Source organism: Oribacterium sp. C9, from assembly GCF_002007235.1.
In the GTDB taxonomy this organism is placed as follows: domain Bacteria; phylum Bacillota; class Clostridia; order Lachnospirales; family Lachnospiraceae; genus Oribacterium.
Window position 1 is genome coordinate 115,343 of sequence record NZ_MUHW01000001.1, and the last position, 57,671, is coordinate 173,013.

The 57,671-nt window shown below is 42.2% G+C and carries 46 protein-coding genes (1 of these 46 cut by a window edge); 40 read left to right on the forward strand and 6 right to left on the reverse strand.

Annotation, left to right across the window (positions count from 1 at the left end; genetic code table 11):
* The 18 genes from BXO88_RS00515 to BXO88_RS00600 form a co-directional block, all read left to right on the forward strand.
* On the forward strand, positions 1 to 801 hold the final stretch of the coding sequence (locus tag BXO88_RS00515; RefSeq protein WP_078035841.1) for a glycosyltransferase. The gene continues 2,901 nt to the left of window position 1, outside the view; 801 of the gene's 3,702 nt are visible here — the last part of the coding sequence; its start codon lies beyond the left edge, outside the window; its stop codon occupies positions 799 to 801.
* 71 nt (positions 802 to 872) lie between these two features.
* Positions 873 to 1,682, forward strand: coding sequence for a glycosyltransferase family 2 protein (locus tag BXO88_RS00520; RefSeq protein ID WP_242945116.1), 810 nt, complete (start codon positions 873 to 875; stop codon positions 1,680 to 1,682).
* Entirely contained in the window at positions 1,660 to 3,276 is a 1,617-nt protein-coding gene (locus BXO88_RS00525; protein ID WP_139355463.1) for a hypothetical protein, read from the forward strand. The genes BXO88_RS00520 and BXO88_RS00525 overlap by 23 nt, the downstream gene beginning before the upstream one ends.
* Before the next feature lie 87 nt (positions 3,277 to 3,363).
* Complete coding sequence (locus BXO88_RS00530) at positions 3,364 to 4,797, forward strand: hypothetical protein (RefSeq protein WP_078035844.1); 1,434 nt, start codon at positions 3,364 to 3,366, stop codon at positions 4,795 to 4,797.
* A 108-nt stretch (positions 4,798 to 4,905) separates the two neighbouring features.
* Positions 4,906 to 5,679: a glucose-1-phosphate cytidylyltransferase gene (gene rfbF, locus BXO88_RS00535; protein WP_078035845.1), complete on the forward strand. Its 774-nt coding sequence runs from the start codon at positions 4,906 to 4,908 to the stop codon at positions 5,677 to 5,679.
* A gap of 147 nt (positions 5,680 to 5,826) precedes the next feature.
* Complete coding sequence (gene rfbG, locus BXO88_RS00540) at positions 5,827 to 6,921, forward strand: CDP-glucose 4,6-dehydratase (RefSeq protein WP_078035846.1); 1,095 nt, start codon at positions 5,827 to 5,829, stop codon at positions 6,919 to 6,921.
* A gap of 109 nt (positions 6,922 to 7,030) precedes the next feature.
* On the forward strand, positions 7,031 to 8,113 hold the full coding sequence (locus BXO88_RS00545; protein ID WP_078035847.1) for an acyltransferase family protein: 1,083 nt from the start codon (positions 7,031 to 7,033) through the stop codon (positions 8,111 to 8,113).
* Between the two features lie 145 nt (positions 8,114 to 8,258).
* A complete protein-coding gene (gene rfbH / locus BXO88_RS00550; RefSeq protein WP_078035848.1) occupies positions 8,259 to 9,596 on the forward strand; it encodes a lipopolysaccharide biosynthesis protein RfbH in 1,338 nt (445 codons plus the stop codon).
* Positions 9,597 to 9,600: 4 nt separating this feature from the next.
* Entirely contained in the window at positions 9,601 to 10,494 is an 894-nt protein-coding gene (locus BXO88_RS00555) for a LicD family protein (RefSeq protein WP_078035849.1), read from the forward strand.
* A 45-nt stretch (positions 10,495 to 10,539) separates the two neighbouring features.
* The gene (locus BXO88_RS00560) at positions 10,540 to 11,493 is read left to right on the forward strand and encodes a glycosyltransferase family 2 protein (protein WP_330395033.1); all 954 of its coding nucleotides are present in this window, start codon (positions 10,540 to 10,542) and stop codon (positions 11,491 to 11,493) included.
* Positions 11,494 to 11,763: 270 nt separating this feature from the next.
* A complete protein-coding gene (locus BXO88_RS00565) occupies positions 11,764 to 12,891 on the forward strand; it encodes a galactose ABC transporter substrate-binding protein (RefSeq protein ID WP_078035851.1) in 1,128 nt (375 codons plus the stop codon).
* Positions 12,892 to 13,001: 110 nt separating this feature from the next.
* Positions 13,002 to 14,510 (forward strand): sugar ABC transporter ATP-binding protein, encoded by a 1,509-nt coding sequence (locus BXO88_RS00570; RefSeq protein ID WP_078035852.1) that lies wholly within the window; start codon positions 13,002 to 13,004, stop codon positions 14,508 to 14,510.
* Positions 14,511 to 14,540: 30 nt separating this feature from the next.
* Positions 14,541 to 15,545, forward strand: coding sequence for an ABC transporter permease subunit (locus tag BXO88_RS00575; RefSeq protein ID WP_044995371.1), 1,005 nt, complete (start codon positions 14,541 to 14,543; stop codon positions 15,543 to 15,545).
* Between the two features lie 162 nt (positions 15,546 to 15,707).
* On the forward strand, positions 15,708 to 16,067 hold the full coding sequence (locus BXO88_RS00580) for a hypothetical protein (RefSeq protein WP_078035853.1): 360 nt from the start codon (positions 15,708 to 15,710) through the stop codon (positions 16,065 to 16,067).
* Between the two features lie 69 nt (positions 16,068 to 16,136).
* On the forward strand, positions 16,137 to 17,732 hold the full coding sequence (locus BXO88_RS00585; RefSeq protein ID WP_078035995.1) for a response regulator: 1,596 nt from the start codon (positions 16,137 to 16,139) through the stop codon (positions 17,730 to 17,732).
* The gene (locus BXO88_RS00590; RefSeq protein WP_242945117.1) at positions 17,725 to 19,779 is read left to right on the forward strand and encodes a cache domain-containing sensor histidine kinase; all 2,055 of its coding nucleotides are present in this window, start codon (positions 17,725 to 17,727) and stop codon (positions 19,777 to 19,779) included. The genes BXO88_RS00585 and BXO88_RS00590 overlap by 8 nt, the downstream gene beginning before the upstream one ends.
* On the forward strand, positions 19,776 to 20,753 hold the full coding sequence (locus tag BXO88_RS00595; RefSeq protein WP_078035854.1) for a substrate-binding domain-containing protein: 978 nt from the start codon (positions 19,776 to 19,778) through the stop codon (positions 20,751 to 20,753). Before BXO88_RS00590 ends, BXO88_RS00595 begins: the two co-directional genes overlap by 4 nt.
* A 14-nt stretch (positions 20,754 to 20,767) precedes the next feature.
* Positions 20,768 to 21,796, forward strand: coding sequence for a galactose ABC transporter substrate-binding protein (locus BXO88_RS00600; protein ID WP_078035855.1), 1,029 nt, complete (start codon positions 20,768 to 20,770; stop codon positions 21,794 to 21,796).
* On the opposite strand, the gene BXO88_RS00605 is transcribed toward BXO88_RS00600, so the two are convergent.
* Positions 21,793 to 22,419 (reverse strand): DUF6553 family protein, encoded by a 627-nt coding sequence (locus tag BXO88_RS00605; RefSeq protein WP_078035856.1) that lies wholly within the window; start codon positions 22,417 to 22,419, stop codon positions 21,793 to 21,795. The genes BXO88_RS00600 and BXO88_RS00605 overlap by 4 nt on opposite strands.
* Positions 22,420 to 22,584: 165 nt before the next feature.
* On the opposite strand from BXO88_RS00605, the gene BXO88_RS00610 reads away from it, so the two are divergent.
* Together BXO88_RS00610 and BXO88_RS00615 are read left to right on the forward strand one after the other, a co-directional pair.
* On the forward strand, positions 22,585 to 24,243 hold the full coding sequence (locus tag BXO88_RS00610) for a BCCT family transporter (RefSeq protein WP_078035857.1): 1,659 nt from the start codon (positions 22,585 to 22,587) through the stop codon (positions 24,241 to 24,243).
* A 75-nt stretch (positions 24,244 to 24,318) separates the two neighbouring features.
* The gene (locus tag BXO88_RS00615; protein WP_078035858.1) at positions 24,319 to 25,083 is read left to right on the forward strand and encodes a YesL family protein; all 765 of its coding nucleotides are present in this window, start codon (positions 24,319 to 24,321) and stop codon (positions 25,081 to 25,083) included.
* Positions 25,084 to 25,352: 269 nt separating this feature from the next.
* Here the strand turns inward: BXO88_RS00615 and BXO88_RS00620 are convergent, their stop codons facing one another.
* Positions 25,353 to 26,282: an AraC family transcriptional regulator gene (locus tag BXO88_RS00620; protein ID WP_078035859.1), complete on the reverse strand. Its 930-nt coding sequence runs from the start codon at positions 26,280 to 26,282 to the stop codon at positions 25,353 to 25,355.
* A gap of 470 nt (positions 26,283 to 26,752) precedes the next feature.
* Between BXO88_RS00620 and BXO88_RS00625 the strand changes: the two genes are divergently transcribed.
* The 3 genes from BXO88_RS00625 to BXO88_RS00635 all read left to right on the forward strand — a co-directional run bounded on the left by BXO88_RS00625 (position 26,753) and on the right by BXO88_RS00635 (position 31,206).
* The gene (locus BXO88_RS00625) at positions 26,753 to 28,126 is read left to right on the forward strand and encodes an ABC transporter substrate-binding protein (protein ID WP_078035860.1); all 1,374 of its coding nucleotides are present in this window, start codon (positions 26,753 to 26,755) and stop codon (positions 28,124 to 28,126) included.
* Complete coding sequence (locus BXO88_RS00630) at positions 28,119 to 29,912, forward strand: methyl-accepting chemotaxis protein (RefSeq protein WP_078035861.1); 1,794 nt, start codon at positions 28,119 to 28,121, stop codon at positions 29,910 to 29,912. The genes BXO88_RS00625 and BXO88_RS00630 overlap by 8 nt, the downstream gene beginning before the upstream one ends.
* 196 nt (positions 29,913 to 30,108) lie before the next feature.
* Positions 30,109 to 31,206: a sugar kinase gene (locus BXO88_RS00635; RefSeq protein ID WP_044996418.1), complete on the forward strand. Its 1,098-nt coding sequence runs from the start codon at positions 30,109 to 30,111 to the stop codon at positions 31,204 to 31,206.
* A 71-nt stretch (positions 31,207 to 31,277) separates the two neighbouring features.
* On the opposite strand, the gene BXO88_RS00640 is transcribed toward BXO88_RS00635, so the two are convergent.
* Both BXO88_RS00640 and BXO88_RS00645 read right to left on the reverse strand, forming a co-directional pair.
* Positions 31,278 to 31,973 carry an LrgB family protein gene (locus tag BXO88_RS00640; protein WP_078035862.1) on the reverse strand — a complete coding sequence of 232 codons (696 nt, stop codon included), beginning with the start codon at positions 31,971 to 31,973 and terminating at the stop codon, positions 31,278 to 31,280.
* Complete coding sequence (locus BXO88_RS00645; protein WP_078035863.1) at positions 31,970 to 32,347, reverse strand: CidA/LrgA family protein; 378 nt, start codon at positions 32,345 to 32,347, stop codon at positions 31,970 to 31,972. Before BXO88_RS00645 ends, BXO88_RS00640 begins: the two co-directional genes overlap by 4 nt.
* Before the next feature lie 273 nt (positions 32,348 to 32,620).
* On the opposite strand from BXO88_RS00645, the gene BXO88_RS00650 reads away from it, so the two are divergent.
* From BXO88_RS00650 to BXO88_RS00665, 4 genes are all read left to right on the forward strand, one after another.
* On the forward strand, positions 32,621 to 33,490 hold the full coding sequence (locus tag BXO88_RS00650; protein ID WP_078035864.1) for a phosphoribosylaminoimidazolesuccinocarboxamide synthase: 870 nt from the start codon (positions 32,621 to 32,623) through the stop codon (positions 33,488 to 33,490).
* A 249-nt stretch (positions 33,491 to 33,739) separates the two neighbouring features.
* Positions 33,740 to 35,215: a low temperature requirement protein A gene (locus BXO88_RS00655; protein WP_139355464.1), complete on the forward strand. Its 1,476-nt coding sequence runs from the start codon at positions 33,740 to 33,742 to the stop codon at positions 35,213 to 35,215.
* Positions 35,216 to 35,437: 222 nt separating this feature from the next.
* Positions 35,438 to 36,640 (forward strand): metallophosphoesterase family protein, encoded by a 1,203-nt coding sequence (locus BXO88_RS00660; RefSeq protein ID WP_078035866.1) that lies wholly within the window; start codon positions 35,438 to 35,440, stop codon positions 36,638 to 36,640.
* Between the two features lie 28 nt (positions 36,641 to 36,668).
* Entirely contained in the window at positions 36,669 to 38,786 is a 2,118-nt protein-coding gene (locus BXO88_RS00665; RefSeq protein ID WP_139355465.1) for an ATP-binding protein, read from the forward strand.
* A 183-nt stretch (positions 38,787 to 38,969) separates the two neighbouring features.
* Here the strand turns inward: BXO88_RS00665 and BXO88_RS00670 are convergent, their stop codons facing one another.
* Both BXO88_RS00670 and ispE read right to left on the reverse strand, forming a co-directional pair.
* A complete protein-coding gene (locus tag BXO88_RS00670; protein ID WP_078035868.1) occupies positions 38,970 to 39,680 on the reverse strand; it encodes a GntR family transcriptional regulator in 711 nt (236 codons plus the stop codon).
* 29 nt (positions 39,681 to 39,709) lie between these two features.
* Complete coding sequence (ispE, locus tag BXO88_RS00675; RefSeq protein WP_078035869.1) at positions 39,710 to 40,588, reverse strand: 4-(cytidine 5'-diphospho)-2-C-methyl-D-erythritol kinase; 879 nt, start codon at positions 40,586 to 40,588, stop codon at positions 39,710 to 39,712.
* Between the two features lie 398 nt (positions 40,589 to 40,986).
* Here ispE and BXO88_RS00680 point away from each other — a divergent pair, with 398 nt between their 5' ends.
* From BXO88_RS00680 to BXO88_RS00740, 13 genes are all read left to right on the forward strand, one after another.
* Positions 40,987 to 41,619 (forward strand): TetR/AcrR family transcriptional regulator, encoded by a 633-nt coding sequence (locus tag BXO88_RS00680; protein ID WP_078035870.1) that lies wholly within the window; start codon positions 40,987 to 40,989, stop codon positions 41,617 to 41,619.
* Positions 41,620 to 41,789: 170 nt separating this feature from the next.
* On the forward strand, positions 41,790 to 42,911 hold the full coding sequence (locus BXO88_RS00685) for an efflux RND transporter periplasmic adaptor subunit (RefSeq protein WP_078035871.1): 1,122 nt from the start codon (positions 41,790 to 41,792) through the stop codon (positions 42,909 to 42,911).
* Between the two features lie 20 nt (positions 42,912 to 42,931).
* Positions 42,932 to 46,138, forward strand: coding sequence for an efflux RND transporter permease subunit (locus BXO88_RS00690; RefSeq protein WP_078035872.1), 3,207 nt, complete (start codon positions 42,932 to 42,934; stop codon positions 46,136 to 46,138).
* A 145-nt stretch (positions 46,139 to 46,283) separates the two neighbouring features.
* On the forward strand, positions 46,284 to 47,471 hold the full coding sequence (locus BXO88_RS00695; RefSeq protein ID WP_078035873.1) for a TolC family protein: 1,188 nt from the start codon (positions 46,284 to 46,286) through the stop codon (positions 47,469 to 47,471).
* A gap of 17 nt (positions 47,472 to 47,488) precedes the next feature.
* Positions 47,489 to 48,820, forward strand: coding sequence for a TolC family protein (locus tag BXO88_RS00700; protein WP_168171581.1), 1,332 nt, complete (start codon positions 47,489 to 47,491; stop codon positions 48,818 to 48,820).
* Positions 48,821 to 48,962: 142 nt separating this feature from the next.
* Positions 48,963 to 50,048 carry a recombinase RecA gene (gene recA / locus BXO88_RS00705; RefSeq protein WP_078035875.1) on the forward strand — a complete coding sequence of 362 codons (1,086 nt, stop codon included), beginning with the start codon at positions 48,963 to 48,965 and terminating at the stop codon, positions 50,046 to 50,048.
* Between the two features lie 82 nt (positions 50,049 to 50,130).
* Complete coding sequence (locus BXO88_RS00710; RefSeq protein WP_078035876.1) at positions 50,131 to 50,688, forward strand: regulatory protein RecX; 558 nt, start codon at positions 50,131 to 50,133, stop codon at positions 50,686 to 50,688.
* A gap of 19 nt (positions 50,689 to 50,707) precedes the next feature.
* Positions 50,708 to 51,382, forward strand: a complete 675-nt coding sequence (locus BXO88_RS00715; protein WP_168171582.1) for a TMEM164 family acyltransferase — start codon at positions 50,708 to 50,710, stop codon at positions 51,380 to 51,382.
* Positions 51,383 to 51,517: 135 nt separating this feature from the next.
* Positions 51,518 to 52,432 carry a thioredoxin-disulfide reductase gene (trxB, locus tag BXO88_RS00720; RefSeq protein ID WP_078035878.1) on the forward strand — a complete coding sequence of 305 codons (915 nt, stop codon included), beginning with the start codon at positions 51,518 to 51,520 and terminating at the stop codon, positions 52,430 to 52,432.
* Between the two features lie 88 nt (positions 52,433 to 52,520).
* On the forward strand, positions 52,521 to 53,066 hold the full coding sequence (locus BXO88_RS00725; RefSeq protein ID WP_078035879.1) for a glutathione peroxidase: 546 nt from the start codon (positions 52,521 to 52,523) through the stop codon (positions 53,064 to 53,066).
* Positions 53,067 to 53,237: 171 nt separating this feature from the next.
* The gene (locus tag BXO88_RS00730; RefSeq protein ID WP_078035880.1) at positions 53,238 to 53,684 is read left to right on the forward strand and encodes a MarR family winged helix-turn-helix transcriptional regulator; all 447 of its coding nucleotides are present in this window, start codon (positions 53,238 to 53,240) and stop codon (positions 53,682 to 53,684) included.
* 264 nt (positions 53,685 to 53,948) lie between these two features.
* The gene (gene rny, locus BXO88_RS00735; RefSeq protein ID WP_078035881.1) at positions 53,949 to 55,499 is read left to right on the forward strand and encodes a ribonuclease Y; all 1,551 of its coding nucleotides are present in this window, start codon (positions 53,949 to 53,951) and stop codon (positions 55,497 to 55,499) included.
* A gap of 371 nt (positions 55,500 to 55,870) precedes the next feature.
* Positions 55,871 to 57,583 carry a putative manganese-dependent inorganic diphosphatase gene (locus BXO88_RS00740; protein ID WP_078035882.1) on the forward strand — a complete coding sequence of 571 codons (1,713 nt, stop codon included), beginning with the start codon at positions 55,871 to 55,873 and terminating at the stop codon, positions 57,581 to 57,583.
* Positions 57,584 to 57,671: the final 88 nt, after the last annotated feature.

A 57,671-nucleotide genomic window follows, 5' to 3' on the forward strand; every position in this document is an offset into this window, starting at 1 on the left:
ATCAAGGTCATCTACTTCGGTCATGACCTTCATTCGCTTCGTCTCATGCGTGAGTACGAAATCGATCATGATGAGAAGACCAGAGAGGATGCGGAGTACTGGCACAATGTTGAGTATGGTGTAATGCGTAAGGCGGATGCCAGCTACTTCCCTTCAGAGGTTGAAGCTGAGATCGTTCGCAAGGAGGATCCGACCATCAATGTAAAGGGAATCACAGCCTATGTATATGATGAGCCGGCGGTTCTGGACGAGGATTATGCCCACAAGCAGGGTCTTCTGTTTGTAGGCGGTTTCGGTCACCCGCCAAACAAGGACGGACTTCTCTGGTTCGTTAACAACATACTTCCAAAGATCAAGGCTCAGATTCCTGATATCGTACTCAATGTAGCCGGTTCAAAGGCAGATGATGAGGTGCTTGCACTTAATGAGCGTCCTGATGTAAATGTTCTCGGCTTTGTATCGATTGAGGAGCTGGATGAGCTATATCGAAAGAACAAGGTGGTTGTTGTACCGTTACGTTATGGTGCAGGTGTAAAGGGTAAGGTCGTTGAGGCTCTACATGCAGGTGGAGCTATAGTTACTACCTCCTGCGGTGCAGAGGGTATACCTGAGGCTGCAACTGCTCTCCGTATCCAGGATACCGAGGATGGTTTTGCACAGGAAGTTATAAATCTTTATAACAACACTTATGAGGTTGAAAGGATGTCTCACAGAGCGGTAGAGTTCATTAAGGAATTCTACTCACCTGAGGGAGCATGGAACAAGATCCGTGAGGATTTTGAGACAGATTACAGAAAATGATCATCGGTGGGTGGCAATTCTTTTGCCACTCACTTCTGATAGTGAAAAAGGTATTTACAGGGGGGATGGTTTTGAAAAAATATAAGCATTGCTTTGCAGTAGCTGCATATGGAGAGTCAAGATACCTTCCGTATCTGCTTAATTCACTGAAAGCCCAGAGTATTGAAAGTAAGGTTATCATATGTACCTCAACGCCCAATAAATTCATAACAGCCTGTAGTGCAAAATTTGGATATCCTGTCTATGTCAGAAACGGAAAGCATGGACTTAAGGATGACTGGAATTTCGCCTATGAGGAGGGAAGCAAGCTGGCACCTCTCGTGACCATAGCACATCAGGATGATCTGTATTTTCCTGATTATACAAAGGCTTTGCTCAATGCCTACAGCAGGTTTCCGGATATGTCGGTTTTCTGCTGCCACTATGACACTATAGACGGAGATGGTAATACCATTAACGGAACATCTGAAAAGGTAAAGCAGTTCCTGAGATTTAAGCTCCGAAACCATGGGAGATCCGACAGGACAGAAGTAAAGATGTCGGCATTAAAATACGGAAACGGTATAGGATGTCCGACCTGCACATATAATGTTAACTACTGTCCGGCACCTCTTTTCAGAAATGACTATAAGTTTGTTATAGACTGGGCAACACTAATCAGACTTGCAAAAGAGCCGGGTAGATTTATCTGTTTGGAAAAGTCTCTTATGGCGTACCGTGTTCATGAAGGTGCCGAGACCATGAGAAACATCGAGAACAACAACCGGGAGAGGGAAGAATCGGAACTCTTCGGACAGATGCACTCAGAGCCTGTAAGATGGCTGCTTATGCATTTCTATAAAAAGGCCTATGGAGCGTATGAAAATAAAAAAGGTAACTAAAAATAAAGTGCAAATGGTGCTTCCTGCACTTTTTGCGCTTATTTTAATTGGTTTTTTTGTAAATCGAAATATTCAGATAAGGGGACTGTATGGTGATGATCTGTACCTTTGGTCATTCTATGGGGAAGACAGCTTTTTGGAGTTCACATTTCCTAAAAGTACCAAGGGAAACTTCAGACCCTTCTACTGGGCAATGAGCTATCTTGAGTTTATGATAGTCGGTCGGCATGTGAATTTTTATGCGGCCTTTAATACAGCCTTTAATATCTTTATTTCCTTCGTGGTGTACTTTTTTGCTTTGGATCTCACAAAGATCTGTAAAAGAAGAGAAGGGTATACCTTTTCGGCGGAAATGATATCGTTTCTGGTAGCCGGTATGTATCTCGGTTCGCATTTTGCTGCATATCAGATAGGACAGGTACTGGGGCTTTTGGAATCACTGGGGCTCCTTCTTGCCATTATTGTCCTGTGGCTTCTTTACAGATTTTCCGAATATGGAAACAGTGCTTACTATTACGGGGCGAGCTTTTTTTATCTATTGGTTATGTATACTCATGAGAGATACATCGCACTGTTCCCCCTTTTCTGCCTTGTATTGCTCTTCAGAGGATTAAAGAGCAGAGCAGAGGGGACTAAAGCTAAATGCCTTATGAAGCTTATGATACCGATCATGGAGCTCCTGCTTTTCTTCGGTGTTCGTGTTCTCGTGGCGGGGCAGGCAATGCCGGCTGGTACTGCAGGGACAGACGTAACAGATACCTTCAGCATAGGACAGGCATTTATGTATGCCATACAGCAGGTACAGTATGTTTTTGGTGTAAATGTGGGGGAGAGCTACCTAAACGGAATAACCTGGTCGGAAGCTCCGTTATGGCTCCATATCTGTGTGTACACAAGCTGGGCTGTTATCCTCGGAATGCTTGGAATATATGCTTCTGAAATAAGAAGGCGTTCCCTGGATATTATGGAGATAGCTCAAAATCTTTTATTCATAACATTTATTGCTCTGTGTATAGGATGCAGCTCCATAACAATCAGGCTTGAAATAAGATGGGTGTATGTAAGTTATACGGCTGCACTTCTCTACATATGTTATATGTTCGGAAGAATAGGCTTTGGAACGGTGGATGGAATTGCTAAAACAGCAGGAAAAAAGAAGGACTTCAAAGCCTTCTCTGCATTTTTTGCCCTGTTGTTTTTGATTTATTGCTGCCTGATGATTCCTGTCGAGCAGTTCTACAGAAGCTGTTTTAGAAATATATTCTTCATGACTGAGCTTGACAGGGTCAATTCTCTGGCGGATGAGACTATAGGAAAATACGATGACTTTCTGGGTGTTCGTCAGACATATATTTTCTACAACAGCTTCGGAATGACGGATTTTTACGGAGAGTATTTCTATAAGCCATATGATCCGGAAAAAACAGGTCAGGGATCAGAGCTTCATTATATTGATGATATATCAGAGCTTCCTGAGGAGGCGGTATATGAGAATTCCGTAGTCCTTCTGGAGACCTCCGACAGAAGAGGATATATAGATATAACAGATCAGGTATTCGGAAAAGCAGACTGGAGCACCGTAAAGGGAAGATAAGGTTTAAAAATGTATTTTCAAATTTACGCGGAGAGAAACATATGATTCCGGGTAGATCCGATTCGTGCATGACCCATGGAGGTGATAATGGGAACAAATATAAAACAGGATAAAATGAACATTGAAAAAAGAATACGGGATTTTTTGATGTTTTGTCCTGCTTTAGGTACAGCCTTTCTGTTTTTTTACATTAAAACAGCGTCTGAGGATATAGTTTATTCGGACTATATCAGGCTTATAAACAGTTATCTTCCGGATACCATGTCGAGTGACAGCTTTTTTGTTCCGGATATACTTACGCGTATCCCCATAACCTATCCTCTCAGATGGGTCAATGTAAAACTCTTCAGGTATTCTGTGGATTTTGACAGGATCCTCGGACTCCTGGGGATCTTCGCTATGATGATGATACTGTGCAGATATATAAAACGGGTCCGTTTGGGGACTCTTTCTCTGGCAGCACTTATGCTTGCCGGTTTCAGTCTCAACAAATGGGAGCTTTTGATAAATGGCTCGGGATATCCGCATTTCATAGCTTACGGTCTTTTCTTCTATAATTATCTGATACTTGAAAAGGTGTTCACAGGAACCGGAGAATTTAAAGATGAAGCGAAGCTTATGGTCCTGCCTTATATTGCACTTCTTTTCGCCGGTCCTTATATCGTTCAGTATTGTCTCAGCCTTATTGCGGCATATCTGTATATGGTATTGATAAAGAACCGGAATGTTTCTGTTAAACGTATACCAGTCTATATACTTTCGTCAGCTATTCCCATGATTTTGTTTCTTATAAGTAACAGCACGGCAGAGTATGAGCACAATGTGACTGAACAGCTCTCACTTATGGAGGTCATCACCGGAGAAATAGGATTTACGGTACATTTCATTTTGAATGGTTTTGCCTCAGAGATTCTTTCCGGAAATGTTTGGGAAAATTTGCTTAATAGCGGAAAGATAGGTTACGGAGTGATATACATGACAGGAGCGATGATCATACTTTGCTATGTCTTTGCTCTGGTGCTGTATTTTATAAAAGGGATTTACCGAAGAACACTTTTTCCGCTCATGCTTATCATGAGCGGTATAGTGAGCCATCTTCTGGTGTTTTGCTCAAGATACCTGTATCTTGTGGAGACCTATGCATGGCAGAGCAGATATTCCTTACAATATCTGCCGGGAGCTTTTGGAATACTGATAATTTACGGTATAGTTATAAAAGGCTTTCTTGAAGAGAAGAGAAATGAAAAGATAAAGCAGAAATACAGTACAGTTACATTTCTGACCTCTGTAGTTATTCTCTGTGCTTTTCTGACCGGAAGCTTTATAAGTACTAAAACAGAGCTTGTAAATGCCCCGTATCGCAAGGCATATTTCCGGTCCATGAAGGATACGGCTTTTCACATTGATGATTACACAGATGATGAACTGAACGGCATTTTTGAGTATAATCATGGTGCCGGCAAGGTCAGATCGGCTTTTTCGGTACTGAAGGATAACGGGCTCAACATATACAGTGAATGATATGATGGCCATTCCGTGCAATGCGACATATTTTCGGCGGGAAACAGCATAAGACTTTTGCTCATAAGATACAAATGTACATAGGCTCCCGCTTTGGAGGATATATTAATGAAAGTTTTAATTTTAGCAGGTGGATTCGGAACACGTATTTCAGAAGAGTCACACCTTAAGCCAAAGCCAATGATAGAGATAGGAGAGATGCCTATTCTATGGCATATCATGAAGTATTACTCAAGTTACGGATACAATGATTTCATCATACTTGCTGGTTACAAGCAGTATGTTATAAAGGAATTCTTTGCTAACTATTTCCTTCATAATTCTGATGTCACCTTTGATCTAAGCAACAATCAGATGGAGGTTCATAACAATATGAACGAGCCATGGAAGGTCACCATAGTCGATACAGGTCTCAATACCATGACCGGAGGACGTATCAAGAGAGTACAGAAGTATGTAGGTGATGAGCCGTTTATGCTTACCTATGGTGATGGAGTTTCTGATGTGGATCTGTCATCACTTGTGGATTTCCATAAGTCACATGGAAAGATAGCCACAATAACCACAGTATCTCTTGCTCAGCAAAAGGGCGTTCTGGATATAGACGGAAACAACTGCATAAAGTCCTTCAGAGAGAAAGAGGACGAGGACGGAGCAATCATTAACGGCGGATTTATGATCTTCGAGCCATCTGTATTTGATTATCTTTCCGGAGATAAATGTATATTGGAACAAGAACCTATGCATAAGCTTGCAGCAGACGGACAGCTTATGAGCTTCTATCATCCGGGATTCTGGCAGTGTATGGATACACAGAGAGAAAAGAAGCTTCTTGAGACACTGTGGGAAGAAAACAGGGCTCCATGGAAGCGCTGGAGCTGATCACAGCTTAGGAAGTTTTACTGTTACGGTACTTCAGATATTTTCTGCCAATAATCAACGACTCATAAATCGACGTGGATAGTTGGTTATTTTAACAAGAGATTTTGAAGGATCCTAAAGGATCCGTGCTAACAAAGGAAATAATAAATGTCTAAATTAACTGATCTTAAAGAGTTTTATAGCGGAAAGAGAGTCCTTGTGACCGGACATACAGGCTTCAAGGGAAGCTGGCTTTCACTTATGTTGAAGATTCTTGGTGCTGAAGTCTATGGTTATTCACTGGAGGCACCTACTGAGCCATCGCTTTTTGGTATTCTGGGATTAAAAGAACAGATACATTCGGAGATTGGTGATATTAGAGACTTTGAACACCTGAAAAGTTTTTTTGAAGAAGCCAGACCCCAGGTAGTGCTTCATCTCGCGGCACAGCCTATAGTCAGGACCTCATATGAGTTCCCGAGGGAGACCTATGAGACCAATGTTATGGGAACAGTAAATCTTCTCGAGTGCATAAGGAACTATAATCTGAGCCATGAGGAAAAGATTATTTCGTGTCTTAATGTAACAACAGACAAGGTTTATGAGAACAATGATCTCGAGAACCATGCTTTTAAAGAGGATGAGAAGCTGGATGGCTATGATCCCTACAGTAATTCAAAGTCCTGTTCTGAGCTGGTTACCCACAGCTATAAGAAATCATTTTTTGACCTTAAGGATGGAAAGGGAACTCTCATTTCCACAGCAAGAGCAGGAAATGTTATAGGAGGCGGAGACTTTGCGAAGGATCGTATCATTCCTGACTGCGTAAGGGATACCGTGGCAGGGAAGATGATACATGTGAGAAATCCATACAGCACGAGACCTTATCAGCATGTTCTGGAACCATTGTATGTGTATCTTCTCATAGCCATGAAGCAGGTAGAGAAACCTGAGCTTTCAGACTGTTATAATGTCGGACCTGATGATGAAGATGCCATAACAACAGGTGAGCTGGCAGATAAGTTCACAGCCTTCTGGGGAGATACTGCGAAGTGGCATACCGAGGCTGAGCTGAATGCTCCTCACGAGGCATCCTTCCTGAAATTAGACACTACAAAGCTCAAAGAGAAATTCGGATGGGAGCCGGTATGGCATGTGAATGATGCCGTGGCACAGGCAGTAAAGTGGTACAGAGCATGGCATGATAAAGAGGATATGCTTTTGTTTACCGGGAATCAGATACAGGAATTTCTTTCAGAGTAAGGGTTCGGGTTAAAATTAACCCAATATAGTATTCCGCAGGACCGCTTCACGGGATGAAACTCAGGGAATAAGGTAGTGTACAGATTAAACATAAAAGCTTGGGAGAAATATGATGGAAAATAGAAAGCCTAAGCGCAGAGTCTGGCTTGATTCCGTACGTGGTCTCGCTATTCTTATAGTGCTGACAGTTCATATCATACAGGCAGTTCCCGGATATCATGATTCGGTATCCGGTTGCGGAAAAATAGGTGTATGGCTTCTGTTCCTGCTGACAGGTTTTTTTACTCTTCGTCCATATATGATTAAGGGTGAAGAGGATACAAAGAGACTGAAGGCGGAATCGTTAGCCGGAATGAGACAGTATGTGTGCTCATCTTTGAAATTTTATCTAAAAAGAATAATACGGATTTACCCGGCATTTTCTGTGGTGCTCGTATTAAGCGTTTTTATCGGTTATATTGATGTTCCGGAGGCTTTGAAGAATTTTCTTCTGGTAGAGGGAAAGGGTCACTTCTGGACTCTTCCGGTAGAGATGAAATTCTATCTGATGACGCCTGTTATAGGAACAGCATTTTCAGTGCTTAAGAAAAAAAAGCAGAGAGGCATACTGCTTGTTCTTTCGTGCCTTGTGTTTTCTTTCCTTTTCTTCTATAAGAATTGTCCGGAGAACAGCATACAGCTTGGCTGGTATCTACCGGTACTTCTCCTGGGAGGAGTTCTTAATTATTTAATATGTAATGAAGATGAGAGTATAAAGGGAGATAATGGTTTAGATCGAATTGACGTGAAAAAAACATATGTGTATGATGCGGCGGCAATTCTTATACTTATTGGATTTTTCCTGATGGTTCCTGGAGTAAGATATGCTGTATTCGGTATTCCTGCAAGCAGATACCTTTCAGATAAATATCTGTATTTAAGCCTACTGTGGATGATATTTCTTATCTCACTGGACAGATCCCGTTATATGCGTCCGTTGCTTGAAAAAAGCAGGATTCTTCCATTTTTCGGTAAAATAAGCTATTCTTTATATCTTGTTCACTATATAGTGATACAACATTTGGGATTATTCATGGAAAATCAGAAGTTGAAAAGTGCTATGGCTTTTATTATAAGTCTTATACTTTCTATAGTACTTGAGATGACAGTAGAAAGACCGGTAATGAGATTATCAAAAAAACTTTTCAGCTAACTGAAAGAACTGATTTTTCTACGGTGGATATTTCGCGAAAAAATAAGTCATAGACAAAATTAAATTAAGCCTTGCAGGATAATGCAGGCATAGTATCGTCGTAAAAGAGTTTTTTGGGGATCGGTTCCCCGGATGGAGTGTAATAATGGAGAAAACAGAGCAGCAGGCAAGACAGGAAATACTCGACCTTGTATCTGAATATGCAAAAAAATATAAGATGCCGGTAAAACCTTACGAGGAAGGTGATCGTATACCATATGCGAGCCGTGTATTTGATGATAAGGAAATGGTAAATCTGGTGGACAGTGCCCTTGAGTTCTGGCTTACAGCCGGTAGATTTACAGATGAATTTGAGAAGAAATTCGGAGAATACCTTGGAGTTAGATATGTGAGCCTGGTGAATTCCGGCTCAAGTGCCAACCTTCTTGCCTTCAGCACACTTACAAGTCCCCTTTTAAAGGAGAGGCAGATTAAGAGAGGTGATGAGGTCATAACAGTAGCAGCGGGGTTCCCTACCACAGTTAATCCTATCATACAGTATGGTGCCGTGCCTGTATTTGTGGATGTTACTTTCCCGACCTGCGATATCGATGTGAGCATGCTGGAAGAGGCATACAGCGCTAAGACCAAGGCTGTTATGATAGCACATACTCTCGGAAATCCTTTCAATCTCAAGGCTGTAAAGGAGTTTTGTGATAAGCATGGTCTCTGGCTTGTAGAGGACAACTGTGATTCTCTGGGAACCACATATGAGATCGACGGAGAGACTAAGCTTACCGGTACTATAGGTGACATAGGAACTTCAAGCTTCTATCCGCCTCATCACATGACCATGGGAGAGGGCGGAGCCTGCTACACAAACAATCCGCTTCTTCACCGTATCATGAGAAGCTTCAGAGACTGGGGTCGTGACTGCTGGTGTGCTCCGGGAAAGGACAATACATGCGGACATCGTTTTGACGGACAGTATGGAGAACTTCCTAAGGGCTATGACCATAAGTATGTGTATTCACATTTCGGATACAATCTCAAGGCTACGGATATGCAGGCTGCAGTAGGTGTAGCACAGCTTGAGAAGTTTCCTTCATTTGTTGAAAGAAGAAAGCATAACTTCAGTTTTCTTAAGAAGCTTTTGATCGAAGGAGGAGCAGAGGATAAGCTCATACTGCCTGAAGCAGAGCCAGGTTCCGATCCAAGCTGGTTTGGTTTCCTTATGACATGCAGGGAAGGTGTTGACAGAGAGCATGTAGTCAGATATGTGGAGGACCATGGTGTTCAGACTAGAATGCTGTTTGCCGGAAATCTCATTAAGCACCCATGCTTTGATGAGATGCGAAAATCCGGAGAAGGATATCGTGTTGTAGGAAATCTTGAAAATACGGACAGAATCATGAGAGATACTTTCTGGGTAGGACTTTATCCGGGAATGACCGATGAGAAGCTGAGCTACATGGCTAAAGTTCTGATAGAGGCATTAAAATAATCATATGAATAATACTGTAGAAAAAACTGACTGGAACTTTGATCTTGAGAAGATACATAAGGCTAATCTTGAGATACTGAAGGCTATCAGGGATATATGTGAGAAACACAATATTTCCTATCTTATTGATTCCGGAACACTTCTCGGTGCTGTAAGACATAAGGGATTTATCCCATGGGATGATGATGTGGATCTCTGTTTCAGACGAGAGGAATTTGAGAAGTTCAAGGCTATAGCAAATCTCGAACTGCCCAAGGGCATGGAACTGGTGTTGCCATATGAGTACAGAAACGGTGAATCCTTCTATGATTTCGTTCCGAGAGTTGTCTATCTCAATTCAAGAAGACATTCTGAAAATGATGAGGATATGGAGTTCTACGAAGGAAAGCTCAATCATCTCTGGGTAGATCTTTTTATCATAGACAGGCTGCCTTCTGATGAGACAGAAGCAAAACTTATGAAGCTGAAGCAGCAGATCTATTTCGGCCTGGGAATGGCCCACAGAAGAAAGCTGGACTGGTCTAAATATAAAGGGCTGCAGAAGCTTGAGGTCATGGTGCTGGTGGGGGTCGGAAAGCTGATCTCCCTTAAGACCATATTTAAATGGCAGGATAAGAGTGCCAGAAAATACACTGACTTATATAGTGAACAGAAATCTGGTACAAATGGAAAATCATTTTTTTCAAATTATCAGCCTGATTTCCAGTATTGCACCGTAGAGGATGCATGGGAAGAGCCCATACAGTTTGAGTTTGAAGGAGAAAAATTCACAGGACCCAAGGAGTGGGATAAGGTTCTCAAAATGCTTTATGGGGATTATATGAAGCTTCCGCCTGTTGAAAAGCGTCAGCCATCCCATAGCGGACGAGAACTTGAGATATTGGAAGAAGCAGACTAGCTTTCATGCGATAATATATACCGGATAATAGGAACAGGAGAAATCATGAAACTGCTGAGCATCGTCGTTTCAGCTTACAATGAAGAAGCTGGATTACATGAGTTTTACAGAGTTACAAAAGAATATGCAAAATACCTGAAGGAAAAGAACTGGGGTTACGAGTTTATCTTTGTAAATGACGGATCAAAAGACGGTACAGGAGAAATACTCCTTGAGCTATCGGAAAAGGATCCTGAGCATGTAAAGTTCATAAGCTTTTCCAGAAATTTCGGTCATGAAGCTGCTATGATAGCCGGACTTGATTATGCAGAAGGTGACGGTATGGTCTTTATGGATGCGGATCTTCAGCATCCGCCCGAGAATCTAGAGAAGATAGTTGATGCCTTTGATTCAGGATTTAAGGTCGTATCCATGGTGCGTACCAGAAATGAAACAGCAGGAATTATAAAAAAGATCACCAGTGGAGGATTTTACTGGTTCATAAATAAGGTATCGGATATATATCTTGAACCGAATGCTTCAGACTTCTTTGCCATAACTCGCTCCGTACAGGATATTCTGAAAAAGAATTATCGTGAAAAGGTCAGATTCCTTCGCGGATATGTACAGAACGTGGGCTTCAGGAAAACAACCATAGAGTATGAGGCAGCACCGAGAATAGCGGGGAGCAGCCATTATTCTATAAAGAAGCTTTTCACATTTGCCATGAATACCATCATGTGCTTTTCCAATGTACCGTTGAAGCTTGGCATATTTGCTGGATTTTTCAGTGGATTTTTAGGATTGGTACTTCTGATATATACTCTCTGTACCCATGATGGAGCGCCATCAGGCTATGCGACTATAGTGGTCCTGCTATGCTTTATGTTTGCTGTACTATTCATAGTCGTAGGAATAATCGGAGAATATATTGCGGTACTTTTTGAAGAGCTTAAGGACAGACCTCTGTATATAATTGAAGATATGAAGAACTTTGATAAAGATAATAGTTTAGGTTGACTTTAAATTGGTTAGTTAAGTTTTTTAGGATGCGATATTATATCGCATCCTTTTTTGATTAAATTTAAAATAATTAAGAGACATATTTAATGAATTTAGGATGACGTATATCAAACTTCATAAAAATTCTATGGCCGATAAGATATGAAAGGATTTTCAAGATTCAAAGAAGAATAATCTATTCTATCCGTCATGGGGGATGGATATAATCTACTCAAGAAACACGGGAGTTCCCGTAAACAACAGTAAATCTAGGAGGATTGAATTATTATGAAGAAAGCACTTAGCTTACTCACAGTTTCAGCAATGGCAGTATCAATGCTTGCAGGTTGTGGTTCATCTAACACAGCAGCTACAACAGCAGCTACAACAGCCGCAGCTACAGAGGCAGCAAAGACAGAGACAGCAGCTCCTGCAGCCGCAGCTACAGAGGCAGCAACAACAGCTGCAGCAGAGGCTGGTTCAACAGATCTTGCAGACAAGAAGGTGGGCGTATGTATCTATCAGTTCTCTGATAACTTCATGACACTCTTCAGAACAGAGCTTCAGTCATATCTTGAGTCACTTGGATTCAAGCCAGAGAACATCTCAATCGTTGACGGTGCTAACGATCAGGCTACTCAGACAAACCAGATCCAGAACTTCATCACTTCAGGTGTAGACGTGCTTATCATCAACCCTGTAAACTCTTCATCAGCAGCTACAATCACAGATATGGTTACAGCAGCTAACATCCCTCTCGTTTACATCAACAGAGAGCCTGATGAGCAGGAAGAGAAGAGATGGGCAGACGAGAACATGAACGTAACATATGTTGGATGTGATGCTCGTCAGTCAGGAACAATGCAGGGTGAAATCGTTGCTGACCTTGAGAACAAGGGTGATATCAACGGTGATGGCAAGGTTTCTTACATCATGATCGAGGGAGATCCTGAGAACGTTGATGCTCAGTACAGAACAGAGTTCTCTGTAAAGGCTCTTAAGGATGCAGGTATCGAGGTTGAGGAACTTGATGATCAGGTTGGTAACTGGGATCAGGCTCAGGCACAGTCACTTGTTGCTAACTCACTTGCTCAGCACGGTAAGGACATCGAAGTAGTATTCTGTAACAACGACGCTATGGCTCTTGGTGCTCTTCAGGCTATCGAGGCAGCAGGCGAGACAGTTGGAACTGATGTATATCTCCTTGGTGTAGATGCTCTTCAGGAGGCTTGCGAGAACGTTAAGACTGGAAAGCAGACAGGTACAGTATTTAACGATCACATCTCACAGTCACACTCAGCAGCAGATGCAGCTGTTAAGTATCTTAAGGGTGAGACAAATGATCACTACATCGGCTGTGATTATGTAAAGGTTACAACAGCTAACGTTGATGATATCCTTGCTTCACTTGGCTGATAAGCAAAAAGAAGTAACTAATTTAATTAAGATCATTAGACAGGAGTGCGGGTGCGAAATCGCACCTGTGCTCCTGCTTTGTAAAAAAGTAAAGTTAACTGGAGGACAAAATGGCGGAATATAAACTGGAACTTAGAGGGGTATCTAAGTCATTCCCAGGTGTAAAAGCGCTGGATAAAGTCAATCTTGCTGTTCGTCCAGGTACAGTTCTCGCACTCATGGGAGAAAACGGTGCCGGAAAGTCAACACTTATGAAGTGTCTTTTTGGTATCTACCACATGGATGAAGGAGAAATATATCTGGATGGTGAGAAAGTTGAGATCGCTAACCCTGATGAAGCAGCAAAGCGTGGAGTAGCGATGGTACACCAGGAGCTTCAGCCTATCCCGGCAAGAAGTATCGGTGAAAATATGTATCTGGGCCGTTTCCCGGTTAAAAAGTACGGTCCTATACAGATGATAGATCATGCTACCATGTTTGCCGAAACAGAAAAATGGTTAAAGGAGCTGGGACTTGAGTATAATCCAAAGGCTCTTCTCGGATCATTATCCATCGGTCAGATGCAGCTGGTAGAAATTGCCAAAGCGGTTTCACGTGAGGCAAAGGTAATCATATTCGATGAGCCTACATCTTCCCTCTCTGATAATGAAGTTGATTTCCTTTTCAAGGTCATGAATCAGCTTAGAGAGCGTGGAGTTTCCATGATCTATATTTCCCATAAGATGGATGAGATCAAGAGAATAGCTGATGATATTCAGGTAATGCGAGACGGTACTTATGTAGGAACATGGCCTGCAGCAGAGCTTACAACAGATCAGATCATCGCAAAGATGGTAGGTCGTGAGCTTACTCAGATCTATCCCGAGCATGATCATGAGATCGGCGAAGTTATCCTCGAAGCAGAAAATGTAAGCTCGATCCATGCAAAGTCCTTCCAGAATTGTTCATTTAATATCCGCAGAGGTGAGATCCTCGGATTTGGCGGACTTGTTGGTGCACAGAGAACTGAGCTCATGGAAGGTATCTTCGGAATAAGACATCTTTCAGAAGGAACCATAAAGATCCATGGCAAGGAAGTGAAGATCACAAAGCCTAAGGATGCTATGGATGCCGGAATCGGTATGATCACAGAGGATCGTAGAGGAAACGGTATCTTCGGATGTCTGTCCATCAAGGATAATGTAGGCATTTCCATTTACAATAAGCACCTTAAGGGCGGATTTGTTCTCAATCATCCAACAATAAACAAAATCGTTGATGATAGCATCAAGCAGCTTTCTATCAAAACACCGAGCATGAACCAGCACATCGAGAATCTTTCCGGTGGTAATCAGCAGAAGGTAATCGTATCAAGATGGCTGGCAAACGATCCTGACATCCTCATCATGGATGAGCCTACAAGAGGTATCGACGTAGGAGCCAAGCATGAGATCTATGAGATCATGGAAGATCTTGCAAAGCAGGGTAAGGCCATCATTATGATTTCATCTGAAATGCCTGAGCTTCTCGGTATGGCGGATCGAGTTTATGTAATGTGTAACGGTAAGATCACTGGTCAGATAGATCAGCAGGAAGACATGACTCAGGAAAAGGTCATGACTTTTGCAACAAAGTTCTGATTTAGTATTTTAGATTAAGGGGAAAGTAAAATGCAGAAGACACAAAAACAGAAAATCACGGATTTTCTTATCAATAACGGTGTTATCATCGTAATGTTCGTACTCGTTATATATACGGGATTAACAACAAAGAATTTCTTGACACCAAACAACTTCCTGAACCTTCTTGCTAACATGTCCTATAGACTTGTTATCGCTCTTGGTATTTCAGGTGCAGTTATCACCGGCGGTTGCGATCTTTCCGGTGGACGTATGGTAGGTTTCGGTGCATGTATCGCAGGTACTCTTCTTCAGAAGCAGGAGTACGGCGGACGTTTCTTCCAGGAAGGCTTCCTTGCAAGCATCACACCGCTGAATCCTTTCCTGGTACTTATCATAGCAATGCTTATCTGCGGATGCTTTGGTGCAGTTACAGGCTGGTTCATAGCATTCCTTCATGTTCCACCATTCATTTCAACACTTGCAATGATGGAGATCATCTATGGTCTCGGTCTTATCTATACAGGTGCAACACCACTCGGTGGATATGTAACTGAGTATACAGGATTTTCTACAGGCAGATTCCTGGGACTCAGCTGGCTCATCTGGATGGCTATAGCTATGGCTGGAATCACATGGTTCATCTACAACATGACTCGTCATGGTAAGTATATGTATGCTATCGGTGGAAACCCACAGGCAGCAGAGGTTGCCGGTGTACCTGTTAAGCTTACAATGGTACTCATCTATGCAAAGGCTTCTGCATTCTTCGCAATGGCAGGTTTCATGCTCGGAGCAAAGGCTGGTGGTGCTTCTATCAATACCGGTCTTTCATATGAGATGGAAGGTATCGCAGCCTGCGCCCTCGGTGGTGTATCTGTAACAGGTGGACGTGGTAAGGTTTCATCAGCTATCATCGGTGTAGCCGTACTTGAGCTTCTAAAGGTTGCACTCCAGTTCCTCGGAGTAGATGCAAACTCTCAGTATATCGCAATCGGTATAGTAATTTTTGTTGCTATCTCACTGGATATCAGAAAGTACGTTCAGAAGAAGTAATTGAGGGATGTAAATCCATAGATTATAATGAGGTCTGTGACTTATGCCACAGACCTTTTTTGTTACCCTGATGGTGAAAAACGGGGATACCAAAATAAAAGGAATGCCTGCACTAAGTGGATTTGCAGGACATTTTTCATTGTATTAAGTGAGGTATTTTATATGGTGATGCTTGCAGAAAATGAGACACTCATTACACAGTTTTTATCAGCCCATGCCATGCAGCTTTTTATGGGGGCTATATTTATATACTATGCTGTAAAGCTTCTGGTATTTAAGGACGTGGATGCAGTGAGACCAAAGGAATGGGGGAAGCTTAAGGAAGAGAATGTTGAGCCCTATGCAAAGGAAATGGGCATACTTATTCTCTGCTTTGCAGCCTGCGTTTTTGTAATGGAGGTCGTGTCACAGTATGATGGACTCATGGGTATGCTGTTCCTGCTCTTGTCTATAGCTGTAGTCTTCTTCAGATTCAAGAAGATAGAAGAGAAGTACGGAAACAGGAATCATATGGGAATGTGATCATAATTTACTTTGATATATAAAGTGAGGCAGATAGTGAGGAACGGCGAAGCTAAGAATTATTCGGTTATGCTGGTTGATGATGAGGAGACAGTAATTCAGGTCATCATCGATAAAATAGATTGGGAGAGTCTGGGATTTTCGGTTCAGGGATATGCCCACAACGGTCTTGAGGCTTTGGAAATGGCAGAGGAGAATCAGCCGGACGTTGTGATGACTGATATCAAGATGCCATATATGGATGGTCTTGAGCTGGCAAGACGACTTAAAGAGCAGTATCCGACCATCAAGATAATCATCTTCTCAGGCTTTGATGAGTTTGAATATGCAAAGGAAGCCATAAGGCTGGAGGCTGAGGAATACATTCTGAAGCCCATAGATTCTACTGAGCTCAGTGAGGTTTTCAAAAGGATAAAGGGTTCTCTTGATAAGGAATTCAACGAGAAGCAGAACATAAATATGCTTAAGAAGTATTATCAGGAAAGTCTTCCTATATTACAGGAGAATTTCTATACTGCTCTCATAGAGGGACGTGAGGATGAGGAGACATTGGCAAAGGATATGATGGACTATCAGATAAGTCTGGGTGGTCCTTTTTATGATGTGGTGATCCTCCATAACAGTACTTCCCTTGCTCCGGAAGGTATCAACCCTCTGCTCATAACCATGTCCGTAAGAAAGCTGTGGGAGGAACATATAAGCGAGAAATGGGATGCCAGGTTTTTCTCTTATCTTGGTAATGTCATAATTCTGGTACAGATGCAATCCGAAAATGAAGTAAGACAGCTGACGGATGAATGTCAGGTACTCTGCAGGCTCAGTAAGCATATTTCAAAGGCTACGATAACTGCAGGCATAGGAAAGCCGGTCTCAAATATCATAAATCTTCCCAAAGCATATTTGGGTGCAAGAGAGGCTACATCCTACAGGGTTATCTACGGCCGTGGTCAGGCAATAAATATCGCAGAGATAGTTCCTGAGGACAATAGGACCGGAGATAGCATGAAGCCGGAAGGAACTGATGATAAGCTGTATTCGGTTTTTAAGGCCGTAAAGATGGATACGGAGGAAAATCTGGATGCAGAGATAGACAGTTTTATAACTCAGGAAGCACCGGTAAATCCTTCAATTCAGGACTATAAGTTCTTTGTTATGGATCTGGTAACGGAGATATACAGATTTATGAAGAGTAATCATGTAGAGCCTTCAGGCATCTTCGGGAAGGATGAGGATCCATATGACAAGGTACAGCACTTAGACATTAACGAACTTACCAAGTGGCTTAAAAAAACCACTCATGACATAAGAGAGACCCTTCGTGCCAACCGTTCCGACACCACAAGAAGCTTTGTATCCAAGGCGATAGACTATGTGAGGGAGAATTATGGCAACAAGGATCTGACTGTTGAGAGCATATGCTCATATCTTGTTATCAGTTCTGCTTATTTCTCTACAGTATTTAAGAAGGAGACAGGAAAGACCTTTATCAATTATCTTACAGATATACGAATGGAAAAAGCTGTTCGTATGCTTCTTGAAGATAATGAGAAGACCTATGTCATAGCAGAGGCTGTGGGATACAGTGATCCAAATTACTTCAGTTACGTTTTCAAAAAGAAATTCGGAGTTTCACCTTCAAGGTATAAGATGCAGCAAAATGGATGATAATGTTTACCTTAATCAAACTGATATGAATGTAGGCGCACCGAAGAATGAAAAGGAAGCGATGGAAAGAGAAAAGCTGGTAAAGGCAAGCTTGAGAAAGACAAAAAGTGTTTTTTACAGGTACATGCCTCATGATATTCAGGGAACCATACTCCTGACCTTTACCATCGTTTCCTTCACACTTCTCATGATCCTCGGCATAGTACTCTATACTCTTTTTGCCCGGCGTATGAACATAAGCTCCATAGAAACTACGGAACAGCTTATGAAGCAGTCGGTGGTGAATCTCGAGGATTATCTTCTCAGTATGAGGCGAATTTCCGATGCCATGTACTATGATGTCATCAAAAATACGGATATAGCCGAGGGTTCTGTGGATAATGAGATGAATCTTATCTACGAAGCCCATAAGGATAATCTCGTGAGTTTTTCACTCTTTCTGAACGATGGAAGACTTATTTCCGCAACTCCCATAGCTACTGTCAAGGAGGATCTGGATGTCACCGATCAGGTGTGGTTCACTTCGGCTCTCGGAAAGATGGAGAACCTCCATTTTTCAACGCCGCATGTGGAAAATCTGTTTCTGGATCCAACCTACAAATACAGCTGGGTCGTATCTCTGAGTCGAGCGGTGGAGCTTACAGAGGGAAGTAACCCTAGGCTTGGAGTGCTTCTTGTAGATATGAACTATTCTACTATCAAGCAGATGATGGAGAGGATAAACAAGGATAGCGCAGGACAGTATGTTTATCTCACGGATTCCAGCGGTAATATCATCTATCATCCCAAGCAGATGCAGCTGAACTATGAGATCATCAAGGAGAACAATATTAATGAAGCTCACTACACCGACGGACTTCATGAAGAGGTTTTTCATGGTGAGCACAGACAGGTCATAGTGGACAGCATTTCCTATACAGGCTGGAAGCTTATTGCTGTTCTTCCAGAGAGTGCGTACCAGTTAGACATTATCAATATGCGTTTTCTGGTCATACTTCTTCTTTCCTGTGCCCTTCTCATCATGATCTTCATAAACCGTATAATTTCCAGCAGGATTTCTCTTCCCTTAAATCTTCTCAACAGATCCATCAGAAATATGGAAAATGGTGATATGTACCCGGAAGATATTTATGTCGGAGGAACCCAGGAGGTTGAACATCTTGGAAGGACCCTTAGACATTCCATAGAGCGTATAAACCAGCTAATGGACGATATAGTCATAAAGCAGGAGGAGAAGAGAAAATCCGAGATGGATGCCCTTCAGTCCCAGATAAATCCACACTTCCTTTATAACACTCTGGATTCCATAGTATGGATGGTAGAGGGGGGACATAACAAGGATGCTGTGTTCATGGTGACCCAGCTTGCCAGCCTTTTCCGTATAAGCTTAAGCAGTGGAAAGAATATCATTTCTCTTGAGCAGGAGTTACGCCATGCTGAGAACTACATGAATATTCAGAAGGTAAGATACAAGAATGTATTTAATGTAGTGTTCGATATCGATGATAAGATAAAGAGCTATTCTACGATCAAGCTCATTATTCAGCCGATTCTGGAAAATGCTATCTATTACGGTGTGGGCGATATGGATCCGGATGACGGGGGTGAGATCAGAATATGTGCAAAGTTCGTACCGGCTCTTTCTGATTTTCTTACAATAAGTCATGAGAAAAGTGAAGGAAAAGCAGGTATAGAAGACGTAAGTACAGATGAAATGATTCCGGAAGGAGACATTTACATAGATGTTATAGATAACGGATATGGAATGCCTCCGGAGGTATGTGATAATCTTTTCAATGAAGAGTATGAGCCTAAGAGCAGTACAGTGAAGCATGGATCCGGAGTGGGACTTGTGAACGTCAACAACCGGATAAGACTCCGATTTGGAGAACAGTATGGTCTTACTGTTGAATCTGAGCCTGATGAAGGCACGAAGATAACCATACATATTCCGGCTATACCGTTTAATGAAGAGAATCAGAAGATCCTGGAAAGCGGACATTACAGAACTTTGAGAAAAAAAGCGGATAAGGAGGATAAAGCATGAATGAAGATCATGAAATAATGCTTCCTCTGGTAATAGGCATTTTTATAGTTATCCTTTTCTGTCTGGTGATGCTTATAAAAGGTACTAATTCAGAGGTTTATAAGGTCTCTGTCATCGTAAGTAATTCTTCCTCCGGCAGATGGGTGCCCTTTAAGGCAGGACTGGAGCAGGCCGCCAATGATAACAATATAAGACTGGATTATGTATATACTGATTACATTGACAATATCTATACCGAAGCATCCATCATTAATGACGAGATAAGCCGTGGAGCAAACGGAATCATAGCAGATTTTTGTCTGAGTGAAGGCTCGGAGGATGTTGTTGCATCCATAAGTGCAAGGGTGCCTATCATGCTTGTGGAGACAAGTGTCAATGCCGGAGCAGATATAAGAGGAAACCATGCAACGGTTATGCCGGATAATTATGCTATAGGACGAGCCATAGGAAATGAAGTGGTCATAGACTATGGTGAAGAACTGAAAGGAATGAAGATCGGTATAATTGCAGGTAATCAGAATCAGTATGCCATGCAGGACAGGCTCAAAGGTTTTATGGATGCAACTATGAAGATAAATCCTGAAGCTGTATGGTGTATTTCCGAAAGTCGCTATACTGAAGATGAGCTTATAAAGGCCAATGAAAAGAATCCGGCAGATATAGTAGTCGGATTGGATAATAACAGTATGGAGACGGCAGTAGACTATTTTCTGGGAAATAGAGGCGGCAAGGTAAAACTATACGGATCCGGATGCAGTAAGAAGCTTATATATTATATAGATGCAGGCGAGGTGGATTCCATGATAGTACCGGATGATTTCAGTATGGGATATCAGAGTATGTCGGATCTTGCCATAAAACTTCAGAATCGTACCTCGGCGTTGGTGGACAGAGAGGTGGGATTCAGTGTGGTCAACAGGGGTAATCTCTTTGTTGGAGATAATCAGCAGATTTTATTTCCTATAGTTCAGTGACATGGTGAGATATTATGAAGAGAACATTTCTTTGCTTTTTAATTATCGGAAGTATGGCTGCCTGTCAGGCATGCGGTGTGAATGAAATATCTGAACCGGAGTCCGGCAGGGAGATAAAGATAGGTGTCACAGTCTATGACCAGTACGATACCTTTATTTCTTCCATACTTAATGATCTTAATGAAGATGTACTGAAAGCCAGATCCGAAACAGGACGGGAAATCATTCTCGAGACATATAACTCCGCCCAGAGCCAGGCCACTCAGGATGACCAGGTGGAAGAGATGATCAAGGATGGCTGTGATGTTATATGTGTTAATCTGGTGGATAGAACAGCACCATCAAATATCATAGATGCCGCAAGGAATGCAGACGTTCCCATAGTGTTTTTCAACAGAGAACTGGTTGATGAGGATATGCACAGATGGAATAAGCTCTATTATGTCGGAGCCGATGCTTTTTTATCAGGTAAAATGCAGGGCGAGCTGGCGGTGGATGTCATCAGGGAGAAAAATGTTGATAAAAATCATGACGGTGAGATCCAGTATGTGATGCTGGAAGGCGAGGCAGGACATCAGGACGCCATAGTACGTTCGGAGAACTGTGTAAACAGGATGCTTGAGCTTGGAGTCAGGCTTGATAAGCTTGGCTATGCCATAGCAAACTGGAACAGGGCTCAGGCTGCAACGCAGATGGAAAAGATGATAAAAAACCAAGGTTCAGATATAGAGTTTGTATTTGCAAACAACGATGATATGGCTCTTGGAGCCATAGACGCTTACAATGCCTCAGGTATAAACCGTAGCAGCTGGCCGTATATAATAGGCATAGACGGTACAGAACCGGGACTTTCTGCGGTAAAGGACGGTACTATGGTGGCTACGGTCTATAATGATGCTCCGGGACAGGCTGATGCTATCTTCCAGCTTGCCTACAGACTATCATGTGGAGAGAGTCTTTCCGGGCTTGAGCTTCAGGGAGATAAATATATCAGGCTTCCATATCAGAAGATAACACAGGAAAACGTCGATAAGTTCGGTTAAGATTCCATCTCATTCCAGTATTTTTCACCGTTATCGATCATACTGATGTATGTTTTCTTAAGCACCTCTCTAAAAGCCTTACAATCTTCCTGATAACCGAATTTTAAAGGGATGAAAAAACTTATGTCCAGTATATCTCCGGCGATTTTTAAGGCTAGATTTTTGTCGGTCAGTTTAATGAGACCGAAGATGGTGGAATCATAGGTCTTGTCCTCAACACAGCTTCTGATCCATAATCTGGCGAAATCTTCCCATTCACTGATAAGTATATCATCCTGTGAAAAATCAAGAATACAGAGATCCTTCAGGTAGCCGGTGACTTCTTTTTTTACACGGTCCTTATTTATGAAATTGATTCCCAAACGGCCTGTTATAAGCATGTTCATCCATGCGGCGATGAAATTATCCTTTCTTATACCCATGAATGTTTTTTCGGGATAACGTTTCAGAAGGATCTCCAGACGTCTTTTGTTTTGAGCTGATATCTCACTTGAATCCTGAGTGTCGGAAATGATTTTTCTTAAAATCTTTTCTCTTTCGTCTATATCTTTTATCTCATAGTAATGTAAAGGCCAGTCCTCTTCATAATTTATATGTCCTTTCCCTTCAGTGCGTAAAAGCATGATAAACAATCCTCCGTAAAAGAAATATATGGAAGCGAGCCATATTCAGAAACAAAATTAATTCTATCATACAGAAAGAAAAAATATAAATCATAAGAAGAAACTTGCTTGACATAAATTGGCGGTGATGTTATCATGTTCAAAATTTAAAAGGAGAAAGAAAAAATGAACAAGAAATCCTTTGGAAACGAATCTAGAATCGACTGGATGATAACATTGGTTCCATTTATGATGATAGTATTCTTATGTGTACTGTTTTTTGTTTTTCCGGATGATTCCAATGTGGTGTTGAACAGCATCAGAGATTTTCTCGGAGACAGCTTCGGAGTTTATTATCTTCTCATAGGACTGGGAACAGCCATAGTCTCCATATATATTTCCTGTTCAAAGTATGGAAGTATAGTCCTTGGAGAGCAGGATGAAAAACCTAAGTACAGTTTCTTTGTCTGGGGATCCATGATGTTCACCTGTGGACTGGCGGCAGATATACTGTTCTATTCCTTATGTGAATGGATACTGTACTGGGAGGATCCTCATACAGCAGAGCTTGGAGATCTCATGGACTGGTCCTCCACATTCACGCTGTTTCACTGGGGACCCATACCATGGGGCTTCTATCTGGTACTGGCTGTGGCATTTGGATTTATGCTGCATGTAAGAAAGCGTAAGCGTCAGAAGTATTCAGAGGCATGCAGACCGCTGCTTGGAAAGTACACAGACCTTCTTCCGGGTAAGCTTATAGATCTTCTTGCAGTATTTGCTCTACTTGCGGGAACGGCAACTACATTCTCAGTAGCTACTCCTCTCCTCAGTCAGGCGATAAAATCTCTTGTAGGCGTTGACATTTCCGACAGGACCATAACCATAGCCATACTTGTTATCACCTGTGTTATATATACATATTCCGTAATGAAGGGAATGATAGGAGTTTCGATACTTGCCAATGTCTGCACCTATCTTTTCTATGGTCTTCTCTTTTATGTGCTTCTCTTCGGAGGACAGTGTAAATTCATAATAGAATGCGGTTTATCGGCTATGGGAAGACTTGCCCAGAATTTCATAGGGCTTTCAACATATACAGATCCAACGAGATCAACCGGCTTCGCACAGAACTGGACCATTTTCTATTGGGCCTACTGGATGGTATGGTGTGTTGCAGCACCTTTCTTTATAGGAAGTATATCAAGAGGAAGAACAGTAAGGCAGACTATCCTCGGTGGATATGTTTTCGGAATGGGAAGCACCTTTGTGAGCTTTATAGTACTGGGTAATTATGGTCTGGGACTTCACATGTCGGGACGGTTCGATGTTGTGTCTTTTTATGAAAAGACCGGAGATCTCTATGTGACCATAATTGAGATAATCAATCAGCTTCCCCTTGCACCGCTTGTAATGGCGGCTCTAATCATAGCCATGATAGCCTTTTACGCAACCTCCTTTGATTCCATCACGCTTGTCGCGGCTCAGTACAGCTATAAGGATCTCAAGGAGGATGAAGAACCTGATAGTAAGATAAAGGCATTCTGGTCAGTGCTTCTCATACTTCTCCCTATAGCACTGGTATTTTCTGACAGCTCCATGTCCAATATCCAGTCGGTAAGCATAATCGCAGCCTTTCCTATAGGACTGGTTATAATGCTTATAACGGCAGCATTTGTAAAGGATGCAGACATGTTCCTGAAGGAAATAAGGCAGGAGGAAACTGAAAACATTAAGATCATACAGGCTCATAAGCCTGTGAAGGTAAAAGACGAGGATGAGCTCTCAGATGATAAAATAGAGGAAATCATCGAGAATTGGGAGTACATGTATGGAGATAGATGATGATTTGTGATAGAATGCTCATGCTGCTTTAAAGGCAGCATGAGCATTTTTATATATTTAACGGGAGAAAGACATATGCTTCAGGGCTTTTTTAATTATGATAATCCGATATGGCGTTTCGTAGGAAGATTAGGAGATATGATGGTACTAAATGTACTTTGGATATTATGCTCCCTGCCTGTGTTTACTATAGGAGCTTCTACGACAGCTCTGTACTACTGTACCCTCAAGATAGTAAGAAATGAGGATTACGGCAATATAAAGATGTTCTTTAAGTCCTTCAGTCAGAATTTTAAGCAGGCCACCATTATCTGGCTCCCTATGCTCTTTATAGGAGGTGTTCTTGTTTTTGACTTCAATTTCTTCGGAAAAGTCATGGCGGATACCGGGGTCATGAGGATCATATGCCAGGCAGTGACCATGGCCATAATGGTGATCTGGATCTTTGAGTTTCTTTATGTGTGGCCGGTGCTCAGCAGATTTGACAATACCATAAAGAACACAGTGACCAATGCTGCATTCATGTCCATAAAATATCTGGGCTCTACACTTTCCATGATCATAAGTGATGTGATAGTTGTGGGTATAGCGTATGTGTGCCTCTTTTATGTGGGATGGATCACAGCGGTTATGGTGCTTATGGGATTTCCGCTTCTTGCGTGGATAAATTCCACCATGTTAGAGCACATTTTTGAAAAGTACATGCCAAAGGAAGATGAAAGCCATAACGAGCTTAATCCCATACTTCAGGATATAAATATAGATGGAACATTGAAGGATGGAGCTTCACAGGAAACGGAGAGTGCGTTGGAAGGACTGAAAAGAGAAGAAGAGGTCTGATAAAATATCATAAAATGACTTAAAAGTCATAGTTTGATCGTTCATATGACGTTCATAATTGTTTACAAATTGTTCAAAAGGAAAACATAGTTTGTTCACCGTTGACTTTTATAGTATAAGCATGATAACAAAAACGTTATCAATAGTTAATAAGATTTTTTTCATAATACTCGGGCAGGGACCATTGGTCACCTGCCCTCCTCCCTTTTATGGGGAAAATTGGGCTCCCTCCGGCTGATCCGGAGAGAGCCCTTTCATTTAGTATAAAGTTATTCCTGACTCAGCATATCCTGTATGCTGGTATCGCTGGGTATGGATGCGAGAGGTGCGTCCTCTGTATCCATACTGTCATCAGCCCCCGAGTTCTTATCCTTTTTTCGATAATCTCTTGGAGACATGCCGTAAGCCTTGTGAAAGGCATCTTTAAAGTAGTTTGAGTCGCTGAAGCCGTTATTGAGCGCCACCTCTGTGACAGTGTGATCGGTATGGGCAAGTTCTATGGCAGCCTTGTTAAGGCGCACGTAAGTGAGATACTCGTGGACGCCGATTCCTGTATCTTCCTTGAACTTTCTCGACAGATAATTAGGACTGAAGCCGCTGGCATCGGCGATGTCGGACAGAGATATACGCTGGTTGTAATTTCTGTTTATAAAGGTTGCTGCCAGATTTACCTGACGGTTTGTGGTATGAAGCTCATCCATAAGAGTTGTGTCGATACCTGTTGAAAAACGGTTTATTATGACAATGAGCTGAACGAGACAAAGTGAAAGCATGGTTGGGCTTATCTTTGTATCATTAAATCTCTGTTCCGCCTCCATATTACGGATAAGCTGCTCAACGTGTACCTGATACATGGGCGGGATCTGAAGTATAAGCTTATGCTTCCCGTTCTTCAGCATATCACTTATGAAAGTGAGGTTCGTGAAGTTGATATCAAGTTCTCTGAAGAGGATGCTGGTACGCACAGATTGTTGTCTTGAGGTATAATGTATCAGATGAGGCGTATTGGGCGGTATGATTATAACGCTTCCAGGAACAAGATTATAGGAGTGGGATTTCATTATAAAGGTACAGCTTCCCTTACTTAAATAAAACAGCTCATAATGATTATGAACATGCGGTTCGATCATCTTGTAATCGGAGCTTCTGTTTTTGGTATCAACAAAGATTCTGCTTATGGAGTAACCTATGATTGGCATAATAAAACCTCTTAAAAAATATAAAATGAGCTGATAATCCGTAAAATAAAAGTGAAAAAAGAAAAAATCAGCGAAAAAATTAAAAACAACTATTAAATGAATAAATATTCAGTACTTTTATAGTTTTACAACAAAAAACATATAGAATCAAATGCTAATTTATCTTATTGTAATATAGGACTTCAAAGAGTCTAACTATTCTATACTCTATACTATCAGGATTGAGACCCGATTACCCCTCACTCAAATCGGGCCTCCCGCAATCCTGGAAAAGCTTAGGCTTTAATCACCACATTATCATATTGTTTTGAATTTTTCGACACCCGTTGCAGGGTGTTTTTTTTGTACTATAGATAAAAAACTTATAAAAAGTTCATAATATTCCGAAAGTAATTTTAGAAACTAAAGATTTTTTTATGTTTTAACAATAAAAAACAGACATCGTAGGAAGATTTCAAGGAGTATTAGGTATGAAGAAAGAGTTTTTTTGTATCGGAATCGGAGTAACTGCAGTACTCATGCTTTCATCCTGCAGCAAGGTCGATGGAATAAAGGAAGAGTTAACTGATAAGGTATTCGGCATAAATATTGGAAAACTTGCTTCCGGGGAAGAGGGCAATAAAGAAACTACTCATACCACCATTAAGCTGTTCAATGGAAAGGCAGAAGTAGAGGAGCAGATACAAAGACTGGCACAAAAGTATAAGGAACAGACCGGAATAACAGTGGAAGTTGAGTCAGCTAAGTCCGGCGTTGATGTACAGGCCACATTAAAGGCATATTATCTTTCGGACAAGATGCCTGATATTTTTGTATGTGAGGCATCCAGCTTTTCTAACTGGGAAGGGCTGTTGGAAGATATGAGTGATCAGGCATGGACTAAGGATACAGAAGCAGAATATGTTGATAAGCTATACGGAACCATAGGTTTTCCATATGCTACTGAAGCCATAGGTCTCATATATAACGCAGATATACTGTCGAAAGCAGGCATAGATGCATCAGAACTTAAAACTCCGGATCAGGTGAGAAAGGCCTTTCAGGATCTGGATGCAAAAAAGGCACAATTGGGACTTACTGCAGTGGTAGGGTACTGTGCAGAGGATAAGAATCTAAGCTGGTCGACGGGCAACCATATATTCGGAAATTATATAGATGCAGGTCTGGACAGATCAGATACAACTTATATAGATATGATAAATAATGATCATGCTCTGGATCAGGACAGAATGCTTAAATTCTCGAAATTTATCGGATTGCTTCAGGAATACAGCGATCCTGCGCTTCTTCTGGATGGAACATATGATGATCAGGTTAGAAATTTTGCTTCGGGCAAATATGCCTTTGTAACACAGGGGTCATGGATAGGCGCTGTTATGACAGGAGCCGACGTGTCAGAATACGATGCGGCAGGTAAATTTGAAGTCGGAATGATGCCGTATGTGTTTGATGAAGGTATAGATACCATTCTTACGAATCCGCCATCCTGGTGGGCTGTACTCAAGGAAGGGAATTCAGAAGCATCGAAGGCATTTCTCGAGTGGTGCGCTGAGGATGACGGGCAGAAGATACTGGTTGAAGACGCCGGTTTCGTAAGTCCCTTTGCATCCTGTAAATATGTGGCGGCTGATCCCTTTGCCCATGTGGTATCAAACTATATTGCTGAGGGTAAGACTTCAAACTGGCACTGGATGAACATGAAGGAAGGAATAGCAGCCAATGCTTTAGGTCCGGTATTTCACAGCTATGCTGCCGGAGAGATGAGTGCTGATAGTTTTGCATCAGAAGTTGATTCTGCGATAAAGAGTTACTATCAGGGAGGAAAGGAGGTACAGAATGGATAATATGGAAGTTGAAAGCAGCATGAGAAAGCTGAAAGCAAGGAAAAGACCTTTATTTTTCTGCACCATTATTTTTCAGATAACAGTCATAAACATTATCATGCTCATAGCCTTCATATTCGTTATGAGGATGCTCATCAATCAGATGCAGCAGCAGACCGTGAACAGCAGAACCATGTCTCAGTATGTTCTGTCCCTCAGCACCGGTGAAGCGGATCTGAAATCGGATGTTATGTCGCTGTACGATCAGGCCATAGGCTATGTGTCTGCAACAGCGGATGAGACCAGAGAGGCTCTTCTTCCGGAGATCAAAGCTACCAGAGAAACCATAAGCGCAGAGATCATCAGTCTGGAAGATCATTTCAAGGACGATAATCAGGAGGAGGCTGTAAATGCCCTTTTGGAGATAAACAGTCAGTATGATCGTCTAAATGTCATAATAGATGAAGCTATGGCTTCGATAGATGCAGGTGACAGGGATACAGCATATGATATCCTCTTTAACAGGGCAGAGATTCAGAAGGTCGCTATCTTCCATACCTGCAAGGTCATAGATAAGGCGGTATCAGCTGAGGCGGATTTAAGTAATCAGCAGATGCAGAACATGCTTGTTGAAGGAATTCAGGCTGCAATACAGGGAACAGGTCTCTTTGTTCTTCTGATCATATTCAATTATCTTCTTAACTATTTCGGTATAGTAAGAAAGATCAAGAGGATATCAAGGGAGGTCAATGACATAATCGGAAAGATCGAACTGAGAGAGGGAGATCTTACAGCCAGAATCTATACCAGAAGTGCATCGGAACTTGTCTATATTATAAATGGAATCAATCACTTTATAGAGACGCTGCAGGCTATTATGAGGGAGGTGAAGTCAGGAGTTGAGGTACTTAACACTTCCACAGATACGGTTACTCGTAAGTTGAGTACTTCCAACAGTAATGTTCAGAGTACATCAGCTGCCATGGAACAGCTCAGTGCCAGCATGCAATCAGTATCAGAGATGGTCAGCTCCATGAACAGTCAGGTTATCGATGTTAAATCCTCCACCGACGAAATCAATATTGAAGCGAACAATGGATGTACAACAGCTTCCGGTATAAAAAATGAAGCCGATGAAATAAAGCAGCATGTGACAGAAAGAAAGCAGGGCATGAGTGAAAAGATGGGTGAGCTTAGTGCTGTGCTTTCGAAGTCTCTTGAAGATTCCAAGAAGGTAAAGGAAATAGATAAACTGACAAAGAATATACTGGATATAGCTGAGCAGACCAATCTTCTTGCTGTCAATGCTTCCATTGAAGCTGCCCGTGCCGGTCAGGCAGGCAAGGGCTTTGCGGTAGTAGCGGCTGAGGTCAGCAGTCTCGCGGCAAATTCAAAGCAGACGGCAAACAACATTCAGACTATAAGTAAGGAAGTTACAAGTGCTGTAGGTGAACTGGCTGAAAACTCTCAGAAGGTACTTGAGTTCATAAACACAGATGTGATGGATGACTATGACTCCTTTGTAGAAACAGGCAACAAATATGAGAATACGGCAGATACTATGCATAAGATACTTACATCCTTTAAAGAAAAGGCGGATTATCTGAATAATGTAATGTCAGATATGGCAAATGCTGTGGATTCCATAACGAATTCTATTTCCGAAAGTTCTCAGGCAATTAAGATGTCTGCAGATAATACCATGGAAATTGTCGGAGAAATGAGCGGAATATCAGAAGCTATGGATAAAAATGTTGAAGTTACAGGAAAGCTTAACGAGGCCACACATAAATTTGTACAAGTATGATGGTCTTATACGATCCGTAATTAAGTAAAATCGTTAAAAAATAAGCACAAGATATCTTGATGAAAAGAGATGTCTTGTGCTATACTTTTACATGTTGTGAAAACGCTTACATTATCTGGCAAATTATATATGATGCAGGCGGTAGAAACGCTGAATTCTGCTTTGCGGCAGCAGGCAGTTTAAAATGGAGGAAGATATGGACTTGAATTTAAGACCAGCAAATGAGTGTGCATTTGAAGCAGCTTCTTTAGGAGAGGTTATGCTCCGTCTCGATCCGGGCGAGGGCAGAATAAGAACAGCAAGATCATTCCGTGCATGGGAAGGCGGCGGAGAGTACAATGTTATTCGTGGACTTCGCAAGTGCTTTGGTTTAAAGACAGCAGTTATTACAGCTCTTGCAGACAACGAGGTAGGACATCTCGTTGAGGATTTCATGATGCAGGGCGGTGTTGATACATCACTGGTTAAATGGATGGATACAGATGGAATCGGCAGAATCTGCAGAAACGGTCTTAACTTTACAGAGAGAGGATTCGGAATCCGTGGAGCAAAGGGCTGCTCAGACAGAGCTAACACAGCTATTTCAAAGGCAAAGCCTGAGGATTTTGATTTTGATTATATCTTTGGTGAGCTTGGTGTACGCTGGCTTCATACCGGCGGAATCTATGCAGCTCTTTCAGAGCAGGCTTCAGAGACAGTTATCGAAGCTATCAAGACAGCAAAGAAGTACGGAACTATGGTTTCCTACGATCTTAACTATCGTCCTTCTATGTGGTCAGCTATCGGCGGACAGAAGAAGGCTCAGGAGGTTAATAAGGAGATCGCAAAGTATGTTGATGTTATGATCGGAAATGAGGAGGACTTTACCGCATGTCTCGGTTTCCAGATCGAAGGACAGGATGAGTCTCTTAAGGAGCTCAATGTTGACGGCTACAAGAAGATGATCAATGAGGCTGTTAAGACATATCCTAACTTCAAGGCTGTTGCTACAACTCTTCGTACAGTTCATACAGCTACAGTAAATGACTGGTCAGCTCTTTGCTGGGCAGACGGTGAGATCTATAAGGCTGCTGATTATAAGGGTCTTGAAATCATGGATCGAGTAGGTGGAGGTGATTCTTTCGCATCAGGTCTTATCTATGGTCTTATGACAACAGGCGATGCAGAGAAGGCTGTAAACTATGGTGCAGCACATGGCGCACTTGCCATGACAACACCTGGCGATACAACTATGGCTACAAAGAAGGAAGTAGAAGCCGTAATGGGCGGTGCAGGCGCACGTGTTCAGAGATAATTAAACAGAATTCTATTTTATATAAAAAAGATGCAGACCCATTGCATGGTCTGCATCTTTTTTTGCCTGAACTAGACAAGGGTCGAATTCACTATAGGAACCAGTATTACGGTCAGGATACCTGCAACACAGATGCTTAAAGAGCTCATGGCTCCCTCTACTTCCCCAAGCTCAAGAGCCTTTGCAGTGCCGACAGCATGAGCCGAGGTACCAAGTGCAAGCCCCTTTGCGATAGGGTGAGTGATATGGAAGATCTTGAATATAGATTCAGCGATCATATTACCGAGGATCCCTGTGATGATGATTCCGGCAACAGTGAGAGTAACTATACCTCCTGCTTCCTCTGATACTCCCATACCTATGGCTGTGGTTATGGATTTCGGGAGCAGTGTTGCTATGTGTTCATCGCTGAGACTGAAAAGCTTTCCCATTACAAGTATGCTGAGAAGTGAGCAGCAGGTACCAGCGGTTATGGCAGAGAAAACAGCCAACAGGTTATCCTTGAGAAGCTTTAACTGCTTATACATGGGAATCGCAAGGCACACCGTTGCGGGAGTCAGAAGAAAGTTAAGCATACATGCGCTGGATTTATAGGTATCATAGGGAATATCTAAAAATGTCAGAAATGCAATGCACATTAATGTGGAGATGAGCAGAGGATTAAGTATAGCGAGCTTGAATCTGGATTTCAGTTCAACCGCCAGGACAAAAAGTGCGATACTTAGAATGAGACCAAAATAGTTCGAATTAATGATGGCTTCTTTCATACTGAGGCCTCCTTTTTTATATTTTTCGATTCCTTATGCTTTAGAATGGCAGAAGCCACTAGACCTGTGACTGTCATGACTATTATGGTAGAGATAACTATCATAATGATGTATGGGATAAGCACCGGCAGAAGGACGTCTGTAACGCTCATGATACCAACAGCAGCCGGAATGAACATCAGGGTCATGGTATCCAAAAGGAAGTTACCTGTGGCTTCCACATCTGAAAGCTTCACAAGACCTGTGACCAATGACAACAAAAGCAGGATAAGACCATAAACACCTGCGGGAACCGGTAACGGCAGCAGAGCGTTGAGCGCTTCGCCTATAAAAGTGAATGCGATTATCCATACAATCTCTTTTACAAATTTCATTATTTGCACGCTTTCTGAAATGTGGAAATTTTTTTCCTTGTATTGTATACAAAGAAAAATCAGAAAAAAGCATAATCAAATTACTGTTGGAGTTCAATTGTGATAATGAACAAATTTTGACTGAGATGAACCTTCGCTATGACCAAGAATACATGTTAATTCTGATGAATATGTATGCATATTTGTTCTTGTGATTTAATAAAAATGAATTATACTAAATCTCGGTAATGCACTTCGGACAAAAGTGTCCTTAATTGAATATGGAGGGTAAAGATGGCAGATTTTAAACCTGTTAAGGAAGGTAAAGTACGTGAGATCTATGATCTTGATGATAAGCTGATTATGGTTGCAACAGACAGAATATCAGCATTCGACGTCATTCTTCACAATCAGATCACTGATAAGGGCAGAGTTCTTACTCAGATGTCAAAGTTCTGGTTCGATCTCACAAAGGACGTTATTCCAAACGATTTAATTTCCGTTGATAACAAAGATATGCCGGAATTTTTCCAGAAGCCGGAATTTGACGGCAGAGCTACACTTTGCAAGAAACTTACTATGATTCCTATTGAGTGTATCGTACGTGGATACATCACAGGATCGGGATGGGAGAACTATAAGAAGGACGGCACCATCTGCGGTTTAAAGCTTCCTGAGGGTCTTAAAGAATGCCAGAAGCTTCCTGAGCCTCTTTACACACCATCTACCAAGGCTGAGCTCGGAGATCATGATATAAACATTAACTTCGAGCAGTCAATCGACGTTCTTGAAAAAGCATTTCCGGGAAAGGGCAAGGAGATCGCCACAAAGATCAAGGATGCTACACTCGCTGTGTACAAGAAGTGTGCGGATTATGCTCTTTCAAAGGGTATCATCATTGCTGACACCAAGTTTGAGTTCGGTCTCGATGAGAACGGAGAGGTAGTACTTGCCGATGAGGTACTTACACCTGACAGTTCAAGATTCTGGAGACTCGATAAGTACAAGGAAGGACAGGGACAGGAGTCCTTTGATAAGCAGTTCGTACGCAACTGGTTAAAGGCAAACCCTGATAACAATGCGACACTTCCTCAGGAAATAGTTGAGAAGACTGTTGATCTTTACAAGGAAGCTTACAACATGCTCACAGGAGAGACACTGTAATATCCGAAAGTGCAATGACAGGATAATGGTGGGCTAAGTATTAAAATAAAAACAAGGACTGGTACAAGAGAAGACTTGTGCCGGTCTTTTTTTGTATGGTAAAATTTATGAAATTATAGATTTTGTGAAATTAAATTTAATGTGATGTCTTGTGTTTGTAAACATATTTCGGGATTTTTTTGTCTTTTTTTGGTGAGAAATGCCGGATTTGTGCGCAGAATCAGAAAATTGATTTAAAGGGAGAATATAGTGAGTCTATTGAATGATGAGGACCTGATGGAGCAGAAATCAAATGGAGAATTCACCGAAGAGGTGGATATTCCCGGACTTGATTATGACGGAAGTCCCAAAAGCAAGGAAGAGTACTCGGTAAAGCCAAAGCTTGTACAGAAGATGGAGATGCATGTCCGTACACGGGGTGAAGACATCGATGAGGAAGAGCATAAGAAGAGAGAGTACTTCAATAAAATAGTGGACGAAGCTACCGGCGCCTCGCAGGTGGAACAGGGAACACCTGTTAAGGAGGCTGAAGGTTCCATACTCTATCGTATATGGTCAAGAGTAAATAAGGAGAGTCCTAAACCAAAGGATCATGTGGAGAAAAAAGTAGAGTATATAGAGCTGTTCTATGATCTTATATTTGTATACAGCCTGAGAACCATAAATGCCATGTTCCATGAGTATGAGGAAACATTTCCTCCTGTCGATACCATAATGACCTTTATATTTCTTACGGCAGTAGTCATGCAGGTATGGATGTTCACCACCATGTTTTTTAACCGGTATGGACGAAAGTCGCTAAGGGATTATATCAGTATCCTGTTAAATATGTATATGCTCTACTATATGGCAAGTTGTTCCAATAGTCATTGGGCGGATCAGTACATACGTTATCACTCTGCGTGGGGCATGATCATGGCGAATCTTGCATACAGAAGCTGGGATAAGCTTCGTTTTGCACCAAGACTCGATGAGATAGACAAGGAGATCCTCAGGAACAATATCACCATCCTCAGCTTTGAGTTCGCTATCATAACCATATCTGTACCTGTGCAGTATTTTACAGGTATAATCATTTCACCTGTGGCACTCATAGTCGGATATCTGGGAAAGCTGAAGGAGCATTCGGCCTATGCGCAAAGACCGTGTGATTTTCCTCATTTTGCGGAGAGAAATCTGCTTCTGGTCATTCTTACCTTTGGCGAGATGATCATCGGTATCGGCGGATACTTCACAAGCGAAACACATATCTTGTTTAACGTACTTTCTTTCCTGGTAGTCATAGGGATGTTCCTCAGCTACGGCTTCTTTTATGACAATGTTCTTGACCACCATAAAAAGACCTCAGGTCTGGGATTTCTGGTGATCCATGTTATCATGATCCTTGCCATAAATTCTACGACTATAGCATTGGAACTGCTGGCGAGACCGCTGGTGCCTATTTTCCCGAAGACCATGTGGATGGTCATAACCATGTTCATATATTACCTCTGTCTCCTTATGACAGAAAAATATGGTAAAACTCATGGAAAGCTCGGATATAAGTCCATGGGAAAGATTTTTGTGATCATGGTCGGATATACAGTGCTCATGCTTTTTGCAGGGCACAACCAGCTTATCGGTGCTATCGTTACAGTGGGTTTCATATATCTTATATTCTTCATGTTCCTTCAGAGACATAATGTTCATCTTAAGGAGATGAAGGTTGGTGGATATATCGAGTGATAAGTATAGGGGACTCCCGGACTTCAATTGTCCGGGAGTTTTTTTATGTGGGAATTACGACAAATGTAACTGCCGGCCGCTTCATATACATCAGAGCATTCAAGGCCGTAGCTGTATTTTCATAAAGCAGTTGAGGAGTTCATTACTAAATGCTAATATATCATCGTACATTTGTTTGAAATATATACTTGGTTTTTCTCAAGTATCACGGGATAAATAAATATGAAAATTATTCACTGTGCAGATATCCATCTGGATAGCAGATTAAATACAAATTTAGATGAAAAAAAGGCAGAGGAACGCAGACAGGAGATGCTCGGAACGTGGTTGAGACTACTTGACTATGCCAAAAGTCATCAGGTCTCGGCTGTGCTTATTTCCGGAGATATGTTTGATACGAAGGCTGTAAGTACTACAACAGCGCAGACTATACTTGGAAGCATGAAAAGTCATCCGGAAATAGTCTTTTTCTATTTGAAGGGAAATCACGACACAGATTCTTTTCTGAACAGAGCAGAGCTTTTACCTGAAAATCTTTATACCTTTAACGACTCCTGGCGCATGTACAGGTTATCCCAGAATATAGTAATATCGGGAAGAGAGCTCAGCAGCAGCTTTGGAGGTGCCAGACTTCCGGAAAACTGGGCTGCCAGAACTCTCAATCTCCGGGATGAGGATTACAATATCGTGATGCTCCATGGACAGGTGGTTTCTGCACATGCTACCATCCCGGATGAAGATGAAGAGATACATCTTGGAGATTATGTCGGAAAGAATATAGACTATATGGCTCTTGGTCATGTCCATAAGTATATGAGCGGACAGCTTGATGGTCGCGGTATATGGTGCTATCCGGGATGCCTTGAGGGAAGAGGCTTTGATGAGTGCTCAAAGCACGGATTCATATTGCTTGATATTGATGAAGCGACCCATAGTATAAAGAGGCAGCTTGTAGACATTAGCAGGCGGCATATGTGGATGATACCCGTTGATGTTACAGGGCTTACGAGCTCTATTGAAATGGTAAGAAGGGCCAGGGTCCAGTTTGATATTCTCAGCGGGACACCGACATCTTCTGAAGAGATACAGTATATCAGTCAGGATGCCATCAGAGAGATAGTGGACAGTGCCGGTGGAAGACGCCTGCATGCAGATGATATGGTAAAGCTTGTCTTGACAGGTGAAGTGGAGCTTGAAGCAGAGAAGAGTCTTAAATTCATAAGTTCTCAGCTGAGCCCGTTATTCTACTTTCTTAAGATTGAAGATATGACCCGCAGAAAGATAGATTATCAGAATTATGTAAACGACAGATCTCTCAAGGGAGAGTTCATACGTTCCGTAAGAGATGACAGTCAGCTTGATGACAGCATAAAGCCGGAGGTTATCGAAGCAGGTATGAGACTACTGATGGGAGAGGACATCTGATCAAGACCGGATTTTGAAAGTAAATAAGATGAGATTAATTAGTGCAAGAATTGAAAATTTTGGAAAATTGCATGATGTAGATATAGATTTTGATGAAGGGCTCAATGTCTTTCTCCGGGAGAACGGCTATGGAAAGTCCACATTGGCATCCTTTATCAGGGTCATGTTCTATGGTCTTTCCGGAGAGCGTAAGTTCCAGGATGCGGAGAATGACAGAAAGAAATTCAGACCATGGCAGGGAGGCGCTTTCGGTGGAGAGCTGGTTTTCAGTGTAGGGGACGGTATAAAAAAGTACCGGATAGAGAGAAGTTTCGGGGAAAAAAAGTCCCAGGATATCTTCAGGCTCTTCGATGCGGAGACAAATCTTGAAACCACTGATTATACGGATAACCTGGGAGAAGAGATACTGAAGATTGATGAAAGATCCTTCAGAAAGACCGTTTTTATAGGTCAGCAGGAGCTGGAGACGGGGATTACTTCACAGATCAATGCCAAAATAGGAAATCTGTCGGAAGACCGGGATGATATGAATCGGTATGAGGCTGTCGTCGAGAATCTTAAGGATGAGATCAATTCACTGTCACCAAACAGAAGGACCGGAGACATTTTTAAAAAGCGCATGGAGCTGGAGATCATAAATTCTGAGCTTAGGGAAAAGGAATCTCTGGAGCAGGAGTTTACCACCTATGCAGAAAAGCTTCACGATGCAGGAGAGGAACAGAGAAGGCTGTCACGAACCATAGAGAGCTTGAATTCCCGTATTCTGGAGCTGTCCAGATATCAGGATCTGATAAAGGAAAAGATGAGTTACGATAACCTTGCAAAGGAGATATCGGACTCCGAAAGAAGACTCATGGAGGCTCAGAGGAGACATTTTGGAGCAGCCTTTGAAACCATTACAGCAGAATCGAGGAACGGAGAGATAAACAGAGGACTTAGAGAGCTTGATGAGCGATTCAAGTGTGGCATACCGGATGAAAAGGACCTGTACACTATAGAAAAGCGTATAGCAAAGGTGCAGTTTCTGAGGGAAAAGCTTAGTCTGATGGAACAGGATCCCCACGGTTACACCGGAGATTTCGGTATTGGGGTGACGTTTTTTTCATATATTCTGGCGGTCATACTCCTGTTTTCCGGAGGATACCTTATTCTTTCCGACAGTCATACCTTTTTTGGGGTGGTCATGGCTGCGGTAGGAGCGGCGGTTGCCATAATCAGGACAGTTTCCATATCTGCAAGAGGAAACTATAACAGAAGACGAAGACCTCAGGGGATGGATGAGATATCGGATGAAATAGAACGGCTCTGTGAAGAGATAGCTTCTTTTTTTAGTAAATATTATCCGAGATATGATTTTTCTGATGCTTATGATCTCGATTTTGAGCCATTCAGAGGCTTTGGAAACGATATTTTAAGATATAACAGGCTTTGCGATATCAGAGAATTTGCGAGAGAGCTTACACTTAAAAGGAAAGAGAAGGCTCAATTTGAAAGTACTCATGACATGGATAGGCTACGTGATCTGAATTTTCCATCTGATGGAGAAGGATCTTTTGAGTCGCTGAGTGAGAGGCTTAATGAGCAGACACTTAAATTCAATGAAATAACCGAGAGTATCCATGGCCTCAAATCCCGGATGAAGATATCGGAAGATAAACTGCGGCTTGTCTTCGAAAAAGAAAGACGTTATGAAAGCGGGCTTCAGGAGCTCCATGAAATGGAACAGAGATATAATCTTCTGCTGCTGGTCAGAGATCATCTGGAAGAGGCGCATAACAGTTTTACCAAGGCGTATCTTTCACCTCTCATGGAAGCATTCAAGAAGTACTACAGTATGTTTATCAATGTTTCCGGCTTAGAGGAAGTGCCATATCGGATGGATGCAAGTTTTAATGTAAATCTTGTTTCGGAAGGGCAGTCTCACAGTACCGGGCTTCTTTCTGCGGGATTCCGTAATATGGTAGAGCTTTCGAGAAGGATGGCATTTGTTGATGCCATGTATGAAGCTGAAAAACCTTTTATCATATTGGATGATCCTTTTGTAAATCTTGATGAGGAGAAGGTTGAGGGAGCCATGAAGTTCCTTAATGAGATCGCAAAAACATATCAGGTGATTTACTTCACCTGCCATGAAAGCAGGAAATAAGAACAGTGTGAAGCTGTGTGATTTTCCAAAAAACTGAATTAAATTTTTAACCATAAAAAAGAGTTGAATCTTTACAGGAAGCCGGATTCCGACAATTGGATTTTAGATCTAAGGACCGGAATCGATTCTGGATTTGAAAGATTCAACTCTTTTTATTTATGGAATTATATATGCTGCTTTATATTATTTACGCTTGTGATTTAATCTGGATTCGGCTTCTGCTCCATCCTCAAGATTCTGTGAAACTGTGAGCTCCTGATTATCTATATGCTCCTTCATAAGAGTTTTGGCACGTATGATATCTCTGATCCTGATGGCTTCCAGTATATTTTCATGCTCGTTAATGAGAGTTCCTCTCTGGGCCTCATCCTTTATGTACTCGAGACGATAACGGTACATCTGTTCACGAAGGTTATTGATCATCTGAACCAGCTTATCGTTTCTTGTGGCCTTGTATATGATGTCGTGATAAGCTTCGTCAGCTTCGGCGATCTCCATCTCTGAGCCATTGTTCTCTACCACCTTCTTGAAGTGATCTTCGGCGTCTGTAAGCTCCTTGAGCTCCTCCTCGTTGATGCGCTGACATGCGAGGTCTGTAGCAAGCTCCTCAAGAGCACCTCTAACCTCCAGAACATCCTGAAGGCTCTTATGGGAGATCTTCGCGACCTCGGCTCCACGTCTTGGGATCATGATAACAAGTCCCTCAAGCTCCAGCTTTCTGATAGCCTCTCTGATAGGTGTACGTGATACTCCCAGCTTCTCGGCAAGCTGTATTTCCATAAGTCTCTCGCCAGGTTTTAACTCGCCCTTGAGAATAGCCTGTCTGAGAGTATTGAAAACGAGATCTCTTAAAGGAAGATATTCGTTCATATTAACTGTAAATTCGCTCATCAAATTATTGTCCTCCGTAATATATAGTTAAATCAGCGCCATGGCTCAGTCAGATAGACTTGCTTGGCCAGATGCTTATTCTTGCCGAATCTCAAAGATTCATAACATTTTTTTGCCTTATGTTCATCGTCAAAAATGCCGAAAACTGTGGGACCGGAACCGGACATGATCGCATTTACGGCACCAAGTTCCTTCATAGCGGCTTTGATGTCTTCGATTTCGGGATAATGCGTACATGTAACTGTCTCCAGGATATTGCCCATACATTCCGCGACGTCTTTTATATCATGCCTGCTCAGTGCTTCTATCACCGAATCAACATCAGGGTGAGCTGATCCGGGAAGATCGTTGACATGAAGGTTCTGATATACAAACTTGGTTGAAACAGAAATAGCCGGCTTTGCCAGTACGATAGGACATGGCGGTAGCTTCGGCAGAGGTGTAAGTATCTCGCCTATACCTTCAGAAAGAGCAGTTCCGCGCATGAGACAGAAAGGAATATCTGCCCCTAGTGTCACAGCTCGTTTTTTCAATTCCTCAATAGATAACTTCAGATCGAACAGCTTGTTCATTCCATAAAAAACCGAAGCTGCGTCTGTAGAACCACCGGCCATTCCGGCTGAGACAGGAATAACCTTTTTAAGCTGCATGGATACGCCCTCTTTTATATCGAACTCATCCATAAGTAATTTAGCAGCTCTGTACATGAGATTGTTTTCGTTCACCGGAAGAAAAGAAAGATTCGTTTTTATACGAATTCCCGGTTCCCGTGTCTTCTGCAAATCTATATTATCGTGAAGTTTTACGGTCTGCATGATCATCCTTACATCATGATAGCCGTCTTCTCTTTGCCTCAGAACATCCAACGATAAATTGATCTTACCGTATGCCTGAAGTTTGATACTATCCATAAAAAACCTGATCCCCCTATAGTTGTATAAATCACTACAATTTAATAGATGAGAATGTTCATATATAAATCGTTCTTTGTATACAATACTTCGCTATTGTAATGCAAATCGTGAGTTTAGGCAAGGAATAGTGTACTCATAAATATACAATATTCTAAAATTTATATAAAAAATCATTATTTTGACATTAAATGGTGATTTTTTAACCGATGTTTTGTTGACAAAATGACAGGGTGTCACTATACTCTCATAAAGAAAATGACAGATTGTCACCATTTTGGACTGTAGTTTTGGCCCATGAAAATTTTATTTATATAAAACGGCTTCAGGGTGAAAGGTGACATCATACAGATATTTTAGAATGCGCCTGGGAGCCACAGGGGAAACGGAGGCGGAATTTGGCAACCGAAAGATTTGAAAAGCTATCCGATGATAAGAAAAAGCGGATTCTGATAGCAGCCCGTGAAGAATTTGCAAGGGTACCGTATGAGGAGGCATCCATAAATCAGATCATCAAGAATGCCGGTATTTCAAGAGGCAGTTTTTATACTTATTTTGAGGATAAGAACGATCTTCTTCAATATGTATTCAGTGAAGATGAGGAAGACAGCAGACGGTTCTTCCGTGAACTGGTGCTTGAGAATGATGGGGATTTCTGGAAGGCCATAACAGACTGGACCGTGAAGGTGGCAGGCTATCTTAAGCAGGGAACTATCCAGCAAAGGATAAATATTCTTGCAAACACAGGCATCATGAAAAGGGCAGTGGTCTGGACTGAAAACGATTGCAGCAAGAAGCAGGAGAGAGAAAAGGAACAGCTGGACTGGCTGATGGAAAAGCTTGATCTAAGTCTCTTGGATTACAGAGGAAGCAGAGAAAGATTTGAAGCGATAGTGAAATCGGCACATATGATTTCTGGACTCGCCATATTGAATCTCATAGCTTATCAGAATCAGGATAAAGAAAAGATCCTCGAGGAGTTCCATCTCAAGATGAATGTACTTCGTTTTGGGGCGGATACGAGAAAATGACAACAAAGCGAGAAAAACGCAGAAATTGTATAAATATATCATAGAAGATATGCCGACATGTCTTCTATATGAAGTAAATATGAATTTACTGAAGTTATATGTTTCAGACAAACAAGTGTCTGCTTGTTATAAGGCGTAAAATGAGCTGACACATAAAAACAGGAGGATATATGAAAAAACCAGTTACCATAATCATAGTTGTTGCGTTAATTGCAGGTTTAGGTGGTGCTGTCGTTGCAAGACTGATGAAACCTGAGGAAGAGATGCAGGTCAAAGAGCTTCCGGCAGTTACGCTGTCCAAAGCTTCCGTCGGAAATATAGAACGTGAAACCTCACTTATGGGAAAGATCCAGCCATCTGATACATATCATGTGATGCCGAAGACTTCCGGTGAGATCATCGAAATATATGTTCAGAACGGAGATCAGGTTAAGCAGGGAGATCCTATTGCGAAGATAGATAACCAGAAGGCCATAGATTCGGCAAAGGCATCTTATGATTCTGCCAATGCTTCACTTCAGGCGGCACAGGATCAGGCAAATACGGCGGCAGATGCGCTCAATCGTATGACTCCGCTTTATCAGGCAGGGGATGTAGCGCCTCAGACATATACCTCAACAGTTAATTCGGCAAATGCCGCTCAGTCGCAGGCTGCTGCTGCAAGAGCTCAGTTGGATTCTGCGAAGCTCCAGTATGATACTCAGATCGAATATTCGACGGTAACAGCACCTGCTGACGGAACTATTCAGAACCAGAATATGACATTGAATTCAACAGTTTCACCGTCATCTGAGCTTTGTGTTATCACAGGTTCAGGACAAAGGAAGGTTAAATTCAGTGTTACTGAGGATATCCTTAACAATCTTTCTCTGGGGCAGAAGGTAACTGTTGAAAAAAACAGCTCGGTATATGAGGGAACCATCTCTGATTTATCAAGAATGGTTGATTCGTCCACAGGACTTTTTTCTGTAGAGGCTGAGCTTATAAATGCCGAAGCCCTTGCAGACGGTGTTGCAGCAAAGGTTCAGCTGATATCCGCAACCGCCAAGGATGCTCTCATCGTTCCATCGGACTATGTATACTATTCCAGCGGAAATCCATACGTTTATGTATATGAAGACGGTATAGCCAGAAGAACCTTCATTACATTGGGAATCACATCTGATTCGGAATATCAGGTCCTGGAAGGTATAACCGGATCGGATATGATCGTTTCAAGCTGGACAAAGGATATCTATGATGGGGCAAATGTTCGTATCATAGATGAAAACGGGAATATAGCAGCTGACTGATACCAGGAAGGAGCATAATAATGCATAAAATAACCGAATTTGTCATCAGAAGACCGGTTACCACCATCCTGGTAGTTATCAGTCTCATATTCTTTGGAATAATGTCCCTTCTTAATCAGAAGATGGAACTTATGTCCGATATCAATGTTCCGATGATCATCATAACCACAACCTACAATGGAGCTTCTCCTGAGGACGTGGATGAGATCATTTCAACACCTATAGAAGAGGGTGTTTCCGTACTTTCGGATGTAAAACGAGTTACATCCAAGTCTTCTGAAAACTATGGATTTACCATGGTAAGATATGAGTACGGCACGGATATGGACAAGGCTTACGATGACATGAAAAAGAAGATCGACTCCATAAAAGCCGGATTTCCTGAAGGCGTAAAGGAGCCCAATATCCTTACCATGAACGTAAGTGAGCAGCCGTCCCTGAGCTTATCTATAGAAAATTCAGCACAGGATAATATGTACAACTATGTTGAAAATGATATTTCTCCTGAGTTTGAAAGCCTTGGTACTGTTGCCAGCGTATCGATTTCCGGCGGACAGAAGCAGTATGTGAGCATTGAGCTCATACCTGAAAAGCTTAAGCAGTATAATCTTAGCATGTCTACTGTAGCTTCAACGGTCGGCGCGGCAGATTTTGCTCAGCCTGCAGGTACTACCAACGTAGGAAAACAAAAGCTGTCGGTAAGTACAGGTAATGATTATGATGACGTTAATTCTCTCGGCAACATTCCTATTACGACCGGAAACGGAAACACGGTTTATTTAAGTGATATAGCCAGAATAAATCTCAGCCTTAAGGATCGGGATGCCATAGGAAGATTTAACGGCCAGGATACCATCATGCTTGATCTTACAAAGAAGCAGAGTGAGTCGGCTGTAAATATGTCCAATCAGGCAAAAAATCTCATTGCCGATCTTGAGTCAAGAGATGAGAATCTTAAGATCCACATAATCGACGATGATTCAGACAGTATCCTGAGCTCTCTGACTTCCGTATTTGAAACCATGATCATGGCCATAATCATTTCCATGATCGTTATCATACTGTTCTTTGGAGACCTGAAGGCTTCTCTGATAGTTGGTACATCCATCCCTCTGTCTATACTTACCGCACTTGTGGCTATGTGGGCGATGGGATATTCCCTTAACATGGTAACCATGTCAGCTCTCGTTCTTGGTGTAGGTATGATGGTTGATAACTCTATCGTTGTACTTGAGGCCTGTTTCAGAGCCATGGATAAGTATTCAACCGGCGGGTTAAAATCAAGGCAGACTGCAGCTCTTGATTCAGTAAAAACAGTCGGTGAGTCTGTTCTCGGTTCAACCATAACGACCTGCGTTGTTTTCCTTCCGCTTGGATTTATGAGCGGACTTATGGGACAGTTCTTCGCACCCCTTGGTTTCACCATTGTGTTCTGTATGCTGTCATCCCTTGTTTCAGCGATTTCCATTGTTCCTCTGTGCTTTGTTCTTTACAAACCGTCAGAGAATTCAAAGGCGCCAGCCCATTCTGCTATTCAGAGAATGCAGGTGCTGTACAGAGGTATCATAGATAAGCTGCTTAATCACAGGGTGCTTGTGCTTGTCATTTCCGTAGCACTGTTTATAGCTTCTCTGGGATTCCTGAAATATATCAGGGTAGAGATGATGCCGGCAACTGATGATGGTAAGATAACCATAGATGTAAGTACAAGAGCAGGACTTAAGATAGATGAGATAGATAATATACTTCTCAAAATAGAGGATGTAGTCGCGAAGGATCCTGATACAAAAAATTACAGAGTATCTTCTGGCGGTTCCAGTATCCAGTCTATGTATTACGGAAGCAGTTCTACTGTTTCGGTTGAGCTTATAAAAAACAGGAGCATGAAGACAAAGGATAAGGCGACTTATTATCGTAAGCTTTTTGACGGAACACCGGATGCGGTCATTTCAGTTACGGCAGACAATTCCATGTCCGGTCTTTCAACTGCCAAGGAAACCTATGAGGTTATTTTACAGTCATCGAACTATAACAACCTTAAGCAGGCTTCAAAAGATATAGTCGAAGAACTTCAGCATCGAAATGATGTTACTGCCGTACATTCATCACTTGAAAATGCGGCACCACTCATCAAGGTTCATGTAGACCCCATTAAGGCGGGGGCAGAAGGACTTACTCCTTCAGGAGTCGGAACTCAGCTTTATAATATGATATCAGGTAAGAAGGCCATGACGATGCAGATAGATGGACAGAATACTGATGTCACAGTGGAGTATCCTAAGGATGAGTATGATGATGTAGAAAAGATAAAGGATATATTTGTGACATCGCCTTCAGGAACCCAGGTACAGCTTAAAGATATAAGCGACGTGGTATTTGAGGATTCCCCTGCATCCATTTCGAGAGAAAATAAGAAGTATAATGTTACTATCACAGCTGACTATACGACTAATGCGGATCAGATGTCCAGAATGCGTATCAACAATGAGGTTATTTCAAAGTATCTTAACAGTGGAGTGACCATGGGTATGAATTCTTCGGATCAGTCACAGAACGAAGAGTTCTCAGCCTTTGGAGGAGCCCTTGTTATCGCGGTATTCCTTATTTGGGTAGTAATGGCATCACAGTTTGAGTCCATGAGATTCTCTTTCATGGTCATGACAACATTGCCTCTTGCCTTGATAGGTTCCTTCGCACTTTTATGGCTTACGGATTCATCCATTTCCATGGTCTCTCTTCTTGGATTCATGATGCTCATTGGTACAGTTGTTAACAACGGTATCCTTTATGTAGATACTGTTAACCAGTACAGGATGGCCATGCCGAAGAGACGAGCTCTTATTGAAGCCGGTGCTACCAGACTTAGACCTATTCTCATGACAACGCTCACCACCGTACTTTCCATGATTCCTATGGCGATAGGTATAGGCGATAACGGTGAGATGATGAAAGGACTTGCCATAGTAGACGTAGGTGGTCTTACGGCTTCAACCATCCTTGCTCTTCTTGTACTTCCTGTTTACTATACAGTCATGGATAAGAGTAAAAAGATGGTGGACAGGGATGTTCCTGCACCGGGATATATGGAAGGAAAAAAACCTTCGGAGTACTATCAGAAGAAAGCAGCTGAAGATTGGGAAAGATACGGAGCGGCTGACGATGATCCTACACCTGACGATGAAACTGATGTTGATGCAGGAGATTTCAGTGACGGATTCCCTGATTAATGAGTTATAATAACTGAAGCGGTCGGGATTGAATTCTGAAGACTGTGAATCGTATCCCGGAAGGCTTTGGCTTTCCGGGATATTTTGTAAGAAGAATATACTGTTGACTGGATAAAACAGCCGGACAATATGAGGAGTTTTAAAGATGAGATTAAATGGAAAAAGACTTTTAGCCGTGATGCTATCTCTTGTGATGATGAATCAGGGAACAGCATTGGCAGGCGCCAGAGCAACTGTTGACAAGGCTCCGAGACAGACCTCCTATGAAAGGGAGAGAACTGCTGAGCAGTGGGCTGCACTTAGAGATAATGTACTTACATGGGATGAGATAAGGGATCTGGTCCACGAATACAATCCAACCGTTTCGTCCCTTTGGATAAATTACAGGGATAACAATGATACCGGTACCTATGATCTGAGCTATGACGATGTTATAAGCAACATAGAGAGTGTATATGACAATGCTATAGGTAAAAGCGATGCCGGAGATGCTTCAGCAGAGCTTACCAGAAAGCAGGCTCTGGCAAATGTTGATACAACGATTCAGAATTCTGACCGTGAAGTTGTGACTCTTGGCCATGAAAAGACAGAGGTTGCTACTGCTGAGGCTATAAAGCAGCAGATCATCAGCATATATACATCGGAGCTGACTACAAAGCTCAATCAGATCGCCATAGAGCAGGATACGAAACTTCTTGAACAGGCTCAGAGAAAACTTCAGGTTGGATCAGGTACAGAGCTTGATGTGCTGAACGCAGAGAAGACGTTGAAGGATGCTGAGGTCTCTCTTCAGTCATCCATTGCTGATCAAATAAAGGCAAAGCAGACTGTTCTTGTGAATCTTGGATGGAAGTATGATGCAGAGCCGCTTATCTGTGAAGTTCCTGAAGTTACTGATGAAATGATAGCAGTGATCAATCTTCAGGAAGATATACAAAAGGCTATGGGCAACAGCTATACACTCAGGATAGATGAGAGAAAAATGACTCTGGCGGAGTCTGAAGGAACAGCCAGCAGTACAGCCATAAGCCTCAACTCCGATAAGAATCAGGTTCAGTCGGATATAACAGCTAAGTATAATGCACTTCTGGAGGCTCAGAACAATTACAAAAAGCAGCAGTTGAATGAGCTTAACCTCCTTAAGACCCTGGATAAGACTAATAGAAGCTATGCTTTGGGTTCGTCCAGTATGAGAGAGTTAGAGACTGCAAATTATAACTATAACTCTGCTGTCATCAACACTCAGATCATGAAATATAATATGCAGGGTGCATATTTTACCTATATTTCATACAGAGACGGACTTGCAGGCAGCGGTTCCGGCTCAAAATAATGTACATAGGTGATGAAATGAAAAGAAGAAAAAACATGGCAGCGTTTGCTGCGACTGCTGTACTTCTCACCGGCATAAGCGGCAGTGCTATGGCTGAACAGCCAAGGAAGCCCGGTACAAGAGTTATTGTAAATATAAATGATCCCAATGCACCATCAGTGAATCTTACGGGTGTAGATTCCACGGGAAGACCGGATGGAATGGATGATGCCACATGGAACAGACTTCTGGATGATGTCATCGATTATGACGAGATAAACAATCTTGTAGAGTACCGGAGCGTGATAGCGCAGCAGCAGACGGCGGCTATAGACACTTATGCTGTCAATATGAATGATATCATCGATTCCATCAGTGCATCCATCAGCGATGTTGAGTCGGAGATATCTGAGCTCAGGGATAAAAAGAACGAGACAACCGATGCTTCGGAGAAAGCGAACTATAACGCTCTTATAAAAATGTACAGCAGCATGATAAATGCTAACGGTATGGACAATTATGGAATCGAAGTCACGGATGATAACGGTAATGTGACGGGAAAGACCACCCTGAATGTTCAGAAGTCCGGCGCTGAGGGTAATCTCACGAGAATTGTTCGCAATGTCAAAAAAGGTCTGCACGGCACCAAAGTATCCGTGACTACAGGTATGAATTCTGCCTTTCTTGGATATCAGTCCCTCAGGGAACTGGAGAAGATGTACCAGAAGCAGGTGGATATGTATCAGGCCAAGTATGATGCTGCCGTAAGGCAGATGGCAGTGGGATCTGCAACTGAGATTGATGTAAGGACAGCAGAGGTCGAGCTTCAGGGGGCAAAGATCAAGCTGAGCAGTAATCAGGAATCCCTTCGCTCAATTAAAGATAATATGGCTATAGTCCTTGGCTGGAACATGGACAAGGCTACCAATGTCTCCATAGGAGAGATGCCGTTATATGACGGCTCCTATATAGCATCGAGAGATCTCAACAAGGATATAGAGGAAGCAAGACTTTATAATGTGGAATACGGATCAGCCCAGGCAACTGCGAATCCAGACATCACAGGATATTCCGAGGTGGATATAAAGAGAAACTCCACAAAGGAAAACCTTAACATTACCATGGCTTCTCTGTATAACACTGCAATACAGGCTGGAACTCAGTATGAGGCTGCACAGGCGGGATTTATGGTGGCAGCACGACAGAAGGCATCTGCGGAAAGAAGCCTTGCGGCAGGTCTCATCAGCTATAAAGACTATTACGGTGCAGTTACTCAGTATATAGCATCAGAAGCCACTGCCAATATTTCAGCCATCAATGCTTCAAGTGCGGTTTTGAATTATCAGGCAGCGCTGAGAGGATTTGTGTAAGGAACGCAAGAGCGACCTGAAAATATAGTCGTATTTTAGAGTATATTATTGAGCTTTAGCCTGTGTTATACTCCTTGACAGAAAAAAATTTTAAGCTTAAAATACAAAATAACACAAAACATATGTTTCACGGAGGACAAACATGGCTAAGACCAGTAAATCCGCGGTCAATGCGAACCAGGATCACGAGGAAAAATTAAAAGCACTTGATGTTGCTTTGACACAGATAGAAAAAAACTTTGGTAAGGGCTCTATCATGAAGCTGGGAGACTCAGTTGCCAGCCTCAATATCGAGACTATACCTACAGGCTCCCTTTCTCTTGATATAGCGTTGGGAGCAGGAGGTTTTCCTAAGGGAAGAATCATAGAGATATACGGACCTGAGTCTTCAGGTAAGACTACACTGGCACTTCATGCAGTAGCCGAGGTACAGAAGCGGGGCGGAATCGCAGGATTTATCGATGCAGAGCATGCTCTCGATCCTAAGTACGCTCAGGACATCGGAGTAGATATCGATGACCTTTACATATCTCAGCCGGATTCCGGAGAGCAGGCTCTGGAGATAGCTGAAACCATGGTGCGTTCAGGTGCCATGGACATTCTGGTTATCGACTCGGTTGCTGCACTGGTTCCAAAGGCAGAGATCGATGGTGAGATGGGAGACTCCCATGTGGGTCTTCAGGCGCGACTCATGTCACAGGCTTTACGAAAGCTCACATCCATCATTTCCAAGTCCAATTGTATCCTGATCTTCATCAACCAGCTTCGTGAGAAGGTAGGTGTTATGTTCGGAAGCCCTGAGACCACAACAGGAGGACGTGCCCTTAAGTTCTACGCATCTGTAAGACTTGATATACGTCGTGTGGAGACACTCAAACAGAACGGAGATGCTTCAGGAAACCGTGTCAGAGTAAAGGTTGTAAAGAACAAGATCGCTCCTCCGTTCAAGCAGTGTGAGTTTGATATTATGTTCGGTGAAGGTATATCCAAGTCCGGAGACGTACTTGATCTTGCGGTAAATGAGAACATCATCGATAAGTCAGGCGCTTGGTTCTCCTACAACGGAGAAAAGATCGGTCAGGGACGTGAGAATGCCAAGGAATACCTTAAGGCAAATCCACGCATCATGGCTGAAGTCGAGAGTAAGGTACGTGAAAAGTACGGACTTCCCAAGGACGAGTATGAAGAGGCTGAAGCGGCTTCCGAGGCTGAGGAAAGCGAAGATTGATATAGTATTTATACCAGAAAAATTTTGTGGCCGGACATCCCGAATGGGGTGTTCCGGCTATAGTTATAGATGGGAGATATAATTGAAAACTGTAGAAGATTTTCTTAATGAACATCCTGATGAGGTATCAAAATATAATCTTGATCCGCAGAAGCTGACTGAAAGAGATAAGCTTAAGAACAGATGCAAGGAGAGAAGCCTTTATCTTCTGGAACAGTCTCCGAAGACTGAATCAAAGCTAAGAGAGAAGCTTCTTAAATCAGGAAAGTATGATGAAGAGATAGTGGATGAGACCATGGAGTTTCTGAAACGGTATGGCTATGTAGACGATCAGAGATTCGCTGAACAACTCATAAAGCAGTACTCGGGAACGAAGTCCATACGGGAGATAGAACAAAAGCTTTATCAGAGGGGAGTGGCACAAGACTGCATCAAACAGGCCATGTCGGATTTCAGAGGGGATGAGGAATTATCCGGAGATTCTGAAATGAAGGCAGTGAAAGCAGCCATAAGAAAAAAGTGCCGGGACATAGAGGCGCTTGATATGGATGGTAAAAGGAAGCTATATGCATCCCTTATGAGAAAGGGGTTTTCTTATAGTACGGTAACGAAAGCTCTGTCTATTGACGAGGACTGTTAGTATGAGTAAAGGGCGAAAAATGAAAAGAGAAGTAATGAAGCATGACAGATTTATCATCTGTATAGGACTGATGCTTATAGTGCTCGAGATATGGAAGCAGCTGACACTATGGATTGTAGAGTTCGATGGAAGATATAATGTCTGGTACTTTCCGTTTCAGCTTTGCTCCATGCCTATGTATATCATAGCGATGTATGCTTTTTTACTGAGTAGAGATTCATTTGCGGGATTCAAAACTGAAAAACTTAGAAAGGTGCTGCTGACATTTCTTCAGGACTATGGTTTTCTGGGAGGAATCTTATCTCTTATAGTTCATGACGGTCTTATTCATCCGGGACATATACTGCTGACGGCACATGGTTTTCTGTGGCATCTGTTTCTGGTAGTGCTGTCTCTTTATATTTCAGTAAAAAAGCTTTCGCTTTCCGGTGCAAAGGGTTTTCTGTGCACTGTTCCTTTATTCCTGTTTTTTTCTTTTATTGCCGAGATGATCAACATATCACTTCATGGCTATGGCGACTGCGACATGTTTTATATTTCTCCTTTTCACCTTAGCTCGCAACCGGTATTTCATGAAATAGATATTATGGTCGGAAGATGTGCAGGTATAGGTATTTATCTTACTACCGTGATCATAGGAGCCCTGATGATCCATAAAATTCTGGAAAAAGCGAATAAATTGTTGACAATCTAATTTAAGTTGTGTACAATCTATCCATAAGTTAAATATGGTTTAGTTTTAATCGGGTCGGATCTAAGACCTGATAACAGTAACACTCGGTGGACGCGTGTTCATCGGGCTGACATTCCAAGATATGGAGGATCAGATATGTATGATGTAATTATAGTTGGTGCAGGTACAGCAGGGCTTTCAGCGGCGATCTACACAGTCAGAGCCGGAAAATCAGCACTCGTAATTGAAGCTGCTTCATATGGTGGACAGATCGTAAATACACCTGATATTGAAAATTATCCCGGCATCGCCCATATCTCAGGCTTTGATTTCGCCACAGGTCTTTACAATCAGGCCAAGGACCTTGGGGCGGAGGTGAAATTTGAGCGTGTAACAGAGATAGCTGACGAGGGGAACATTAAAAGGGTAAAGACCTCTCAGGGTGAATATGAGTGTAAGGCTGTCATACTTGCAACAGGAGCAAAAAACAGACCACTGGGACTGCCCAATGAAAAGGATCTGGTGGGGAAGGGAGTTTCCTACTGTGCAACCTGCGACGGTATGTTCTACAGAAACAAGGTCGTAGCAGTGAACGGTGGCGGAAACACGGCTCTTGAGGATGCCCAGTTCCTTTCGAATTATTGTGAGAAGGTTTATCTGGTACACAGAAGAGACCAATTCAGGGCAGACGAAAAGGAAGTTGAGCGCTTAAAGTCCAAGGACAATGTAGAGTTCGTACTGAACAGTACTATAACTAAGCTCAATGAAGATGAATCAGGTCTTGTTTCAATTGATGTTGTCGATAAGAACAGTGGTGAAACAAGAACCATAGAGATCTCGGGTCTCTTCGTGGCTATCGGACAGGCGCCGGATAACGCAGCATTCCAGAATGTTGCAGTGCTTGATGAGAAGGGATATATCAAAGCCGGCGAGGATATGAAGACAGGTACTGATGGAGTGTTTACTGCAGGAGACTGTCGAACAAAGAACGTAAGACAGCTTACAACAGCAGCATCAGATGGAGCAACAGCAGCTCTTCAGGCATGCGGATACATAGACTCACTTTCGTGAGCGAAACCTAAATGAGATTTTGGTAGTAGAATACATTTTTAAATTGTGGGAATCCCGACAGATACGGGATTAGAAAAAGGAGAATAACATGGCAAATATTTTTGATATCAAGGTTTTGGATAAGGATAAGAACGAGACAACACTTGAGGCATATAAGGGCAAGGTACTTCTTATTGTAAATACTGCAACAGAGTGTGGATTCACACCTCATTACGAGCAGCTTCAGGATATGTACGAAAAGTATCGTGATAAGGGTCTTGTTGTACTTGATTTCCCATGCGATCAGTTCGGACATCAGGCACCGGGAACTGAGCAGGAGATCGCCAAGTTCTGTTCCAGCAGATTCGGAGTTAATTTCCCTATGTTCGCAAAGATCGATGTAAACGGTGAGAATGAGACTGAGCTTTTCAAGTTCCTTAAGGCAGCGCAGGGCTTCAAGGGATTCGGAGAAGGTCAGCAGGCTGACTTCATGAAGGATTTTGTAGGAAAGGCTCATCCTGACTATGAGAGTACATCAGATATCAAGTGGAATTTCACCAAGTTCCTTGTAACCCGTGAGGGTGAGGTTATCGATCGTTTCGAACCGACCATGGACATGGCAAAGGTAGAGGAAAAGGTAGCAGCAATACTTTGATGATAAAGAAATCCTTATTTTCTGTAGGTTTTTCCTTGGGTAAATCATATAAAATAAGGATTTACAGAAATTTAATTGCAAGAAACATGGGATTGTGATAATATATCGGCGTTTTCGAGAGACTTGCATAACGCATTATGCGTTGCACTGCGACTAAATCCGGAGGATATGATGACAGGGAATTATGAGTCATTAAAAATTGAAAATCAGTTATGTTTTCCGCTTTATGCGTGCGCCAAGGAGGTTGTGCGACGTTATAAGCCGTTTTTGGATAAGCTTGATCTTACATACACTCAGTATATAGTTATGATGGTCATGTGGGAGAAAAAGCGTGTAAATGTTAAGGAACTTGGTGAAAGACTGTATCTTGATTCGGGTACACTTACACCACTTCTTAAGCGTCTTGAGGCAAAGGAGCTGATTAAGAGAGAGCGTTCTCATGAGGATGAGCGTGCTCTTGACGTTAGTATCACAAATAAGGGCGAGGATCTGAAGGATCTTGCTCTGCAAGTTCCCAGAGAGATGGGAAGCTGTATCAAGTTGACCAAAGAAGAGGCTTCAACCTTATACAATTTGCTTTACAGAACACTGAACTGTGTAGAAGAGTCAATGAGATAAGAATCTTATATAGATTGCCGCCGCTGAATCCATGATTTGGCGGCCTTTTTTCGTACTTCTGAAGGGCTTTGTCCACACGCCTTTTTATTGACAGTAACTGTTATATTATATAAAATGTAATGGTTAAGTTAATGATTATATTGATGGCAATATAACTTTTTATATAAATGGAATTGGACGGAGCTTGGCCGTTTTGTCGGCATTTATAGCTTTTCACATATCTGTTTGTACATTAACAACAAAATAGTGAAGGAGGTACACAAGGTGTCCCCAGTAGTAATTGCTGCTGTTATAGCAGTTGCTGTTGTTGTGGGTATCGTTATGTTCGTTGCTGGCCAGAACAAAGCTAAATCCGACTATGAGAAGGTAGTTGGTTCCGCGGAGCAGAAGTCCAGAGAGATAATTGATGATGCTATAAGAACAGCTGAGAATAAAAAACGTGAAGCTCTCCTTGAGACAAAGGAAGAGGCATTAAAAGCAAAAAATGATCTTGATAAGGAAATCAAGGATCGCCGAAAGGAAGTATCTGATCTTGAACACAGGATGTTGAAGAGAGATGAAGCTTCTGAGAAAAAGGCAGCAAACCTTGAGCAGAAGGAGCAGGAACTCCAGAAGCGTCAGGAGAAGATCAACAAGAGAGAAACAGAGGTTGAGGAACTTCATAACCAGAAGGTGACAGAACTTGAGAGAGTTTCAGGACTCACAAGGGATCAGGCGAAGGCTGAGCTTCTTAAGTCTCTGGAAGAAGATACAAAGCATGATTATGCTATGATGATCCGCGAGCTTGACAATCAGGCAAAGGAAGATGCGGAGAAGAATGCAAGAAACTACATTGTGGATGCGATTCAGAGATGTGCGGCAGATCAGGTGACTGAGTCAACTGTTTCTGTAGTTCAGCTTCCTAACGATGAGATGAAGGGTAGAATCATCGGTAGAGAGGGACGTAACATCCGTACACTTGAGCAGCTTACAGGTGTTGAGCTTATAGTAGATGATACACCTGAAGCAGTTGTTCTTTCAGGATTTGATCCTATCAGAAGAGAAGTTGCAAGAATAGCTCTTGAAAAACTTATCGTAGATGGACGTATCCATCCTGCAAGAATAGAAGAGGTAGTTGAGAAGGCTCAGAAGGAAGTTGATGAAACTATCCGTGAGGAAGGTGATGCAGCTGTTCTTGAGGTCGGAGTTCATGGCCTCAATCCTGAGCTTGTGAAGTTACTTGGACGCATGAAGTTCAGAACTTCCTACGGTCAGAATGCATTGAGACATTCCGTAGAGGTTGCCCAGATTTCAGGTCTCCTTGCTGAGGAGCTGGGACTTGATGTCCGTATGGCAAAGAGAGCCGGACTTCTGCATGATATAGGAAAAGCCATTGATCACGATGTTGAAGGTACGCATGTACAGCTTGGTGTTGAGCTTTGTAAGAAGTATCATGAGCCGGAGATCGTTATCAACACTGTTGCCTCCCATCACGGCGGCACAGAACCTACTTCACTTATTGCTTGTATAGTTGCAGCAGCAGATGCTATTTCAGCCGCAAGACCGGGTGCCAGACGTAAGTCACTTGAGACTTATACAAATCGTCTTAAGGAGCTTGAGGATATCACAAATTCCTACAAGGGAGTTGAAAAGTCTTTCGCAGTTCAGGCGGGTAGAGAGGTACGTATCATGGTAGTTCCTGATCAGGTATCAGATGATGATATGACCATCATGGCACATGATATGGCCAAGCAGATTCAGGATCAGATGCAGTATCCTGGAGTGATCAAGGTAAATATCATTCGTGAATCAAGAGCCGTAGATTACGCTAAGTGATTTAAGAATACGAAAAAAGGTCTGTACGCCATTTGGCGTTACAGACCTTTTTTATTGGCTAATGTTAAATACAATAAGATAAGTTTATATCAAACCATTGCGTTTTTACCTGCGGTTTGATAAAAAGAAATGTAATAAATGAGGAGACCCCGGCAGGCTTTCGCCTAACCGGGGCAATTATGAAAAATTTATATTGGAAAAATAACCAACGACTGAGATTAAAAAGTCACTTGTTTGTTAACTTTTTACTATGTATTAAATATAGTATCTAATTATGAACAAAATATGAATAAAATTTTTACAATATGTAAACTATTAAAAATTTATAAAATGGATATTTTTTATAATTTCACCTAAAGATCGGAGGATATATGGCAAAAGAAAAAAAGAAGATACAGCACAACACTGAGAGAGAAGTACTGGTAACAGGTCACAGAAATCCGGATACAGACTCGATCTGTGCAGCGATAGCTTACTCCAGACTGAAGAATAAGATCACTAATTCCGAAAGATATATTCCGTGCAGAGCGGGAGAGCCTTCCAGAGAAACAGCTTTCGTCCTTGACTATTTCAAAGTTCCGGAGCCTAGACTCATAACATCTGTAAAAACACAGGTATCTGATATTGAATACAGAAAAACTCCCGGCGTAGACAGAGATATGTCACTTAAGAAGGCATGGACCATGATGAACGAGGATAATCTTGTTACATTACCGGTCCTTACATCCTACAATTCACTGGAAGGTGTTATAACCATCGGTGATATTGCTAAGTCATATTTCAATGTTTATGACTCTCACATCATTTCCAAGGCTCACACAAAGTTTGCTAACATCCAGGAAACACTAGAGGCAACAGTTGTTACCGGAGACATGAGCCGCTGCTGTACAGAGGGTAAGGTTCTTATTGCGGCAGCAAATCCTGAGATGATGTCATATTATATTGAAAAGCATGACATCGTTATACTTGGTAACAGAGCTGAGAATCAGCTTTCTGCCATGGATAACGGTGCTGACTGTATCATCATCTGTGAGGGTGCCAATGTATCACCTACCATTAAGAGTCTTGCTGAAGCTAACGGCATGATCATCATGGTAACAAGCTATGACGCATATACAGCAGCCAGACTTATCAACCAGTCCATGCCTATCAGCTACTTCATGACAACTGACGGTCTCATCACATTTACAGAAGATGATTATGTAGATGACATGAGAGATATCATGGCATCCAAGAGACACCGCGATTTCCCTATCATGGCAAAGGATGGCACATACCTCGGTATGGTATCCCGTAGAAATCTCCTTGGGAATCACGGGAAACAGGTGATACTTGTTGATCACAACGAGCCGGGACAGGCGGTTGAAGGAATTGAGGCTGCAGACATTCTCGAGATAATCGATCATCATAAGATCGCAACAGTACAGACCATGGCGCCTGTATACTTCAGAAACCAGCCTTTGGGATGCTGCTCAACCATAGTTACACAGATGTACAAGGAGAACAACATCGAGATCGACAAGCAGACAGCGGGTCTTCTTATGTCGGCTATCATTTCCGATACACTGCTTTTCAGATCTCCGACCTGTACTCCGCTTGATGAAAAGACAGGAAGAGAGCTTGCCGAGATTGCAGGAGTAGATATAGAGAAGTATGCATTCTCCATGTTCTCAGCCGGTTCCAACCTTAAGGGAAAGACTATTGAAGAGATCTTCTATCAGGATTTCAAGCACTTCACGGCAGGAAAGATCGAATTCGGCGTAAGCCAGGTTACAAGCCTTAACAAGGAAGAGCTTGAGGCATTTAAGGACGGACTTGAGAATTTTGCTAACAAGGCTCTGAAGGTAGAGGGAATAGACATGAGCTTCATCATGCTCACAAACATTCTTGACAGAAGTACTGACCTTCTTGCCATCGGACAGGGAGCTGGAAAGCTTATTGCCAATGCTTTCGGCGTTGAGCCTGTGAAGAGAGAGAACACTGAAGGCGGACTCGAGGACTGCTGGTCAGTTATCCTTCCGGGAGTGGTATCCAGAAAGAAGCAGCTGGTACCACCGCTCACTCTTTTTGGAGAGCAGATGTAATTAAAAACTTTGTTCTATAAAGTGCCGGTCTTTTGGGGCGTAAACCCAAGGACCGGCATTAAAAACACTTGAATCTGGCAGGTACTAA

Coding starts and splice junctions, on each gene's coding strand:
- BXO88_RS00525 (WP_139355463.1), top strand. CDS start 1,660: ATGAAAATAAAAAAGGTAACTAAAAATAAAGTGCAAATGGTGCTTCCT.
- BXO88_RS00530 (WP_078035844.1), top strand. CDS start 3,364: ATGGGAACAAATATAAAACAGGATAAAATGAACATTGAAAAAAGAATA.
- rfbF (WP_078035845.1), top strand. CDS start 4,906: ATGAAAGTTTTAATTTTAGCAGGTGGATTCGGAACACGTATTTCAGAA.
- rfbG (WP_078035846.1), top strand. CDS start 5,827: ATGTCTAAATTAACTGATCTTAAAGAGTTTTATAGCGGAAAGAGAGTC.
- BXO88_RS00545 (WP_078035847.1), top strand. CDS start 7,031: ATGATGGAAAATAGAAAGCCTAAGCGCAGAGTCTGGCTTGATTCCGTA.
- rfbH (WP_078035848.1), top strand. CDS start 8,259: ATGGAGAAAACAGAGCAGCAGGCAAGACAGGAAATACTCGACCTTGTA.
- BXO88_RS00555 (WP_078035849.1), top strand. CDS start 9,601: ATGAATAATACTGTAGAAAAAACTGACTGGAACTTTGATCTTGAGAAG.
- BXO88_RS00560 (WP_330395033.1), top strand. CDS start 10,540: ATGAAACTGCTGAGCATCGTCGTTTCAGCTTACAATGAAGAAGCTGGA.
- BXO88_RS00565 (WP_078035851.1), top strand. CDS start 11,764: ATGAAGAAAGCACTTAGCTTACTCACAGTTTCAGCAATGGCAGTATCA.
- BXO88_RS00570 (WP_078035852.1), top strand. CDS start 13,002: ATGGCGGAATATAAACTGGAACTTAGAGGGGTATCTAAGTCATTCCCA.
- BXO88_RS00575 (WP_044995371.1), top strand. CDS start 14,541: ATGCAGAAGACACAAAAACAGAAAATCACGGATTTTCTTATCAATAAC.
- BXO88_RS00580 (WP_078035853.1), top strand. CDS start 15,708: ATGGTGATGCTTGCAGAAAATGAGACACTCATTACACAGTTTTTATCA.
- BXO88_RS00585 (WP_078035995.1), top strand. CDS start 16,137: ATGCTGGTTGATGATGAGGAGACAGTAATTCAGGTCATCATCGATAAA.
- BXO88_RS00590 (WP_242945117.1), top strand. CDS start 17,725: ATGGATGATAATGTTTACCTTAATCAAACTGATATGAATGTAGGCGCA.
- BXO88_RS00595 (WP_078035854.1), top strand. CDS start 19,776: ATGAATGAAGATCATGAAATAATGCTTCCTCTGGTAATAGGCATTTTT.
- BXO88_RS00600 (WP_078035855.1), top strand. CDS start 20,768: ATGAAGAGAACATTTCTTTGCTTTTTAATTATCGGAAGTATGGCTGCC.
- BXO88_RS00605 (WP_078035856.1), bottom strand. CDS start 22,419: ATGCTTTTACGCACTGAAGGGAAAGGACATATAAATTATGAAGAGGAC.
- BXO88_RS00610 (WP_078035857.1), top strand. CDS start 22,585: ATGAACAAGAAATCCTTTGGAAACGAATCTAGAATCGACTGGATGATA.
- BXO88_RS00615 (WP_078035858.1), top strand. CDS start 24,319: ATGCTTCAGGGCTTTTTTAATTATGATAATCCGATATGGCGTTTCGTA.
- BXO88_RS00620 (WP_078035859.1), bottom strand. CDS start 26,282: ATGCCAATCATAGGTTACTCCATAAGCAGAATCTTTGTTGATACCAAA.
- BXO88_RS00625 (WP_078035860.1), top strand. CDS start 26,753: ATGAAGAAAGAGTTTTTTTGTATCGGAATCGGAGTAACTGCAGTACTC.
- BXO88_RS00630 (WP_078035861.1), top strand. CDS start 28,119: ATGGATAATATGGAAGTTGAAAGCAGCATGAGAAAGCTGAAAGCAAGG.
- BXO88_RS00635 (WP_044996418.1), top strand. CDS start 30,109: ATGGACTTGAATTTAAGACCAGCAAATGAGTGTGCATTTGAAGCAGCT.
- BXO88_RS00640 (WP_078035862.1), bottom strand. CDS start 31,973: ATGAAAGAAGCCATCATTAATTCGAACTATTTTGGTCTCATTCTAAGT.
- BXO88_RS00645 (WP_078035863.1), bottom strand. CDS start 32,347: ATGAAATTTGTAAAAGAGATTGTATGGATAATCGCATTCACTTTTATA.
- BXO88_RS00650 (WP_078035864.1), top strand. CDS start 32,621: ATGGCAGATTTTAAACCTGTTAAGGAAGGTAAAGTACGTGAGATCTAT.
- BXO88_RS00660 (WP_078035866.1), top strand. CDS start 35,438: ATGAAAATTATTCACTGTGCAGATATCCATCTGGATAGCAGATTAAAT.
- BXO88_RS00665 (WP_139355465.1), top strand. CDS start 36,669: ATGAGATTAATTAGTGCAAGAATTGAAAATTTTGGAAAATTGCATGAT.
- ispE (WP_078035869.1), bottom strand. CDS start 40,588: ATGGATAGTATCAAACTTCAGGCATACGGTAAGATCAATTTATCGTTG.
- BXO88_RS00685 (WP_078035871.1), top strand. CDS start 41,790: ATGAAAAAACCAGTTACCATAATCATAGTTGTTGCGTTAATTGCAGGT.
- BXO88_RS00690 (WP_078035872.1), top strand. CDS start 42,932: ATGCATAAAATAACCGAATTTGTCATCAGAAGACCGGTTACCACCATC.
- BXO88_RS00695 (WP_078035873.1), top strand. CDS start 46,284: ATGAGATTAAATGGAAAAAGACTTTTAGCCGTGATGCTATCTCTTGTG.
- BXO88_RS00700 (WP_168171581.1), top strand. CDS start 47,489: ATGAAAAGAAGAAAAAACATGGCAGCGTTTGCTGCGACTGCTGTACTT.
- recA (WP_078035875.1), top strand. CDS start 48,963: ATGGCTAAGACCAGTAAATCCGCGGTCAATGCGAACCAGGATCACGAG.
- BXO88_RS00715 (WP_168171582.1), top strand. CDS start 50,708: ATGAAAAGAGAAGTAATGAAGCATGACAGATTTATCATCTGTATAGGA.
- trxB (WP_078035878.1), top strand. CDS start 51,518: ATGTATGATGTAATTATAGTTGGTGCAGGTACAGCAGGGCTTTCAGCG.
- BXO88_RS00725 (WP_078035879.1), top strand. CDS start 52,521: ATGGCAAATATTTTTGATATCAAGGTTTTGGATAAGGATAAGAACGAG.
- BXO88_RS00730 (WP_078035880.1), top strand. CDS start 53,238: ATGACAGGGAATTATGAGTCATTAAAAATTGAAAATCAGTTATGTTTT.
- BXO88_RS00740 (WP_078035882.1), top strand. CDS start 55,871: ATGGCAAAAGAAAAAAAGAAGATACAGCACAACACTGAGAGAGAAGTA.